The sequence below is a fragment of the Bradyrhizobium sp. CSA112 genome, from assembly GCF_029051645.1.
In the GTDB taxonomy this organism is placed as follows: domain Bacteria; phylum Pseudomonadota; class Alphaproteobacteria; order Rhizobiales; family Xanthobacteraceae; genus Bradyrhizobium.
Genome location: NZ_JAACFS010000022.1, coordinates 57,672 through 112,764 on the forward strand (window position 1 = coordinate 57,672; position 55,093 = coordinate 112,764).

Here is a 55,093-nt window from a genome sequence, read left to right on the forward strand (position 1 = left end):
AAATCTCGGCGATACTGCGCGCGGACTTTTCCGCCATGCATCTCAACTCCATTGTCGGCTGAAGATACCGGGAACCCGCAAGGTCACCAAGCGCATCCTCAGCCGATTAGTCGCCCCGCACCCGGAAGATGAAGGAGCCCTTCCAGGCGGTCATCACACATCTGAGAGAGAACATCAGCAACGTAATTGAAAGCGATGTGAGAGACTTCAGCGGAAGTTCTCACCCGCCTTATCAGGGCCTTCGACCATTAGGAGAAGAAGAATCGAAGCCGCGTCGCGCAGGCACTGGCCGGGCCCGCTTCGAACCGAGCAGCTTTTGCCAGAGGGTAAATCCGGGCCATCGGTTTACACGACATTGCGTTAACAGCGCCTTCATTGGTGGTCGCTTACCGGCGGCGTATTCGACGCATGCCATTTGGAACGGCCAGCACAGCGCTGTATCAGGGATTCCTGTCGTGCCGCGCCAGCCGGTTCGGATGGCCGCCCAAGCTCTCCGCGCCAATCGGTAGCAGCGAAAGTGTTTAGCCGATATCGCTCTTCGAAAGATCCCACAACAAGCGGTAGATCCCGCTCGAGATCGTCAGCGGCTTCAATGCGATATTGCCGCTGAAGCGCAGCATTGCCGCGGGCAACGCGCCGGTATCGGTAGCATCGATCAGGACGAACCAGTCGCCGGCGCCGGGATTGGGCGCGGAAGGATCGTCGGTGATCGGCTTTGACAGCGCCGGGTCACTCTCGATCAAATGCAGGGAGATGATGCCGTCGAGCTGCGCGGGATCGAGTTGCTCGGCGAGTGCGGCGCGCAATTTGTCCTCGCCGCCGGGCGAGGGACGCAGCCTGACGATGCCGAGCGCTGCGCCGCGTCCGGTGCCGCGGCTGACCGTGATGCGCGCAACCGCCCGGATCATGTTCTGGAAGCGCGCAATGTTGGCCATCGACCACGCCGTCTGGTTCGCCAGCGCGGCGCGATAGGCCGGGCTGTCCAGCACCTCGAAGGTCTCGGTGGAATAGAGGCTGAGATATTTCGGATTGCCGTCATGCGCGACATAGCGGCGGGCTTCGAGGAAACCGTCGATCGCCACGCGCTCTTCGAGATGTTCGCGGTCGTACCAGCGATTGAATTCAGCTTCGTGCGCGGCGTCGATGTTCATCGACGTCAGCAGCATGCCTTTTCCGGCCATCGGCATTTTCTTGTTTCCTATTTGCCAGTTCTGGAAGCCATGTCCGCGATCGCCTTCATCACGGCGTCGCGGACGCCGGGATCGTACAGCGTATGGCCGGCGCCCTCGACGAAACGGATTTCGGCTTGCTGCCACACGGCAGCAAGCGCATGCGAGGTCGCAGGCGGGCACAGCAGGTCATAGCGGCCCTGCACGATGATGCCGGGGATGCCGGTGAGGCTATCCGCTTCACGCAACAACTGGTTCGGCTGCATGAAGCAGTCATTGGCGAAGTAGTGCGCTTCCATGAACGGCGTCGTCGGCAGGCCTCTCGATGAATTGAGCGTCGCCAGATCGAGGCGTGTGCGATTTGGCGTGTGTTCGGAAAGGATACGTTCGGTTTCGCCCCAGGCCCGCGCGGCGGGAATATGCACGTCAGGATTGGGGTCGAGGATGCGGCGGAAATAGGCCTGGATCGGTTGTGTGCGTTCGTCTTCCGGCAACACGCTCATGAAGTCGTCATAAAGACCGGGATAAAATCGCGGCAACACCTTGAGAAAACCGTCTTCGATTTCCTCTGATGTGCCGAGGAAAGTGGCGCGCAGCACGATGCCGGTGACGCGATTAGGATGGGCCTCTGCATACGCCAGCGCGAGCGTCGCTCCCCAGGAGCCGCCGACGATCATCCAGCGTTCGAAACCGAATTTTTCGCGGATCGCTTCCATGTCCGCGATCAGATGCGGCAGGGTGTTGGCTTCGCGGCCGCCCTTGGGGCGGCTGCGCCCCGCACCGCGCTGGTCGAACAGCACCGCATGGAAGCGTTCGGGATCGAACAATCGGCGATGGTCCGGCTGGCAGCCGCTGCCGGGTCCGCCATGCAGATAGACCGCGGGAACGCCGCCTGGCCGGCCGACGCTTTCGACGTAGATATCGTGACCGTCGCTGACCGCGAACTGCTCCGACGTCAGCGGCGCAAACGGATCGGCGGGTTTGATGGATTTGCCGGCGTCGGCGTCAGGCGCCATGCTCGCCTTCAGTCTCCAGCGTGCCGCCGGCGAAATTGCGGTAGAGGAAGCGGTCCTGGTGCGCGGCGGCCTCACGCTCGGCTTGTTTGAAAATCTCCTCATGCCGCGGCGACAGCGTGCAGGCCGGATCGGTATTGCCGGCATCGCCGGTCAGCGCAAAGGCCTGGCAGCGGCAGCCGCCGAAATCGATTTCCCTGAACTCGCAACTCTTGCACGGCTCCTTCATCCAGCCGGTGCCGCGATAGCGGTTGAAGGCCTCGGAATGTTGCCAGATCCAGGCGATCGAATGATTGGAGCGTACGGATTCGAATTCGAGCCCGGTGATGCTTTCCGCCGCATGGCAGGGCAGGACCTTGCCGGCAGGGGAGATATTGAAGAACTGCCGGCCCCAGCCGCCCATGCATTTCTTCGGCCGCAGCGCGTAATAGTCCGGCACCACATAGTCGATGGCGAGAATGCCCTTCAGGCGTGTCGCGGCCTCCTCGACAATGCGGCTGGACTCCTCGATCTGCTCGAGCGTCGGCATCAAGGCGGCGCGGTTCTTCAAGGCCCAGCCGTAATACTGGACGTTGGCGACCTCGAGCCGGTCGGCGTCGAGATCGACCGCCATCTGGATGATATCCTGGAGCTGATGCAGGTTCTGGCGGTGCATGACCGCGTTCACCGTCAGCGGCAGGTCGAGCTCGCGCGTCCATTTCGCGGCTTCGATCTTTTTCTCATGCGCGTTTTTCAGTCCGGCGACGCGATCGGCCACCATGGGCTCGTTGCCCTGGAAACTGATCTGCACATGGCAGAGCCCCGCATCGGCCAGTGCGGAAAGTTTTTCCTTTGTCAGCAGCACCGCTGATGTAATGAGATTGCTGTACAGCCCGACGTCGGTCGCATGCTGCACCAGCTCCACCAGGTCCTTGCGCGCTGTCGGCTCGCCGCCCGAGAAATGGATCTGCAGCACGCCGATTTCGGCGAGTTCGCTTAAGACCTTCTTCCATTCTTCGGTCGTCAGTTCGCTGCCACCACGGTCGAGTTCGATCGGGTTCGAGCAATAGGGGCATTGCAGCGGGCAGCGGTGCGTCAGCTCGGCGAGCACGGCGAGGGGAATGCCGAACGTTTCCGCGGTCGAACGTTGCGATTCCAGAACCGCGAGCCCGTCGCTGGGCGCGGTGCCGGCTGCTTTGCCATCGGCGAGAATGTCGCTCATGACGTCTGCTCACGCGCTTCGGTCAGAAAACCCTTGTCGGCGAGGTCCTGCAGCATCGCAATGACGTCGGTGGCAATCGCCTCGCGGGGAGCTGTGTACTTGACGGTAAGCTGGTCGATCATGTCGGCAACGCTGCGCACGCCGTCGCAAAGCTGCAGCACCTCGACCGCGATCTCGTCCGGCGCCAGCACGCGCTCCGGCGCCAGGATCACCCAGACCTGCCGCGTCTCATCGAACTTCAGCCGGGCGTGCCGCGGCAATTTCGGCCGGCTCGCCTCGCTGACACTGATGTTGCGGCTCAAAGCCATCGATCGCTAGTCTCCTTTGGGCACGAACGCACCGGGCGGAATGTGGCCCTCGACATAGGCATGATACAGCGCGTCGAGCTGAACCCATAGCACATTAGTCTTGAAGATCAGCGCGTTGCAGACCGCCTCGCGCTCCGCCGGCGTCCTCGCCTTGGCCTTGACGTATTCCAGCGCGAAGCCCGCGTCGCGCGGGGCCTGCGTCAGACGGCGGCTGAAATAGCTCATGATATCGGGATTGACGAAATCATAGTGCTGCAGCATCCCCGAGATGCGCTCCTCATGCAGGTTCGGCGCGAACAGTTCCGTGAGCGAGGAGGCGATGGCTTCCAACGGCGTCTTGTCGCGGCAGAAATGCACGTAGGCTTCCACCGCAAACCGTGTCGCGGGCAGGATGCCTTCGGTCGATTCCACATAGGCGCTGTCGAGCCCGAGGCCCTCGGTCAGCTTCAGCCAGCGCTCGATACCGCCTTCGGAGCCGATATCGCCGTCGTGATCCTCGATGCGGTGCCGCCATTCGATCCTTGTGCCGCGGTCGCGGAACCGCGAGATCACCATCGCGTCCTTCAGCGGGATCGTGCTCTGGTAAAAGTAGCGGTTCAGCGCCCAGGCCTGCACCTGTCCCTTGTTGAGCTTGCCGCCGTGCAGCAGCCGGTGGAACGGATGCAGATTGTGATAGCGCGTCGCACCGATGTGGCGGAGCATCGCTTCGAGCTCATCGGCATTGTTGAGCGTGATGCCCTTGCCGATCGATAGCGCGGTCATTCCGCTGGTAGGCACGACATTCACAGCGTGATCTCCGTTCCATCGGCTGGAATCTGCCAGCCCGCCTGCTCCAGTGCCTTTCGCTCTTCCGAGCCATGCAACAGGGCAGGGTTGGAGTTGTTGATATGGAAGAACACCTTGCGGCCGATGTCGAGGCCGGCAAGGCTCGCGATCGCACCCTGATCACCCGACATCGAAATGTGGCCCATGCTCTGTCCCGTCTTGGTGCCGAGGCCGGCTGCGATCAATTCGTCGTCGCGCCACACCGTGCCGTCGAAGAAGACCAGCGCGGCGCCCGCCAGGCGCGATTTGAGATCGTCGGTCACCCGCGCGCAGGCGGCCAGGAAGTAAAAATACCTGCCGCTTTCCTTGTCCAGAATGCGAAGTCCGAGCGTGTCGCCCGCGCTGTCGCCGCCGGTCGGATGCGCCTTGCCTTCGAGATACCACGCGCCCTTGCCGGGAACCGCGAAGGCGAGGATTTCCATGCCGGATGGCGAGCCGTCGGGCAGGGCCGGCTCGAACGCCCTATCGACCTCGATCGGCCGCCGCTTCACGTTGTTTTCGCCCAGCACGTTAAAGATGCTGTTGGATCGCAAAATCGCAAGGACCCGCTCGTGGGCGTAGAGCGTGAAGGGCGAACCCTCGCGCATCGACAACAGCCCTGCGACCGCATCGATTTCACCATTGGTCAGGATGACGCCGGCGATGGGGCTGTGCCTGAGCTGGCCTGCCCTGGGGTGAAGCTGCGGCGTGGCAATGAGCTGCTGACGGAGGTCGGGAGAGGCGTTGACGAGGTACCAGTGCTCGCCGTCGGCGCTGACCGCGATCGAGGCCTGGCTACTCTGCAATTCCTGATTTTCGCTTCGTGCTTTTCGGCACACCGCACATCCGCAGTTCCACTGCGGAACGCCACCGCCTGCCGCGGCGCCCAGGACGACGACGCGAAGCATGATCCGTCTCCTGGAAACTCGAAAAACCTGCGATACAAACCCGGGCGCTAAGCCCCGAGGACAAACAGCACGCGGTGGACCCCGATTTTGCGACACGTCTTCCCGTTCGGGAACGTATCTGCCCGGCGGTCCACCTGCGTGAGAAGTGAAATTGCGCTACCGCTTACTTGCGGGCGGCGCACATGTACATGTTGATTTCCATGCCCACCGGCACTTCGGCGATTTTCGGCGCTTTCCAAGCCATTTTGGCCCTCCCTTTTGTTTACCGGACGAACTCCCGCCCTCGGAGTTAAGGTAGCGCGGATCAAAAAGTTCGCCAGTTAAATCTTTGCAGGAAAGTTGAGTGAGCTATGCTGCGTTGCGAAAGGGTTCACGGAGCTGTGCAGGGAATCCCTGGTCAAAACAACGTGGGATCAGGCGTTTCCCGGTTGTTCGGGCCGTTGTGAATGACGATGCTGGGTTTGCGGTGCTGCGTGCCCGCTGGACCTGTGAGGAACGCGGTCTCCAATTGTGGGACCCCAACAAGAGTGAAGTTTCCGCCGATGCCGCGATATTATTTCAACACCCGTATCGGCGACGAGCTGATTTCCGATCCTGATGGCGAAGTGCTCAGGGATCCTGACCGCGCCTGGGAAATGGCGCGTGCCATGATCCGGGAGCTGCTCAAGACCGACGGCGCCGATGGTGCGCTTCTCAGCGCCACCATCGAAGTCACCGACGACGACGGCGAGATCGTGCTGGAGTTTCCGTTCGCCGAAGCGATTCTCGACGCACCCGGCGGTCCGATCACCAGGCACTGAAACCGCGCGGAGCCGACAAGCGTTAAAGCTTTACGTACCGTTTCCGCAGTGCAACTTCGAGCGGCATGTTTCCGATTGCGCATCGGCAGGTAAATATCGGAGAGTGCCGGCCGGGACAGCCTCCGGCGCGGCAGTATATTAGCCTGCATATCAGCCCGCGCCAAGAGAAAGGCTTCCGCCAGGGAGAACGCCCATGATGAGCTATTTGTCGGTGCCGCGCAGCCTGTTGCTATCAGGCGCGTTCTTGAGTGCATTCACGCTAGGCGCCGCTGCCCAGCAGCCCGCCACGCCGCCGGATGCCGCCCAGCCGCCTGCCACGCCGCCCGCTGCCGGCGCACCGCCGCCCGCCGGTACGGCGGCCTCGCCCGCGCTTCCACCGGGGTCGCCGTTGATCGGACGTCCTGCAGGCAACGATGCCGCCGCCAAGCTTGCACCGAACGCGCCGCCGCCGATTGCGGCAGCCCCGGACAAATTGCCGACGGCGAAGCTCAAGGTGCCGGCCGGCTTCAACATCGAGGTCTATGCCGCCGGCATGACGAACGCCCGCTCGCTCGCGCTCGGCGACAAGGGGACCGTGTTCGTCGGCAGCCGCCTGGTCGACAAGGTCTACGCCATCGTCAACAAGGACGGCAAACGGGAGGTCAAGGTTCTGGCCTCCGGCCTGTACCGGCCGAACGGCGTCGCCTTCAAGGACGGCACGCTCTACATCGCTGAACTGTCCAAGATCTCCAAGATCGAGAAGGTCGAAGACAATCTGGATGACCCGCCGAAGCCGACCGTGATCTTCGACAAGCTGCCGAAGGATGAGGCCCATGGCTGGAAGTTCATCGCGATCGGTCCCGACAACAAGCTCTACGTTCCGGTCGGCCAGCCCGGCAACAATGTGCTCAATGACGACGAGCATGGCCTGATCCACCGGATGAATCTCGACGGCTCGGGCGCGGAAGTGATCGCGCGGGGTGTCCGCAACACCGTCGGTTTCGACTGGCATCCGGAGACCAAGCAGCTCTACTTCACCGACAATGGCCGCGACTGGATGTCGGAAGACGTGCCCGAGGAAGAGCTGAACCGCATCACCAAGGTCGGCGAACATTTCGGCGCGCCGTTCTGCCTGCAGGGCAACATCACCGACCCCGAATTCGGCTGGGGTAAGTCCTGCAGCGAATACACGGCGCCGGTTGGTCTTTTGGGTCCGCATGCGGCCGCGCTCGGCATGCGCTTCTACACCGGCAACATGTTCCCGAAAGCCTATAAGAACGCGGCCATCATCGCCCGGCACGGCTCCTGGAACAGGACGAAGAAAGTTGGCGGCGACGTCGTCATCGCCAAGCTGAACAAGGACGGCACGATGAAGTCGATGGAGCCGTTCCTCACCGGCTTCCTGGAAGACAACAAGTATATCGGCCGCCCGGTCGACGTGCTGCAGATGAAGGACGGCTCGCTGCTGGTCTCCGACGACTGGAACGGCGCCGTCTACCGCATCACCTACGGCAAGCAGAAGATGGCGGGCAAGTCGTAACTCAGCAACAACCGTCATTGCGAGCGAAGCGAAGCAATCCATTCCTCAACGCGGGGATAGATGGATTGCTTCGTCGCTGCGCTCCTCGCAATGACGGCAGTGTTCGGAGTAGGCCGATGCGTAAAACAATGACGATGCTGGCGTTTGCTTTGATCGCAGCCGCAGCAAACGCCGAAACCATCGAACAACGCATCGCGCCGTGTCTCGCCTGCCACGGCGAAAAGGGGCAGTCGGAAACCGAGAACACGCCTTCGTTGGGTGGCCAACAGGCGCCTTACACGCTAATCCAGCTCTTCATGTTCCGCGAGAAGCTGCGCGTCTCCGAGCCGATGAACGAGATGGCAAAGCCGCTGACCGACGACGACCTTCGCCTCTTCTCGGACTTTATCGCCAACATACCAAAGCCGGCGCCGCCAGCGGAAAATGGCGATCCGGCGCGGATGCAGCGCGGCCAGGCGCTGGTGCAGCAGCACCGCTGCGACGCCTGCCACAACCCTGATTTGTCGGGCAAGGAGAACGTCCCGCGCATCGCCAACCAGCGCGAGGACTATCTCGCCAAGACCCTTGCCGAGTACAAGGACAACAGCCGCCACGGCTATGATGCCAGCATGGCCGATGTGATGGCGCCGATCGCGGCAGCGCAGATCGCCGATCTCGCATACTACATCGCCCGCATGCGCTAGGATGAGTTGCGCCTTTGCCCTCCCTCTCCCCGCTCTTCCGCGGGGAGAGGGTCGGGGTGAGGGGCTGCCTCCGCGTTGTCAGTGTCAGTTGAGTTCGCGGAGAGAGGCCCCTCACCCCAGCCCTCTCCCCGTGAAGAACGGGGAGAGGGAGCGTAGCTCGCTCGCCGCAAACTCCCCCGCTGGCGTTGCCCTGCGCCCGGCGTTACAAGGGCGGCAATCGGATGGAGTTTTGCATGCAAGATCTATGGCGCCTGTCGGCTGCGGAAATGGCCTCGCTGATCAGGTCGAAAAAAGTCTCGGCCAAGGAGGCGGCGACCGCGGCGCTGGCGCGGCTGGACGCGGTTAATCCCAAAATCAATGCCGTCGTCGATCACAAACCCGATGAAGTCCTGGCGCAGGCTTCCGCCGTCGATGCCGCGATCGGGCGCGGCGAAGACACCGGTCCTCTTGGCGGTGTGCCGGTGACGGTGAAAGTCAATATCGACCAGCAAGGCTTTGCCACCACCAACGGGCTGAAGCTGCAGCGCGACGCCATCGCAAAAAGCAACAGCCCGGTGATCGACAATCTGCGCAAAGCCGGCGCCGTCATTCTGGGGCGCACCAATTGCCCAGCATTTTCCTATCGCTGGTTCACCACCAACCTCATTCATGGCGACACCAAGAATCCCCGTGACCCCGGCATCACGCCCGGCGGCTCGTCCGGCGGTGCGGGGGCGGCGGTCGCGGCCGGTATCGGGCATATCGCGCACGGCACCGACATTGCAGGATCGATCCGCTATCCGGCTTATGCCTGCGGCGTGCATGGCTTGCGGCCGACCATGGGACGCATCGCGGCGTTCAACGCAGCGCTCCCGGAACGGCCGATCGGGCCACAGATCAGCGCCGTCTCGGGCCCGCTGGCGCGCACAATCGGCGATATCAGGATCGCGCTGGCCGCGATGTCGGCCAGGGATTATCGCGATCCCTGGTGGGTGCCGGCGCCGCTCGAAGGGCCGGCGGTGCCGAAGCGCGTCGCGATGTGTCTCAACCCGGATGGACTCGATCCCGTCCCCGAAGTGAAGGCAGCGGTTGCCGATGCCGGCAAGCGGCTCGAGCGCGCGGGTTGGACCGTCGAGGAAATCGCCAACACACCGCCGCTGCGCGAGGCCGCCGATTTGCAAACAAAACTCTGGCTCGGCGATGGCTATGAGGCGCAACTGGAAGCCGCCGAGCGCGAAGGCGATCCCGGCGCGCTGGCCTGCCTGCGCGGCAACCGCGCCAAGGTGCATCCGTTCGACCTGTCCAAGGCGTTGACGCGGCGCGCGACGCTGACGCGCGAATGGCTGGCGTTCTTCGAAAACTATGCCGTGCTGCTGATGCCGGTATCAGGCGAATTGCCATTCCCCGATCAGCTCGACTGCAAAGACGAGGCGTCGTTTGCGCGTGTCTGGCATGCGCAATTGCCGCAGATCGCCATTCCCTTCATGGGGCTGCCCGGGCTAACGGTTTCGACCGGACTGGTGGGGCGCGTTCCCGTTGGCGTGCAATTGGTTTCCGGGCGTTACCGCGAGGACCTGTGCCTTGCCGCGGGCGAGGCGATTGAAGCCGGCGGAACGCCGTCCGCGGCGATCGATCCGGCCGGCTGACTTGAACGAGACCACGATGCCAGGCGTTTATGATTTCACGGCGCAATCGCTCGCCGGCGAACAGGTTCCGCTGAAGCGGTTCGAGGGTCAGGTGCTCCTGATCGTCAATACTGCGAGCGCCTGCGGGTTCACGCCGCAGTACAAGGGGCTGGAGCAATTGCAACGCGAACTTGCGCCGCGTGGCTTTTCGGTGCTCGGCTTTCCTTGCAACCAGTTCGGCGGGCAGGAGCCGGGCGACGCCAGGCAGATCGAGGAATTCTGCGAAAGCAAGTATGACGTGACGTTTCCGATGTTCGCCAAGATTGACGTCAACGGCAGCCATGCGCATCCGTTGTTCAACCATTTGAAGAACGCGAAATCGGGACTATTGGGTTCGTCGATCAAATGGAATTTCACGAAATTCCTGGTCGACCGGTCGGGCAAGGTGGTCGGGCGTTACGCGCCGACCGCTACGCCCGAAGCAATACGAAGAGAAATCGAGGCACTGCTGTGAGCGAGAGCAACAAAGCGACGAACGACGAATTTCCCGACCGTCTCTCGGTCGATCCGAACAGCCCGTACTACAATGCCGAGATCCTCGCGCGCGACGTCGGCATTCGCTTCAAGGGCGTCGAAAAGACCAATGTCGAGGAGTATTGCATCAGCGAGGGCTGGGTGCGCGTCACCGCCGGCAACGCCAAGGACCGCTACGGCAACCCGCTGACCATCAAGGTGCACGGCCCGGTCGAGCCGTATTTCCGCGATAAGCCAAGGTCCTGAGGAGGTCTCTCCTTCGTCATTGCGAGCGAAGCGAAGCAATCCATACCTCGGCATGCGTGGGCTCGATGGATTGCTTCGTCGCTTCGCTCCTCGCAATGACGGTGGGGGGCAGTTGCCTCCTATTGATGCGAATTCTTTGAAGGTCCAAACCATGTCCGTCCGTATCGTCGACGTCTGCGAAATCACAAAACCGATCTCCTCGCCGATCCGCAACGCCTATATCGACTTCACCAAAATGACGACGAGCCTGGTCGCCGTCGTCACCGACGCCGTGCGCGACGGCAAGCGCGTGGTCGGTTACGGCTTCAATTCCAATGGCCGCTACGGGCAGGGCGGGCTGATCCGCGAACGCTTTGCGCCGCGGCTCAAGGAGGCCGATCCAAAAACGCTGCTCGATGCCGATGGCGGCAATCTCGACCCGGACAAGGTCTGGGCGGCGATGATGGCGAACGAAAAACCGGGCGGCCATGGCGAGCGTTCGGTCGCCGTCGGCACCATCGACATGGCGGTGTGGGACGCGGTGGCGAAGATCGCGGGCAAGCCGCTGTTCCGGCTGCTTGCCGAGCGCCATGGCCTTAAGGCCAATCCACGCGTCTTCGTCTATGCTGCCGGCGGCTATTATTATCCCGGCAAGGATCTGTCAGCGCTGCGCGGCGAAATGCGCGGCTATCTCGACCGCGGCTACAATGTCGTCAAGATGAAGATCGGCGGCGCGCCGATCGCGGAGGACCGCGAGCGCATCGAAGCGGTGCTGAAGGAGATCGGCAACGACGCGCAACTCGCCGTCGACGCCAACGGCCGCTTCGATCTGGAGACAGCGATCGCCTATGCCAAGATGCTGCGGGAATATCCGCTGTTCTGGTACGAGGAGGCCGGCGATCCGCTCGACTTCGCGCTGCAGGCCGCGCTCGCCGAATTCTATCCGGCACCAATGGCGACGGGCGAGAATCTATTCAGCCATCAGGACGCGAGGAATTTGATCCGCTATGGCGGCATGCGCCCCGATCGCGACTGGCTGCAATTCGATTGCGCGCTGTCCTATGGTCTGTGCGAATACCAGCGCACGCTGGCGGTGCTGAAGACGCACGGCTGGTCGCCGAGCCGCTGCATTCCCCACGGTGGCCACCAGATGTCGCTCAACATTGCGGCCGGCCTCGGGCTCGGCGGCAATGAGAGCTATCCCGACCTGTTCCAGCCCTATGGCGGCTTCCCGGACGGCGTGCGTGTCGAGAACGGCCATATCACCATGCCGGATCTGCCCGGCATCGGCTTTGAGGGGAAGGCCGATCTCTATGCGGAGATGAAGGCGCTGGCGGCGTGACACATGCTGTCATCGTCCGCGAAAGCGGACGATCCAGTACGCCGCGGCCTCTCGATTCTGTGACTGGCCTCAGCGGGTACTGGATGCCCGCCTGCGCGGGCATGACGAGAGGCGGTACGACGGGATCGCCGGCTCACGATCAGTTCTCGGACAACAGCCCCTTGTCGATCGCTGATGGTCGGTTCCTGAAAATCGCCATGGCCGTCTTCATCCGCAGGAAGCCAAACTTCGCATAAAGCGGCTCGCGGCCAGCGACCGAATACAGGATGATCTTCGCATGTCCCTGCGATTTGGCGAGGAGTCGTTCGATAATCTGTTTTCCGAGACCGGTTCCCTGATGGCTCGGTAGAACCGCGACGTCGCAAAGATAGGCGCAATCGCGGCCGTCAGCCAAAACCCGGCCGGCGCCGACCAGCCGGCCGTTGTCGCGGGCCAGGCAGCAGAACATGCTGTTGCCGAAGACCACCTCGAGATCATCAGCGTTCTTGTTGCCAAGCGGCGCCGCCCGATACAGCGCCTCAAGTTCATGCCAGTCCACGTCAGCGCAGTCGTCGGTCCAGACAATCGTCATCGCACGGCCTCAATCGGTGAATGCAACATCGGTTGCGGCACACCATACATCAGCGTGCGCCACAGCCACTCGACCGGACCGTATCGGTAACGCCGCAGCCACCGGGCGCTGAAAAACACCTGTCCGATATAGACGGCAACGCCGATGGCCAGCGCGCTGGTGACGCCGAGGCGCCCGAACAGGCCGAGACCATAGCCATAAAAGATCCAGCCAAGGATCAGGGATTGCATGAGGTAGTTGGTGAATGCCATGCGCCCTAACGGTGCGGCCCAGCCGAGCAGCTTCTTTCCGCTCTCGAGATGGGCGATGCCGATGATGACCGCCCCATAACCCAGCGCCAGCAGGATGGTGCCGAGAGCGTCGGCGCCGGCAAGGATCAATGCCGCGCCAAGGCCGGTACAGGGGGCGCCGACCGACAGCAGGCGCCGGGGCGGGCTTTGTAGAATGCCGGTACGCCAGGCGAGCGCGCCGAGAAGAAACAGCCCGATCGTGCGCGGAAAAACAAAGGCGTGCAGTGGAACGATAAGCGGAATTTCGCGGAGCCGGAACGCCAGCACATCGAGGAAGCCGCCTGTCGCATAGATGCGGGTGGCATCCTCGATGTGCTGCGTGACCGTGGCCGTACTGGGAAACAATCCATCCGGCGGAGCCGCCTGCATCGCAAGATAGAGCACAAGAAACGCTGGTGCGGCGGCGGCCAGTAGCCAGCGCGGGCCAAACAGGAACGGCAGGACGAACAATCCAGCGAGAGCATACTCGGTGAGAATATCGCCGTTCCAGATCAGGCAGAGGTGAATCAGTCCGAATGCCAGCAGTACGACGAGCCGCCGCACGAGGAGCGACGCGCGACGCTCGCTGTTCGCAAGCCGATCGAACTGAATGGCCAGACCTGCGCCGAACAGGAGCGAAAACAGCGCAAGTGCCTTCATCTCGACGGCCAGCGTCAAGATCGTTTCGACGGCGCTGTCGATCGGCGCTGTCGAAGGCTTCCGAGAAAGAAATTGTTCGAAGATCGAGACGCGAAATTCATTGACGACGTTGATCGCGACAACGCCGAGCAAGGCAAGGCCTCGCAACACGTCGATGGCGTCGATCCGCTCGGCGGGGCGTGTCGGCCGGGGAGAGGCGGCGTCATCGGCCATTGCGCCATGACTTCCAATCGAGCGGCGAGTGAATTCCTCGCCGGGCTACGACAATCGCATATCCAACAGCCGCCGGCCTTCCGCCTTGAGCAGTTTCTTCACGGCGCTGGACGCGGCGATGTCGCCCTGGTTGGCGTAGGCCTCGTGGTTTTTCTCGATGTCTTCGAGGCGATAGAGGTAATTGACCATGATCCCTGCGGATTCGCGCAGGCCCTTCGGCGACAGGTCGCCGAGCCAGTTGATCTTCTCCAGCCGCGCGCCGTTGCCGATATGGAAGCGCGCCACCGAGTCGATCAGCCGGCCTTTTGATGTGCGGGCCTTGAGGAAGTAGTACGCGGCCATCGGCTCCAGCACGGCGCGCAACTGCGAAGTCAATTCCGCATCCTCGAACCAGTCCGGCCTGTCGAGGCTTTCCAGCAGCGTCCGTTCTTCGGCCGTGACCGGAACGTCGTCGGCCTTCTTCAGCCATTGCATGAAGCCCGGCACCGGCGACAGCGTGATGAACGTATCGAGCTTCGGCAATTCGCGCCGCAATTCCTCGACCACCTGTTTGATCAAGAAGCTGCCGAAGGAAATGCCGCCAAGCCCTTTTTGCGTATTCGAAATCGAATAGAACACGGCGGTGCGCGCGCGTTCGATCGGCACCGGCTGCCGATCGGCGGCGAGCAGCGGCGCGATTGCGGTCGGGATCGTCTCGGTCAGCGCGACTTCGACGAAGATCAGCGGTTCGTCGTTGAGCTGGGGATGGAAGAAGGCGTAGCAGCGGCGATCGACCGGGTCGATGCGGCGGCGCAAATCGTTCCAGTCGCGGATTTCGTGCACGGCTTCATAACGGATGATCTGTTCCAAAATGTTCGCTGGCGTCGACCAGTCGATCCTGCGTAGCACGAGAAATCCCCTGTTGAACCAAGAAGATAATAGATGCACGACGTCGCGGTCGAGCGCGGCCAAGTCCTTGTTGCCCTTCATCAGGGAAAGCAGGTCGGCGCGCATCGCCACCAACTCGCTGGTGCCGCCCGGCGCGCGGTTGAGCCGGCGGATCAGCTCCTGCCGGAGCGGCTCGGAAGCAAAGTGAAGATCGCTGGCATCGCTGTCGTTTGGCTGGCTGCGCCAGCTCTCGATCGCCTGCGACAGCTTCTCGCGGTCGGGACCGAAGTTGCGGGCCAGCGTTTCGAAGAAGGTGAGCCGGCCGGCGGCGTCGAGATCGTGGTAGCGATCAAGCACCTCGCGCGCCATCGCGGTGCCGGAGGCTTCGCCGCGGCCCGACAGCAGCGCTTCACATAACTCGATCAGCTCCGAAGCGTCCTGGCCGTCGTTGGACGGTCCGGCCCGCCGAAGCAGGGTGCGGCCGCGTTCTGATATCGTCGCGAGAAGGTCGGAGAAGAAGGCATTGGCCATGTGGCGGGTCGAATCCAGCGGGGTGTTACGAACCTTAAACGGAATTTAGAATTATGCCGATCACAATCAAGATCACCTGGTCGTCATGCCCCGCGTATGCGGGGCATCCAGTACGCCGCGGCCTATCGACTGATCATCGCCGCCTCTGGAATACTGGATTACCCGCCTTCGCGGGTAATGACGTCAATACAATGTCGTCAATGTCATCGCCTCACTCCTTCCCGGCAAATTCCGTCGGCGTTTTTCCGGTAACCTGCCGGAAGGCATGGGAAAACGCGGGCACGCTGGCATAGCCCAGATCCGAGGCGAGCTGCTTGACCGAGACGCCGGCGTCCGTCGACAGCTTCTCGATGGCCGCCGCAATCCGGGCGCGCTGGCACCAGCTCTTGAAGCTCAATTGTGTCTCCGACGAGAACAGCCGCGACAGCGTCCGCACCGAGGTGCCGACTTCGCTCGCCAGGCTCTCGATCTCGTGGTCGGCAGTCGGGTCTGATAGCACGATGTCGGCGGCGCGCCGGCAGCGCGGCTCACTCGGCAGCGGGATGAAGGTCGCGGAATCCTCGGCCCGGTCCAGCTCCATCATCGCGAGTTGCAGCAGAAGGGCGGTTCGCTCACGATTGCTGCGATCGTCGAACAAAGCGAGAATCGCCTGATGCAGGAGCGGCGATACCCGCACCACGAATTCCGCATCTAAGCTGTGGCTGCGCGCCTCGCGCTGCAGCCAATCGAGCTCAAAGTAGAGCGTCCGCATTTCGATGTCGGCGAGCACGTCGATCGCATGTTCCGATAGCGCGGGGACCCACACCGCGCGATCCGGCGGCACCAACCAACGGCCCTTCGGCGTCGTCACCTGCATCGTTCCCTTCGCCGCATAGACCAGTTGCGCCTCGCGGTGCATGTGGGTATCGAGCCGGACGCCCTTTTTGTAGCTGTTGGCGATCATGTGGATGCCGTCGCCGGTCGAGATGCGGCGCCCGATAATGGCGGCAATTGGCTTTTCGGCGATATTCATTGGCGACATCCCGTCAGGACAACCCCGTATAACCCATTTCTGAAAATTGCGGGATTCGGGAATCGACCATGAACAGCCCAAGGAACAGCCCAAGCCGGGTGATTACCTTCGTCAACGCCGCCCACTTCATCGACCATTATTCGATGCTGATTTTCGCCGCCGCCGTCATCATCATGGGCCCGGCGCTCGGCATGGCCTATTCGGAATTGCTGCCTTACGCCACCCCCGGCTTCGTCGCCTTTGGCGCGGGCTCGCTCATCACCGGCTGGCTCGGCGACCGCTGGAGCCGCCGCCACATGATGGTGATTTTCTTCCTCGGCATCGGCGCGTCGATGATCGCGGTCGGCTTCGTGCAAACGTCGCTGCAGCTCGGCGCCGCGCTGCTCGCAATCGGCCTGTTCGCCTCGATCTACCATCCCGTCGGCACCGCGATGATCGTGTCCTATGCCGAAAAGCTCGGCCGCGAGATGGGCCTGAACGGCGTCTGGGGCAATCTCGGCGTGGCGTCCTCGGCCCTGGTCACCGGTGTGATCGGGCAATATCTCGGCTGGCGCTGGGCCTTCATCATCCCGGGCGTGGTCACCATGCTGATCGGCGTGACCTTCGCGCAGATGGTGGTGCATGAGGATCGAACCGGCACCAGGCAGGCGGCGGCGCAGGCGCGCGTGGCGAAGCAGGACATGTGGCGGGTGTTCCTGGCGCTGCTGATCGTGGTGATCGCGATATCCACCACGTTCAACGCCATCACCGTGGCGATGCCGAAACTGTTTGCGGAGCGGCTGGCCGGCATGACCACCAGCCCGGCGTTGCTCGGGGTCATCGCGGCCAGCGTCTATGTCTTCGGCGCGATGACGCAGTATACCATCGGCAAGTTGATCGACCATTATTCGCTCAAGACCGTGATGCTGCCGCTGTCGTTTTTGCTGGCGCCGTTTATGTATTTCGCGGCGACGCTGTCGAACCTGCCGCTGATCATCGCCTCCATCGGCATCGTGATGGGCGCGTTCGGCCAGGTCACCGTCAACGACGCCATGGTTGGCAAATACACCACCGAGGAATGGCGCTCGCGCGCCTATTCGGTGCGCTACTTCGTCGGCTTCACCGCGGCCGGCGCCTCCGTCGGCTTGGTGGCGTGGCTCTACGAGCAGGGCGGCTTCGTCACCATGCTGCAGACGTTCGGCGCGCTCTGCCTGCTGGTGATCGTGGCTGCGATCATCCTGCCGCGGGAGATCAGGGTGCCGGCGGCGCCGAGCGCGCCGTAGGCGAAGGACGCCGGAAGCGCGGCGGTCGAACTCATGGTGTCGTCACCCTGTCATGGTGCCGGCGGGCTGAGGGCATTTCCCAGCCTGGCAAGCTCGTCATATCGTGCGCGTCTGGGCTACCCGCGACGATTTGCTGCGGCGCAATAGCTCAGGGGTAACGTAGCTAAATCCAACAGAGCACTTGACCATAGCTACCCTCCTTGTGTGAGGTGCGGGCATGACCCGAATCCGGCTTTTCCTGTTCATAATTGCGATGTCGGTGCCTTCGCTGGCAGCGGCGCAGACCATGAAGTTCGAGGAGGCCGGGGCCATGCTGGCCGCGAGCTGTGGCAAGGACATCGATGACAACTGCCGCGGCGTCAATTTCGACGCGACGCGCCTGAAGGAGTGCCTGGGCCGCAACCAGGACGTGGTCTCGGCGAAGTGCAAGACCGATTATCCTCAGGCCCTCGGCGCCATCCAGCAGCGCATTACCGCGCGCACCTCGCTTGTAAAACTGTGCAATTGGGAATTGAACAAGCTGTGCGGTGAGGTTCGGTACGATCCCGTCAAGGGGATACAGTGTCTTTTGGATTCAACCAAGAAGGCGACCCCGAACTGCAACAAGGCGATCAGCGCTGCGGGGTATCGCTGATGCTTTGGGGAAGAAAGCTGCGCGGCATCGGTCTCTTGCTGGGCGTCTTGGCCCTGTTTGCCTTGCCGGTGGCAGCGGCGCACGCGCAAACGGCGGCTACCTCGACGGCAGACATTATCGAGAAGCTTGCCGTTGAAGCCGAGGCCGATCTCGACCTGCCTGCCTTGCGCCAACAGGCTGCCGACCGGATCAAGGCAAGAGCGGATGCGCAGCCGCAGAAGCGGCCGCCGATCGCGCCGCAACTGACGAAACTTCCGCAAGTCCGTTTCGACATCGTGTTCGACCAGGACTCCTCGCTGATCCGGCCGGCCTCCTATCAGACGATGGGCAGCATCGCCGACGCATTGACCGATCCGAAATTGCGGCCCTACCGCTATCTGATCGTCGATCATGTCGAATCCGCTGGCCGGCGCGACCACAATCTGATCCTGAGCCAGCGGCGCGCGGAATCGGTCCGGGATGTCCTGGTGAACACCTTCAAGGTATCGCCGAAACGGCTTCAGGCACTTGGACTCGGCGAGGAGCAGCTACAAGACGTCAATCGCCCGGCTTCGCCGGCCAATGCGCGCGTCCAGATCATTGCGGTCGGAAAGTTTGAAACGGCCGAACCGGCAACGCCGGCTGCGGCGGCACAAAAAGGCGCCGCTGCGACAAAGAAGAAGCGCTGATCATCCGCAAAAGGGGGAGCGCGACGCCAGCCGCGGGCTGGGGAAGGAGCGGTCGATGTTCAATCAATTCTCGCCGGGAAAGGCCGGTCTCTTTCTGGGATTAACGATGATGATGAATGCGCCCGCGGCCGCAGACGCCTTGAAGGATGAGATTGCACCGACCGGCAAGCTGCGGGTGGCGATTGCGATCAGTCCGGCCGGTGGCGCGTTCTGGTCGACCAAGACAGAGACCGGCTATGCCGGCGTGCCGGTCGATCTCGGCAAGGCGATGGCGGAGCAACTTGGCGTCCCCGTCGAATATGTCGCGCACAACAATTCCGGGCAGATCGTCGATGCGGCGTCGAAGGGCACCTGGGACATCACCTTCCTGCCGAAGGATCCCGAACGCGAGGGCAGAATGTCATTCGGGCCGATCTATGAGGTTGCGGACGCGACCTACATCGTCAAGCCAGGTTCACAGGTCACGAATTTCCAGGCGCTCGATCAGCCCGGAATCAAGGTCGCCGCCGTCAACAATACGACCACGATGCGCGGCGCGATCGCGCATTTGAAGAACGCCAAAGTCACGGGCTACCAGACCTACGACGAAATCTTCGGCCTGCTCAAAAGCGGCGAGATCGACGCGTTCGCGCTATCGCGCGACCAGCTCAACGCGATGGCAAAGCAGATCCCAGGCACGCGCGTGCTGGACGAAACCTTCAAGCAGACCGTGACGGCGGTCGCGGTGCCGCTCAATCATCCGCTGTCGCTGGCGTTTGCGGAGAAGTTTCTGAACGAAGCGATCGCCAACGGCACGTTACGCAAGGCCTATGACAATAACGGCCTGAAGGATCGGCCGGTGCGGACGCAGACGAAGTAGAAGCTTGCTCCGCTGTCGTCCCTGCGAACGCAGGGACCCATAACCACAGGATTGAGTTGTTGGAAGACGCTGGGGCGCCAGCGTTCGCAAAACTTTGTCCTGTGGCTATGGGTCCCGGATCGGCACTCGCTGTGCTCGCTTGTCCGGGACGACAGCGAGTTTGTGACGAGCCGCTGCAGCAGGCGCTAACATATGTGCAACTGCACAAATACAAGGCATCCGCCTCAATCAGAGCACGGCGCGATAGGGCCATAACCACGTAGAAATACGCGCTTTTCCGGCCCCGCGGCCGGATTTCCGGTTGGCACATCGATTGCTTAATCCTGTCTCAGTCAATGACGACTGCCGTCCTTTCGGATTGCCAAGGCCAGCGTTGGCCGAAGGCGTTGGGATCAAGCGGCCTCGCGTGAGGCGCTTCGAGCAGTCTTCAGGACCACCTCACGATAGCTCGTGCATCTCCAGTTCCTGATCGGGCGTGAGCCCGCGTCGTTCTGTGCCGTTCAAAGGCGGCGCGGGATTTGTCGCGCACGAGGACGGCAAGATTTTTCACTTAATCGGTGCACGGCTGCGCAGCATCCGGCGCGCTTCAACGTTGTCTCGAAAGGGGAACTGGAATGGCCTATCTCGCGCCTTCTGAATTCGTGACCAAGATGGTCGACGCCGGAGAATCCAAAATCTTCATGTCGACGCGCGATACGGTCATCCGCGCCTACATGGCCGGAGCGATCCTCGCGCTTGCCGCGGCGTTTGCGATCACCATCAACGTGCAGACCGGCGTGCCGATCGTCGGCGCCGCGCTGTTCCCGGTCGGCTTCTGCATGCTGTATCTGCTCGGCTTTGACCTGCTCACCGGCGTGTTCGTGCTGGCGCCGCTGGCGCTGATCGACAAGCGCCCGGGCGTGACGCTTGGCGGCGTGCTGCGCAACTGGGGCCTCGTCTTCATCGGAAACTTCGCCGGCGCCTTCACGGTCGCCGTCATGATGGCGATCGTGTTCACCTTCGGCTGGTCGCAGCCACCGGACAAGGTCGGCCAGGTGATCGGCACCATCGGCGAGAGCCGCACCGTCGGCTATGCCAACCATGGCGCGGCCGGCATGCTGACGCTGTTCATCCGCGGCATGCTCTGCAACTGGATGGTTTCCGCCGGCGTCGTGGGCGCGATGATCTCCACGCACGTCAGCGGCAAGGTGATCGCGATGTGGATGCCGATCATGCTGTTCTTCTTCATGACCTTCGAGCATTCCATCGTGAACATGTTCCTGTTCCCTTCCGGCCTTTTGCTCGGCGGCAAGTTCACCTGGTGGGACTACATCATCTGGAACGAGATCCCGACCGTCGTCGGCAACCTCGTCGGCGGCCTCGCTTTCACCGGGCTCACGCTTTACGCCACTCACATCAAGACCGGCCCGTCGCGCAGCGCATCGGCTGCGGCATCTTCGCGGCCGTCCTCGCGCATTGCCGCTTGATCTCAAGATGAGGATGGGCCTCTCCTCACAAGGGGAGAGGCCCATTGTCGCGAAAGCCGGGAATGCCGCGCGAGCTGAAAATATCGGTCGGACAGTTTTCCGATAAGGGAGCCAAGGAAACCAACCAGGATTTCCATGGCGTCCTGATCCCGGACGAGCCGCTGCTCAGCCTCAAGGGCATTTCCATCGTGCTGGCCGACGGCATCAGCACGAGCAAGGTCAGCCGGGTCGCCGCGGAATCGGCGGTCAAGGGGTTTTTGACCGACTATTACTGCACCTCGGAATCCTGGTCGGTGCGCACCTCGGCGCAGCGCGTGCTGGAGGCGACCAATTCCTGGCTGCATTCGCAGACGCGCAGCCAGTATGCCTATGATAAGGACCGCGGTTACGTCTGTACGCTCTCCGCCATGGTCATCAAGTCGACCACGGCGCATCTCTTTCACATCGGCGATTCCCGCATCTATCGTCTCTCCGGCAACACGCTGGAGCAGCTCACCAACGACCACCGCATCGTCATCTCCTCGCAGCAGAGCTATCTCGGCCGGGCGCTCGGCGTAAATCCGCAGATCGAGATCGACTATCAGATGCTGCGGCTCGAGCCGGGCGACGTCTTTGTGCTGGCGACCGACGGCATCTACGAGCATCTTAGCGCCCGCCGCATTGCAAAGGCGGTGAACGAAAACATGGCCGATCTCGACGCGGCCGCCAAGGCGATTGTCGACCAGGCTTTTGAAGCCGGCAGCGAGGACAATCTAACCGTCCAGATCGTCCGCGTCGACGAGGTGCCTGACGGCGCCGCAGCCGAAGTGTTCGCCCAGCCGCGTGAGCTGCCGCTGCCGCCGCTGCTCGAGGCGCGGGCGGTTTTCGATGGCTACCGGATCGTCCGCGAACTGCACGGCTCCAGCCGGAGCCACATCTATCTCGCCGTCGACATCGAAACCGATGCCGTCGTCACCATCAAAATTCCGTCGATCGATCTGCGCGACGATCCCGCTTACTTGAAGCGGTTCATGATGGAGGAGTGGGTGGCGCGGCGGATCGACAGCCCACATGTGCTGAAGCCCTGCCTGCTGCAGCGCAAGCGCAACTTCCTCTATGTCGCGACCGAATACATCGACGGCCAGACGCTGACGCAATGGATGATCGACAATCCGAAGCCCGGCCTGGAGACCGTGCGCGGCATCGTCGAGCAAATCGCCAAGGGGCTGCGCGCCTTCCACCGCAAGGAGATGCTGCACCAGGACATCAGGCCCGACAACATCATGATCGACGCCACCGGCACGGTGAAGATCATCGATTTCGGTTCGACCAGGATCACCGGCGTCGTCGAGGCCGAGCCATCAGGCATGCGCAACGATATTCTCGGCACGCAGCAATACACCGCGCCGGAATATTTTCTCGGCGAGCCGGCGACCCCGCGCTCCGACCTGTTCTCGCTCGGTGTCATCACCTATCAGATGCTGACCGGAAAGCTGCCCTACGGCGCGCAGATCGCGAACGCGCGAACCAGGTCGCAGTTCAACAGGCTGGTCTACCGTCCGGCCTCGCATGGCGATCGCGACGTGCCGCAATGGATCGACGGGACGCTGGAGAAGGCCGTGCATCCCAATCCATACAAGCGCTATGACAGTTTTTCGGAGTTCCTGTTCGACCTGCGTCATCCCAACGCGAACTATCTCTCGACGTCACGGACGCCGCTGATCGAGCGCAACCCGCTGTTGTTCTGGAAAAGTACAACGGTTGTGCTGGCGCTGGCCGTGATCGTGCTGCTGGCGATTCAGCACGGCATGCATCGGTAGCTCCGCCGTCATGCTCCGCCAACGGGTCGCGCGAATGCGCGCCCGATGACAGGCTCCGGCGGGGCATCCAGTACGCCGTGTAGCTAGTTTTTTCACAATGTGCGCCGCGGCGTACTGGACCGCCCGGTCGAGCCGGGCGATGACGGCTCAATTCGCTGCGATCGGATCCATGTCGGTATCGAAGTGGATTTGCCTGCCGCCCCATCCGATCATTTTGTCTCATCCTGCCGGGGCCGACGCCGATACCCTTTCAAAAATCCTTAACGGCACTTTACCTGACGAATGCGAGATCGGGCGAGCGCGACAATCCGGCGTTTGCCTTTATGGCTCGAGAGCCCAACTGCAGCAGATCACTCTCCTCCCTTCATGAAACGTTAGGGCTCGCTCCTGATGGTCGTTTGCAACCCGTAGGTGCGACGTCTAGTTTTATCTTCCGGCGACCAATCGGGTGTACATCCCGCATGAAGGGGGTGGCGACATGGTAGAGACAGGTGATGTCGAAGGCCGGCTCTGCGGTGAGCTTGCCGCCTCAATCGCGCGCCATGTGACCAAGCATAGCCAGGATGGCGCTCCTGGATGCAAGGGCGCGACCTTCTATCACTACTCAATGTCGGCATTCGAAGCAGCGACGGTCGCGTTGACGAAGTTCGGGCTGCTCGCGCCCGTCCCGCGGGCGGATAGGCCGGGCGAGACCTGGTACTGCCAGCACGCCTTGACGATGGATGCCGATGCGATGCCGAAATATCTGGCAGGGCGTGTCGGGAAAGATGACCCACGCTTTGCAGAATTGCTGGAAGCCTATCTGGGGGTCGTTTGCGGATATGGCGACCCGCCGATGCCTACCGGCCGCCAGCCGTTTGACTGCCTGGAGATACACCGCAACGCCGCGCGGATGCTTGCCGAAGCGGGTTATCTGGAGCCGGTGGGCGATCAGTACCGTTGGACCGACAAGATCGGTCCAACGATGGTCGCCGGCTATTTCTGGAAAGAGGACTTCGAGTCGCTGGCGGAAATAGAAGAGCGCGATCTGGAAGCCGAATCCGACGAGATCGTGCGGACGATGCCTGACAGGATCGTGCAGATATTCAAGGAGCAGGCTGACGTTATCTCCATGACGATAGTCCTGAGCAAGCTTTGGCGGGATGGTGCATGGCGGCTGGATGCGTTGCCGGAGAGCGGCAATGAATGGATCACCTTGCCGGCACCATGCATCCTCCTAGCGCAGCGCGTGCTGAAAAAATTCAGGGCGAAATATGGGATCGCATGAAACAAGGCTGGGTCGAAAGATTAAAAGCCTGAACGATCAGCAAAGGCACGGGGAGCCATTGAGTGCACAATCACCGCAACCACGATCGAAAAAGGGGACAGAAGGAGGACCGCGTGAATCGGCGGGTCCTTCTGACAATTATGCTCGGTGTAATGTTTATGGCAGGCGTCGTAAACATGGTCGCGGCTTCTGCGGAGAGTTCTCCGCCAAAGCCCCCGAACTGCCCTGATCTGCCCGAGCGTAAAAACCTGGTCCTGGCGGACGGGTCGATTGCAGATGTGAGAATTGTTCAATTCGGCTCTACAAATCTCTACATCCCGACCAGTTGGGTCCAGCCTTATTTCTTCTCCAAAGACCCTGTCACCGGGACCGTTTTATCGGGCGGTCTCACGTTTGTTCCCGAACTTCATCAAGTGGAGTGCCCGGGCGTGGTCCACGCACTCAGCCTTGATCAGAGCGGTCCGGTAATGACGTTGTGGTCGAGCAAGAAAGGCCCTTTGCCGACCATCTCGGCTGGCGAGGTGTCGATGTTGCGCATCACCGCCGATTTACCCAACCCGGGCGAACGGCTCCGTGTTGTTTATGGTCGATTGCACCACTTGCCCAAATTGAAGCCCGTGCCGGGCATCGTGGTCTATCTGGGGATAGACGCAGAAATTCGAACAAAAAACGTAGAGAGCCCGGCCATCGAGGATTTGGTTCGCTGGTTGGCTTCGCCACCTAATCGCCGCGACAACAGCCGTGCGTTCGTATTGAAGGTTGAAAGTCGATGACTGCGGGATACGAGTGCTGCGAGCCGGGGCGCAAGCCTACTTTGCATGGGGTTGTTTTCGCGATTTTCCGTTCGGGCACCTGCGGTGCTTTAGTTCGTCGGGCCCGACGCGATCGGATCCAAGCCGCTCTTGACGATCTCGCCACGCGCCGCGGGTGAGGCGAGGAACTTGATTAGCGCCTTGCCGGCATCTGGCTCCTTCGAGACGCTGGCGATCCCAGCGGAGAATACCGTGATCTTCTGCAGCGCGTCCGGCAGCGGGCCGACGATGTCGATGCCTTCCACGGACTTCAATTCGCTGACTTGCTGGAAGCCGATCTCGGCCTCGCCGCGCGCGACGATCTCGCCGACGGGAGTAGCCGGAATCTTCCGCGCCTTGTCCTTCATCTCGTCGGCAATGCCGAGCTTGCCGAACATCTCGGTCGAGACATAGACGCCGCTGGCGCTGTCGGAATAGGCGACGGTCTTGACCGCCAGCAGCGCGCGCTTGAGCGCATCCGCCGTAGAAATGTCCGGCTTCGGCGCGCCCGACTTCACGGCGACGCCGATCGGCGACTTGACGAGATCGACGCTGGTGCCGGCGGTCACCTTGCCTTTCCTGGCGAGATCGTCGAGCGCATAGCCGACCATGATGAGGACATCAGCAGGCTCGCCGCGCTCCAGCCGCACCGGAATGGCATTGGTGGTCGTGCCCATCGACGGCCCGTAGGCGGTCAGGACCTTGTGGCCCGTGCTGCGCTCGAATTCAGGAACCAGCGCCTTGTAGGCCGCCGACAGTCCGCCCGAGATCATCACGCGCACCTCGGCAGCGCCGGCCGTGACGGTCAGCAGGAATACGCCGAGAACGGCGAGCGTGAAGGCGCGAAGGTTGATTGAAAGACGCATGGTGGTTTCTCCCCGGGGCGACTCTTGAACGGTCGGTCTTGAGAGGATGTTAGCGCGCGAGGGGAGAAGCGGCTAGAGCCGCTTCTCCGTCATTGCGGCCGTAGCCCGGATGGAGCGCAGCGAAATCCGGGATCGGTCTCAACGCAGAGGGATTCCCGGATTATGCTTGCGCTCCATCCGGGCTACGGGCTGTTTCAGTTGCGAAGGGAACAGACCATCCATCTCACGAATTCACGTGCACGAAATCCCGCAGCAGCGGATAGATCTCGTTGTTCCAGCGCCTGCCGGAGAACACGCCGTAATGGCCGACGCCGGCCTGCATGTGATGCACCTTGCGATAGGCGCGCACGCCGGTGCAGAGGTCCTGCGCCGCCAGCGTCTGCCCGATCGAGCAGATGTCGTCCTTTTCGCCTTCGACCGTCATCAGGCCCATGCGCCTGATCGAGGCCGGGTTCACCGGCCGGCCGCGATGCATCAGTTTGCCTTGCGGCAACAGATGCTCCTGAAACACGTCGCGCACGGTCTCAATGTAGAATTCCGCCGGTAAATCCATAACGGCGAAGTATTCGTCGTAGAAGGTCTTGATGACCTCGGCCTTCTCCTTCTCGCCCTTTGCGAGATGATTGGCGAGGTCGATATGCTGCTTGATGTGGCGCTCGAGATTCATCGATACGAAGGCGGTGAGCTGCACGAAGCCGGGATAGACCTTGCGGAACGCGCCCTTGCACTGCACCGGCACGTAATTGATCAGGTTTTTTTCGAACCAGTTGATCGGCTTGCTCCTGGCGAACTCGTTGACCTTGGTCGGCTGGATCCGCGTGTCGATCGGCCCGGCCATCAGGGTCAGCGTTGCGGGGCGGGCCGGATGGTTGTCTTCCGACATGACCGCGGCCGCAGCCAGCGCTGATACCGACGGCTGGCAGATCGCCACCATGTGCGCGCGCGGACCGATCTTGTCGAGGAAGCTGATCAGATGGTCGGTGTAATCCTCCAGCCCGAACCGGCCGGCATGAAGCGGAATGTCGCGCGGATTGTGCCAGTCGGTGATGTAGACGTCGTGGTCCTGCAGCAGCGTCTTCACGGTACCGCGGAGCAGCGTCGCGAAATGGCCGGACATCGGCGCCACCAGCAGCAGCCGCGGCTGCTCCGGCGAGTTCTCTTTCTTGAAATGCAGCAGCGACCCGAACGGGGTGGCGAAGGTGACTTCCTCGGTCACCTCCAGTTCCCGGTTGCCGACCAGCACGCTGTCGATGCCATAGGCGGGCCGGTGATAGGTGAGGGAGGAGCGCGAGATCAGCTCCAGCGAGGCGGCCAGCCGGCCAAACAGTTTGTCGGAGACGCCCTGCGGCACGAGGTTGAGGTACTTCAGCGCCGATGCCGCCCCGGTCCGCCATGGCGACGTCAGGTCCATGTGGTTCTGATAGGCCTGGTACATCATTGACATCATTCACATCAGCCCCTGTCCCGTGATGCCATGCAATATCGACGCCAGAGCCGGGCTGGCCGCCTCTAAAACTGGCACGTGGCTTGCTGTATAAATGCCCGACGCACAGGCATTGGGCGCCGGCGCGGCCGGCCGCCCTTGCCTGGCAAAGGCGTCTTGGGGGTTCGAGGGAAGGCCATATGGCGAAGACGACACTGACCATTTCCAGCAAGAATTATTCGTCCTGGTCGCTGCGCGGCTGGCTGCTGGCGAAATTCTCGGGGCTGGAGTTCGAGGAGGTCATCACCGCCCCGGACGATGCCTCGGCGCGGGCCGAAATCCTGCTGCTGTCGTCGTCGATCCTGGTGCCGTGCCTGCGCCATGACGGCGCCACCATCTGGGATACGCTGGCGATCGCAGAATACCTCAACGAGGTCAGGCCGGACGCCGGCCTGCTGCCGGCGGACCGTATCCGGCGCGCGCATTGCCGCTCGATTTGCGGCGAAATCCATTCGGGGTTCACCACGCTGCGCGCCTCGCTGCCGGTGAACCTGAAGGGCCATTTCCCGGGCTTCAAGATCTGGTCGCGCGCGCAGGCCGATATCGACCGTATCTGCACCATCTGGCGTGAATGCCTCGCGGTATCAGGCGGCCCGTTCCTGTTCGGCGAGCGCACCATGGCGGATGCGATGTACGCGCCCGTCGTCACCCGTTTCATGACCTATGACGTAAAGCTCGAACCCACCCTCGCGGCCTACGCCAGTACCATCATGGCGATGCCCGAGATGCAGGAATGGATCGAGGCCGCCAAGGCTGAGCCTGCCGATATCGAAGAGCTCGAGGTCGAATATTAGGCAAGCCTGGCGAGGCCTTGGCCGTTTGACGAGCCCATGCAACAGGCAGGCTTTGCCCAAGCCGGTGCCAGCCATGGCCGGCGCGGCCCGGAGTTGGGCCGCTTTCCGTAAGCCGCTGAAACCGGATTCCCGTCTCCAACCAAGCGGTTTTGTGTGCCGATGCCGGCGCTGTCGCCGCAGCGCAGTGCGGCTGGCGCGGATTTCGCATAGCAACATGCAGCCGTGAACGCGATGATGCGACGCTGCCGAAAATTTAGACGCGCTTCGCACGGTCGCGATCTCGCGAACAAGAACCGTGGAGGCTTCGATGAATCAGCACGCCGTCGTCAGCAAATTCTCTCACGTCAAACCCGGCGATACCGACTTCACGGGCGGAGGTCTGCGCGACTTCTTCCTGTATCGCGATCTCGGCATCGCCGATGCTACCGGCGGGCAGGTGATCTGCCATCTGGTCAAAGCCAATCCAGATTTGCCCCCCGAGCAAGGCACCGGGTGGCACAAGCACTTATGCGATTTTCAGATCGTGATCATGACCAAGGGCTGGGCGCGCTTCATGTATGAGGACAAAGAGACCCTGGTAGAGGCCGGAGACGTCATTCATCAGCGCCCGGGCATCACCCACTATTTGTTCGATTACTCGAAGGACATGGAATACCTGGAAATCGTAAGCCCCGCCGATTTCAAGACCGTCGATGTGCCGCCGGCTACAGACAAGGTGCCGCCGGTCACTCCCTGGAAGTGACTGTTATGTCGTCTCCCGAGGAATTAACCCTTGTCGTCGGTCGCTGGCTGCTGCCGATTGTTTGGGTCCTTGATATGGTGCGTCGCCTGGGATGGCAGCCGACATCTAGCCGTGAACAAGGGAGTACGGCGCTAAATCAGTGATTCGGGCGCGGTTCGTTCCACCGCTGTTCCGAACCTTAAAGACACGCACGCGAATCGTCGCATTTTGACACAATCGCGGGCTCGTCAGGCTCTGTCCCCGGCATTTTCAGGTCGGGCGCGCGGCAGCCGCCAGCCGACGACCGTGGCCTCGACCATGCCGCCGGTCCTGTCGTTGCGCCATTGACCATCGATCCAGCGGCAGGCGAAGGGCAGTTGATAGGTTCCGCTGTGATCTTCGCAAAGAACTTCTACCGGCAGGTTCGGCGGCGGGTCCCCGTTCCCGTCGAACTGCGCCAGCCGCTTTTCACGCGTTGCCATATAATCAATCTCCACTGCCGCGGCCGTTTGAGGTTCGCGGCAAAATCTATCCACCGTTAACGGAGCGAAGCACAACGCCTGAATGAGGTATCAGTATGGTATCACTGGGGTCGGGAGCCTGCCTCGCGCAAATTGCCGTGATAGATGTTCCCGTGCGGGAGATGCTTTTGAAGCGAGGAGTTTTGATGATTGCCACGATGGCCAGGATCATTTTCGCTTTCGCGCTGCTGATGGTCTCATCGCCGGCGACCGTTCATGCGCAGGACGTTCCCGGCATCGAGATCTGCACCGTGGAAAAAACCATGGAGCGGCGCACCTCTTGCCTGCAGAGCAATGTCGACTTCCTGCAGAAGACGATCACCAAGCTCACCGCCGACCATCAGCAGAAGGTTGACGCCGCCAACCGGCAGATCGAGGCGCTGAAGGGCGCGGTCGTGAGTTTGCAGAAGGTCGTTAGTGAACTGCAGTCGGCGCAGAACAAGGCGGCTGAAGATGCGAAGAAGGCCGCAACGCCCTCGGTGAAGGATGCCGCGCCTGCAAAGGACGGCGCAAAGTAGCTGCGGTCACGCCCTCACGACACGCGGTATTGCTCCATGACGGCCTTGTCCGGTTCATAGCCGATACCGGGCCCCTGCGGCGCCTCGACATCGCCATTGGCATCGACATCGATGCGGCCGCGCCAAAGACATGCGGCGCGCTTCATAGAGAACACCTCGACGAAGCTCGCGTCGTCGCGCAGCGACATCAACTGCAGCGTCGCCAGGAAGCCCGGCCCGAAATACGGTGAGTGCGGCGCAAGCCTGACGCCGAGTTCGTCGGCTAGCGCTGCGACCTTCAAATATTCGGTGATGCCGCCGACCTTGATGACGGAGGGTTGTGCATGGCTCACTGCGCCGGCCTGCATCATCTGCCTGAACTGATGAACCGTGCAGGCATTCTCTCCGGCCGCAACATTGAGCCCGCCTTTGGTTCGCACCTCGGCCAGCGTTGCAAAATCTTCCGGCGGCCAGACCGGCTCCTCGAGGAACATCGGCGCGGCGTCGCGGCAGGAGTGCGCAAACTCAATCGCATCCTCGCCATTCAGCGGACAGTTCAGGTCGACCATCAGCGGAATGCCGGGGCCGATCGCCCGCCGCGCGGCGAACACGGCAGGCGTTGTGGTCTCATGCAATTTGATCGCCTTGTAGCCCTGCCGCAGCGCGGTCTCGCATTCGCGTGCGATCAGCTCGGGCTTGCCGATCCGCAGCAGGCTCGCATAGGCGGGAATCCGCGTCCGCCTGGCATCGCCGATCAGCCGGTGCAGCGGCACGCCCTTCGCTTTGGCGGCAAGGTCCCACATGGCGATATCGAGCGCCGATATCGCGAACATGGTGATGCCGTAGCGGCCGAATAGATGCAGGTTGCGCTGGATCTGTTCCATGAAAGCAGGAATATCAGCGGCCTCGGGCACCTCGAGGCCCTGCGCCTGCGGCGCGATCATCTCCTCGATGGCCGTATGGCTCGTCCGCGGGCAGACATAGGCAAAGGCATCGCCCCAGCCGGTGATGCCGGCATCGGTGGAAACCTCGATCATGACGATTTCCAGCGCCGAAATGGCAGAAGCGCCTTGTTTGAAACTCGCGACCCCCGCGTCATAGGGAATGCGGATATGATGTGCCCGTACGTTGGTGATCAGCATGGTTGCTCCCCCAGAGGTGCCGACGGAACGGGTGGCATCATAACAAAAACGCCGGTTCCCGATATGGCTTGATGAGCGCCATGGTGCGCGGCAACAACTGAGAGCAAGGACTGTCAAGCGAAGCGCGCGGCATCGGGGCATGATGCGGGGGCTTCGCACGAGAGCTGTTGGTCATGAATCCGGCCCAGAAAGCGCTCTGGTACATTGAAAGCCATCTCGCCGAGCCATTGACGCTCGACGATATCGCTGCCATCGGCGGCGTCTCGCGCTTTCACATGGTACGGGCGTTTGCCGCGGCCACCGGGTTTTCGGTCATGCGCTATGTGCGCGCCCGCCGGCTCAGCAAGGCCGCACAGGCGCTCGCAGCAGGCGCCCCCGACATCCTGAGCCTCGCGCTTGAGGCGGACTACAGCTCTCACGAAGCTTTCACCCGTGCGTTCCGCGACCATTTCGGCGTCACGCCCGAAGCGGTTCGCGCCGCAACGTGCCTCGATCGTCTCAAGCTTCAGGAGCCCATCGTCATGGATTCAACCCTGCTCGACACTCTCAAGCCCCCGCGTTTCGAAACCTCCAAGCCGTTGCTGATCGCCGGCATCGGCGAGCGCTGCACGCATGAAAATGCCGGTGCAGGCATTCCCAACCAGTGGGAGCGGTTTCACCAGAAGGTCGACGCCATTCCCGCGCGGATCAGCAAGGTCGCGTACGGCGTCTGCTGCAACGGCGACGATGCGGGGAATTTCGACTACATCGCCGGCATCGAGGTCGCCGACTTCTCCGACCTGCCGCGCGAGTTTGCGCGCGTGCGGATTCCGGAAGCAAAATACGCGGTGTTCACCCACGCCGAGCACATCTCTACCATCCGCCGCACCGTCAACACGATCTGGAATCACTGGTTGCCGATATCAGGCATGAAGGCGGCCGACGCGCCGTTCTTCGAGCGATACGACGAGAAGTTCGATCCCGCCACGGGCAATGGCGGGCTGGAGATCTGGATTCCGGTGCGCGAATAGGAAAGGGTAGCCGTAGGATGGGTGGAGCGACTTGTCCGCCGTAGCTCAAAGAGCGAAGGCGGATGCGATACCCATCATCCCTTGCGGGCCGCGATTTGATGGGTTCGCTTGCGCTCTACCCATCCTACGCTGGCGTCGGACCAAACCTACCGCAATGCTGCCCTGCGCAACGCGAACGGCCGCGGTTGCTTGGCAAGCGATATCGACTTTGCCATAACGAACGCGACAAGAACCGTTGCGCGTGCGGGATCGAGCCAAAAATCCGCCTGCAGCCAGAAGCAAGCCAGGAGGATTCATGGCCGATATCCGCGTTCTCGCCACCGATCTGGAGTTTCCGGAAGGCCCTGTCGTCATGCCCGACGGCTCGGTGGTGCTGGTCGAAATCCGGGCCAAGCGGCTGACACGGATTTATCCGGACGGGCGGAAAGAGGTGGTCGCTGAAATTCCCGGCGGCCCCAATGGCGCGGCGCTCGGGCCAGACGGCAAGATGTACATCTGCAACAATGGCGGCTTTAGCTGGATTCCCACCGGCAAGATGATCATGCCGGGGCCGCAGCCTGAGGATTACCTCGGCGGCTCGATCCAGCGGATCGATCTGCAGAGCGGCAAGGTCGAGACCGTCGTCGACAAATGCGGCGAGCACGCACTACGGGGCCCCAACGACCTCGTGTTCGACAAGCACGGCGGCCTCTGGTTCTCCGATCTCGGCAAGCGCCGCGCCCGCGAGATGGATGTCGGCGCGTTCTACTACATCAAGCCGGGCATGAAGGAGATCGTCGAAGCCGTGCACGGCGTGCTGCCCGCCAACGGCATCGGCCTGTCGCCGGACGAGAAGACGGTCTACATCGCGGAGACGCCGACGGCGCGGCTGTGGGCCTATGAGATCTCCGAGCCGGGCACTATCAAGCCGCGCGAGGTGATCTATCGCGGCGAGCGCGGCAAGCCGATCGCAGGCCTCGGCGGCTACCAGATGTTCGACTCGATGGCGGTTGAGGCAGGCGGCAATGTCTGCGTGGCAACGCTGGTCTCCGGCTGCATCTCGGTGATCGCGCCCGACGGCACCCTCGTCGAGCAGGTGCCGACCGGTGACCGCGTCACTACCAATATCGCCTTCGGCGGCCCCGAGCTGAAGACGGCGTACATCACGCTGTCGGGCAAGGGCGAACTGATCGCGATGGACTGGGCGCGGCCGGGTCTGGCGCTGAACTTTTTGAACAAGTGACGATTGCGCCAAAGCGCAATCGTCATTCCGGGATGGTCCGAAGGACCAGACCCGGAATCTCGAGATTCCGGGTCTGGTGCTGGCGCACCATCCCGGAATGACCACGGAGAGAGGATAACCCTCATGGTGAGGAGCGCGGAACGCGCGTCTCGAACCATGAGGCCACAGACGGGCCTTCATCCTTCGAGACGCCGCTTCGCGGCTCCTCAGGATGAGGAGAGGGAGTATTTCAAATGGCCTTTCTTGAACCGGTTACCCTTCAAGGCGCATACGCGCGGCTTGAGCCGTTGTCGCACGATCACGTCGACGGGCTGGTGGAGGCGGTCAGCGACGGCGAGTTGTGGAAGCTCTGGTACACCTTCATCCCGACCGCCGAAAACATGAAAAAGGAAATCGACCGCCGCCTTGGCCTGTTCGCGGCCGGCTCGATGCTACCGTTCACGGTATACGATGCCGACGGCAACGTCGCGGGCATGACGACCTATATGAACGTCGATGCCCCCAACCGCCGGGTCGAGATCGGCTCCACCTGGTACGCCAAGCGTGTGCAGCGCAGCGCGCTCAATACACAGTGCAAATTGCTGCTGCTGACGCACGCCTTCGAGCAACTCAATTGCATTGCGGTAGAGTTCCGCACGCATTTCTTCAATCACCAGAGCCGGCGCGGCATCGAGCGCCTGGGCGCCAAGCAGGACGGTATCCTGAGAAGCCACCAGATCGCGCCGAACGGCACGTTGCGCGACACCGTGGTTTACAGCATCATCGCCAGCGAATGGCCGACCGTGAAGGCGCATCTCACCTATCAACTCAACGAAAAGCCGCGGTAAGTAAAGCCGCGCCAGAAAAGAGACGATGGAAACGTTCGATTATGTGATTATCGGCGCGGGCTCAGCAGGCAGCGTGCTCGCCAACCGGCTTAGCGAAGATTCTACCGCCCGCGTCTGCGTACTGGAGGCGGGGCCGAGCGACTGGCATCCCTACATCCATCTGCCTGCCGGCTTCATCAAGACGTTCCACATGAAGAGCGTCAACTGGGCCTACAGCCAAGAGCCGGGGCCGTGGACCGGCGGGCGCAGCATCTACGCGCCGCGTGGCAAGACGCTGGGCGGATCGTCGTCGATCAACGGCCATATCTACAACCGCGGCCAGCGCCAGGATTTCGACACCTGGGCGCAGCTCGGCAACCGCGGCTGGGGCTATCCGGACATACTGCCCTATTTCAAGCGGCTGGAGCGGCGCGTCGGCGAATGCGACGAAACCTATCGCGGACGCGAAGGCAGTCTCACCGTCACCACCATGGATTGGCAGGATCCGCTGTGCGAGGCCTTCATGGAAGGTGCCGTCAGCCTCGGTATCCCCAAAAATCCCGATTACAACGGCGCGATCCAGGAGGGCGTCTCCTACTGCCAGCGCACCATCCAGAACGGTCTTCGCATGAGCGCCGCGAAGGCGTTTTTGCATCCGGCGCGGAAGCGACCGAATGTCGATGTGCGCACGCATGCGCATGTCACCAACCTCATTTTCGAGGGCAAGCGCGCGGTCGGCGTGCGTTATCTCCGGGGCGGCAAGGGCGGCACGCCCGTCGAGGTGCGCGCCAACAAGGAAGTCATTCTTTCCGGCGGCGCCTATAACTCGCCGCAGGTGCTGCAATTGTCCGGCGTCGGCTCTCCCGAACTGCTGCAGTCGCACGGCATCGAGGTCCGTCACGCGCTGCCGGGCGTCGGCGAAGGCCTGCAGGATCACTACGCGCCGCGCTCGGTCGCACGCGTCAAGAACATCAAGACCATCAATGAACTGCGGCGCGGCCTGAGCCTGTGGGTCGAGGCGTTGAAATGGGCCACGACGCGGCGCGGGTTGCTGTCGCTGTCGCCGACCATGGTCTATTGCTTCTGGCACTCCGGCGAAACCACGGAAAGCTCCGACCTGCAGCTCACCTTTACGCCGGCGAGCTACAAGGAAGGCGTGCAGGGCCAGCTCGAGGACGAGCCCGGCATGACGGTTGCCTCATGGCAGCAGCGCCCGGAGAGCCGCGGCTATGTCCGCATCCGCTCCGCCGATCCGTTCGCGCCGCCGATCATCCAGACCAATTATCTGGTGGAAGAGATCGACCGCCGCGTCGTCGTCGCCGGCATGAAACTGGCGCGCCGGCTGCTCGCATCCAAGCCGCTCGCGCCATACTACGCCTATGAGGATTTCCCCGGACCCAAGGTCCAGAGCGACGATGAATTCCTCGCCGCCGCCACCGAGCGCGGCACCACCACGTTCCATCCCGGCTGCACCTGTCGCATGGGACCGGCGGACGCCAAATGGGCCGTGGTCGACGACCAGTTGCGCGTGCACGGGCTGCAGGGCCTGCGCGTCGTCGACGCCTCGATCATGCCGCGGATGATCTCGGCCAATCTCAACGCCTCGACGCTGATGATTGCCGACAAGGCGTCGGATATGATCCGCGGCAAGGCCGCGCTGGAGGCCGTCAGATTCCCGGTGTCGGCCTAGCATTGGCATGAGGAGCATGGCGTTCGCGATCAAGGCCGAGGTTACCGATCGGCGGCCGAAGACGTTCGCGTTGACAGCGCAAAAGACCATGTATGGCGGCAAGCATATCGCCGAAGGCGACACGGTTTTCGTGTTCGCGAGCGAGAACGAGGGCGGGCAGGGCCTTATCGCGCGCGGCGTTGTTATTTCAGCCGAAGCGATCGCCAGGAAGCGCGGCATCAACAGGCAAACACCACGTGTGAGCGTCACCATCAGACGCACCGCGCTCGCGAAGCGGCCGCTTGGGCGGAGCGAGCTCAAGCACTGCACCGACTGGAAAGACGGCCAGCCCGGGACCGAGCTCAATTTCAAGTTCTATCGTCAAGCAACGAACAAGATCGCCGGCATCTCGGACGAAGCGGCCGCGTTCCTCGACGAATTCTTCTAGGGGCGCGTGGACTCATAAAGGCGTAGATTTCCGTTTCTGACGGGATACTGTTGCAAAAGTCTTTTTGCGGGATGGGATTCAGGTTCTCCGAGCCGTAGGCGCGGCGATTGAAAAATGATGTGGGGGACCACGCCTCCATGCGCCAAACTCACTGGCGATTCCGGTAGCGAGTTTGAGGCCGCATTGATCGGCGACTATCGCTTGTTTCGTGCTTTGGCGGAAAACTAGCAGCAGCGCCTTTTGGGACTTTTGCAACACTATCGACGGAGAAGCGGACAGCTTACGATCAGTTGGAGTATTACCGCTCGTGACCCGAATGCGAGGTCCGGTGGGCTCTGAGATTGTCGGCTTGTAGGGGTAGGCCGGAAGCGACTGTCCGACTTTCCGAACAGCGCTTTTGCCCCAAAGCCGGCTGTTTCGGTGACGTCGCCTCTTGGCCCGACGCCAATCATGGGTCAACGTAGGGGCCGCGGGTCTCTCTGCGGGGAGATTGCATGGCGCGCGCAGCTTGGCTGTACGGACCTCGTCATGAAGCTTATTGCGCACCGTGGATGGTCCGCGGGTCCGGGTGAAAACTCGCTCGCCGCGTTCGCACGTGCCGCCCGTGACGGCAGAATATCTGGCGTCGAATTCGACGTCTGCCTTGCAGCGGATTCCGACACATTGGTGGTGTCACACGACCCGCCGCCTCATGTCGAGAATGCGCTTACCCTCGATGCGGCACTGTCGCTTCTTTCACCAACTGACCTTGACCTGTTTGTGGAGGTGAAGGAGACGGGACTTGCCTCTAGAGTCATCGAGAGGCTGGTTGCCAGCAACGTAGCCCGTCGCTCAGTCGTATTTGCCTTTGCCGCCGTCGCAAGATCCTTTCCGTGGGAGGGTGCGCGACCGGTGCGCCTGGGTATCATCGTCAAATACCCGTGGAACCTGAATCGTGCGGTGCGCAGGTATGCGCCGGATGTCCTCCTGCTCGGCTGGGACGCGCGCGCTTGGACGCGAGTCGCTTTTCGCGCCTGGTGGTCCGTTTTCTCACTTGAGCAGCTTGCGCGACGCCACCACGTGCCGGTTGTGGTAGGAATCGTGCAACGCATGGACGACCTTCATTGGCTCTCGCGGCAGCGCCTCTACGGGGTGGTTGCCGACGTCGGTCGCACTATCGGCGCGCAGCGCCAGACCTGATTAGGCCGGCGCAAACCCGTTCGTCGCCCGTGAACTATTCGAAAGCAGCTGACAAATCGGCTGATCTGGCGAGGGAAACCGGCTCTTTCGGTGACGTCGCCTTCTGGCTCACAGCCGAACCGCGCTAAAGCCCTTGTGACGTCGATTGTCAGCGGCAAACCGGACATCGATCCTTGCTCCCTTCCACCGCCGCTTTTGACCCAATTCAGACATTGGGGGTCCAGTTCGATCGCGTCCCGGTTTCCGTAAATGAGCTCAGCGGCCCGGCCACGTCTCACGATTTCGGCTGATGTGGGCTATGCGTCAATATGACCGGAGATCAGGCTTCTAGACGCCCTGTCCCAATCGAGGCATTGCTTCTAAAATAAATAGGTACAGGCTGATTTGTAAGAACTAATCCCAAAAGAACTTGTCCAGATTTTTTGTGGACCTCTGAAACGTCATCGGAGGGACCACCATGTTATGCTTGAGCAACGAAGCGTTATCGCTGGTCTCGGCGGAGTTCATCAGGCTACTCAGCATTCCCATCGTCGCGTGCTTCGCGCTGAGCCTTGCGGCGGCGACTGATCCCAACCAATCAAGCAAATCCATTCAATATCACCTCTGGTAAGGCCGTGCTCACGTTCCTGGCAGAACAGTGAGCCGAAGCGGTCGCAATAGCACTCTGAAAAATGGAGCAGCAAACGTAAGGAGAACCTCATGAAAAAGCTTCTGACCTTGGCAGCCTTGATCGCACTGGCGGGTTCGGCACTGGCGCAAGATGCCGTGACCATCGTCAAACCAGATGCGCTGACATGGAAGGACAATCCGAACATTCCGAAGGGTGGCCAAACCGCGGTCCTGGTAGGCGATCCAACGAAAGCTGGCAGCGTGGTGGTCCAGCGCGTCAAGTTTCCACCCAACTATAAAGTTCCGCCGCACACCCATCCCTATGCCGAGACCGTCACCGTGATCAGCGGTAGCGTCGGCTTTGGCATGGGCGAAAAATTTGACACTACGAAAGGCGAGGTGAGCAAGGCGGGTGCCTTGCACGCGCTGCCGGCAAAGCACGCTCACTATGTTTGGACGGGAAACGAGGAGGCGATCCTCCAAATTCAGTTCGTCGGCCCAGGAGGCATCGACTACATCGACCCGGCTGATGATCCCCGCAAGAAGACGCAGTGAAGCATACCAACTCTGATTTGCGAAGCGCGGTATCCATTACTGTTCGTGTCTGGAAACCGAGCCTCCTTGTCACCACTGCATGAAACCACCTCTAGACCGGCCCCGCTGCGGCCAAAGCCGAGCGGGGCCGTTGCATATTGAGCAGAGGCTTGCCGCTGCGTTTGCCTAAGCGGCAGGTCGGGTCCTGGCACTTTTCGGACCTGACAGACCGGACTGACGAAGTCCGTTTGTGGGGGCAAAGCAGACCTCGCCGATGCAGGCGTCCACTTCCGAAAATGGACCCATTTGAGACATCAAGCCGACTTGCTTTCCTCGGAAGTTTCGTCAGTATCGTCCGCATGACTGTCGTCGTGATCACGTTCGCGAACTTGTGGTGGCGCTCCACTTAGGAGCGGCACGGCTTTGTCATTCACCCAACCGTCGCCGCCGTTCATCGGCTTGCGAGGTTGCCTGCATCCACAGTCCGATTGAACGGCGGTTCCTATCTGGAGAACCGCGATGCAACATTTGTCCGCCACCCACCCTGTTATCTTGACCGGCGACAGAACCACCGGCCCGCTGCACCTGGGGCACTACGTCGGTTCGTTGAAGAACCGCGTCAGCCTGCAGACGACGCACCAGCAGTACCTGCTGCTTGCGGATGCCCAGGCACTGACGGACAACGCGCACAATCCTGGTCGAGTGCGTGACAATGTCCTTGAGATCGCGACAGACTACCTGGCTGTCGGGATCGACCCGAGCCGGACCACGATCTGTCTTCAATCTCATCTTCCCGCCCTGGCCGATTTGACCCTGCTGTACATGAACTTTGTCACGGTGGCGCGGCTTGAGCGCAACCCAACTATCAAGGACGAGCTTCAGGCGCGAGGTTTCGGCAGAGATATTCCTGCAGGGTTTCTCTGCTATCCCGTCGCCCAGGCCGCCGACATCACCGGCTTCAAAGCGACGATTGTCCCGGTTGGGGAAGATCAAGCTCCATTGATCGAGCAAGCCAATGAGGTTGTTCGCCGCATCAATCGCCAAGCTGGTTTTGACGTGTTGCCAGAAGCCCACGCGCTTATTCCTCGCATCGGACGCCTTCCCGGCATCGACGGCATAGCCAAAATGAGCAAGTCGCAGGGTAATGCTATTCAGTTATCAGCCACGGCCGATGAAATACGTGAGGCTGTCCGGCGTATGTTCACCGATCCAAACCATATTAAGGCATCCGACCCAGGTCGCGTCGAAAGCAACGTGGTCTTCACGTACTTGGATGCGTTCGACGAAGATCACGCTGTGGTTGAGGATTTGAAGGCACGCTATATCCGCGGCGGTTTGGGCGACAGCATTGTGAAGAAACGTCTGGATGATGTGCTGCAGGCACTTCTCGCGCCAATCCGAGACCGTCGCGCCGCACTTGCTCGTGATCCCGGCTATGTACTGCAAGTCGTCAAGCGCGGTACTGCGCGAGCCCGTGAGATAACAGATGCCACTTTGCGCGATGTTCGCGCCGCGCTTGGTCTATTCATGCTGAATTAATCGGATTGGGCCAGCCAGGGTATGTCCAGATTGGCGCATAGTAGCCAAATGAGAATAACACGCCGAGCTGCTCCTTGCGTTTTGGATCTCGATAGGTTTTAAGCCCGGTGACTTCATGACCACAGGTATGAACGAGAAGCGAACTGCGTGGCTTTGCTGCGTTTTAAGCAGAGTGACCGCCCCCGGTAGCTCATGCGCTTTAGCCTGTTCTGAGCCTCCACAAAGGAATCCATCATGGCCAAGATGACCAAGAATCAGTTGATTGATGCAATTGCAGAGGGAACGCAGGTTTCCAAGGGAGACGTAAAGGCCGTCATCGAGCAGATGGCGACTGTGGGCTATAAGGAACTGAATGAATCCGGCGAGTTCGTCATTCCTGGCTTCGTCAAAATGTCGGTCGTGAACAAGCCTGCTACTGAAGCCCGCAGCGGTGTGAATCCTTTCACGAAAGAGCCTATGGAGTTCGCGGCCAAGCCAGCCAGCAAGTCGGTCAAGGCGTCACCCCTGAAGGTTGCTAAAGACGCGGTTTGAACCGGGCGGATCGGTTGGGGCGTGTTCGTTCGCCAGAACTGTGGGCAAATTCCATCACACCCTGGACAGGCACCTCCACCCGCACACTATGCGCCCCGAGACGGAATCTCCAGAGGGCCTGGGGGCGCGCAGTCTCGCAAAGGCCATGCGGTGTAATGCCCGCGTGGCTTTTTGTCTTTATTGTCTGACCGCAAAGATAGAAATCCCCGGGGTGAACGGTCGCTTCCGCAGAGCGCTCGTCTCGCAAGCGGACCGGAAGCAGCTGCGCTGCACTGTGCACTCAGATTTGAATCGCCTCTCAACCGCCGGCCATCTATGGTGCACTTATGTCGCGCCTCGTGTTTCTGTCGATTGCTATCATCCTGTCGCTGCTGCCGGTCGTCGCGCCGGCTGAGCCGGTTCATAAACGGCCGGCGTCACGCTGGCACGGATACGGCTTCCTGCCGGGCTATCATCAACCGCCGAATAACAGCCTTCCAGCTTACTCCCGGAAAGCCGCGGCTTCGCGCATGGCGCGCCGCAACCAGCGCCCTTGGTATATCGATCCAACCCCAAGTTATTACGGGTACGATGGCGACTGGCACTATTTCGGCCGGCCTGGCTTTTACGGCGGTCGCTACAATGGCGGCAGCTTCGGCCCTTGCTGGACGCGGACGCCGATCGGCCCGATCTGGAATTGCGGCTAAGCTGTTGCTTAAAGACACGCCCGCATCGAGATTCGCTTAAGAATGCGCCGCTTCCGGCCGGTACAGCGTATCGATCGTCACGACGCCGATCGCACGCGACACGCAGGGGCAGATCTTGCGGTTGTGCTGCTTCTGCTGATCGCTGAAGAACACGTCGCGATGGTCGATCTCGCCCTCGACGGCAACGACATCGACGGCGCAGACGCCGCACTCGCCGCGCTGGCAATCCGATATCACCTCGAAGCCGGCGGCATTCAGCGCGTCCAGCATCGAGCTGTTCTGCGGCACGACCAGTTCGGTGCCGGTATCTTTCAGCCGCACGCGGAATTCGGCCGTCGGCTTCAGGCCGCTTGAGCCGAAGGTCTCGTAGCGCAAATCGGCGGGCGCTCTTCCCGCGTCATTCCAGGCGCGCCGCGCCGCCTCCAGCATCCGCATCGGTCCGCATATGATGGCGATGGCGTCATCCGGCAAAGCGCGGAAGGTGGGTTCGAGATCGAGCCGCGCGCCTTCGTCGGAGGCGTGCACGATCAAGAGGTCGCCTAGCAGCGCCGAGAGCTCGTCGAGGAAGGCGGCATCGCCGCGTGATTTCACGGCGTAGTGCAGGGGAGCGTCGATATTCCTGCGGCGCAGGGCGGCTGCGATACCTGTTATCGGGGTGATGCCGATGCCGCCCGCGATCAGGCAATAGTTCTTCCTCGTCCAGTCGATTTCGAGCAGGGACGCCGGATTTGAAGTTTCGATCCGCGCGCCGGCTCGCAAATTCCACATGCCGCGCGAGCCGCCGCGGCTGTCCGGCGCCAGCCGCACCGCGATCCGGTACGTGCCGGCATCGCCGTTCTCCACCAGCGAATAGGAGCGCCGCGCGGGCTGGCCGTCGATCAGCACCGAGACGCCGATATGGCTGCCGGGCGGGTAGGGCGGCACGCGGCCATTCTCGGGACGAAGTTTGAATTCGCGGATATTGGGCGTCACGTTGCTGACAGTTTCGACGGTGCACCAGCTCCATTGCTCGGCAAAACGCATGGGCGCTTTCCTATTCGGCTGACGATTTGAGCAGGGCGAGCGCAGGCATCAGTTCGAGATGCGTGCGGTTGCGGATCGCGAGCCGCAGATTGCGCGCGGCGAGCCGCGAATGCTCGCGCATCACGGCTTCGGCCCGCGCGCCCTCGCGGTTCTCGATCGCATCGACCACGATGCGATGATGATCCTGCCCGATCAGCAGGATCTGATGCGCCTCCGGCAACGCTGACTGCGCCATCACGAAAGCGCTTGGCGAAGCGAACGGCAACGCGGAGACGCGATCGATTTCCCGGATCAGCGGCGCGCTCGCGGAGAGTTCATTGAGCAGCGCGTGGAAGCGCGCGTTCATGGTCACATAGGCGGAAAAGGCTTCGACCGAAATCGGATCCTGCCGAACAAGCTGGTCGAGGTCGCCAAGGCATTCCTTCAGCGGCTCGAGGCTGCGCGCGCTGACGCCGCGCTCGGCCGCAAAGCGGGCCGCGAGGCCCTCCAGCGTGCCGCGCAGCTCGATCGAATCCAGAATGTCGCGCTCGGTAAACGCCTTCACCATGAAGCCGCCGGAGGGGATCGCCTGCAACAGACCTTCATCCTCCAGCCGCACCAGCGCCAGCCGCACCGGCGTCCGCGAGACGCCTGTGATATCGACCGCCTGCAGCTCGGAGATGCGCTCACCCGGGCGCAGCCGCCCCGATAGAATCATGTCGCGCAGCGCGAGCTGCGCCCGCACGGTCTGCGACACGGAACGTTCGGCGTCGCGCTCGTTCATCTCCTCACTCCGCGGCCTGGACGGTCCGCGGCGCGGTCTCGCGCGCCACCATGCGGTCGATCACGCGCCGCGCCCACATCGCGCCGGCATCGATGTTGAGGTTGTAGAAGGTGCGATCCGGATTTTCGTTCATCGCGCGCTGCTGCGCTTCGAGGATGATTTCATCCTCATGGAAGATGCCGGCAACGCCCTCGCGGATTTCGGTGGTCAGCTTCTGCTCGGTCGTCCGGTAATTGCGGACGAAGGCCCAGAAATAGTGACAGGTGGTGTCGGTTTCCGGCGTCATGGTGTTGAGCACAAAACCGTTGACGCCCTGCGAGCGATCGCCTTCCGGCGCGCCGGTGCCGGCGGGTGCGACGCCGACGTCGATATTGACGGTGCCGGGCGCCTGGAAATGGATGATCTGCCAGCGGTCGACCGCACCCGGCTTCTGCAACTGCGCCGCCCAGAATGGCGGCGCGTCGATGCCCTTCATCCAGCGCGTCACCGTCACGGTCTTGTCGCCATGGGTGACATCGAACGGGGCCTCGGCGACGTGGTCATTGCCGATGCTGCTGCCGTGCACGAAAGCCTCGTGGGTCAGGTCCATCAGGTTGTCGATCACGAGGCGGTAGTCGCACTTCACATGAATGGTCTTGCCGTCGCCGGCCCAGGCCGGATCGTCGTTCCAGTGCATGTCGGGCACCAGCGCAGGGTCAGCCAGCGCCGGATCGCCCATCCACAGCCAGATGAAGCGATGCCGTTCGACAACCGGATAGGAGCGCACGCAGGCCGACGGGTTGATGGTGTCCTGCGAGGGCATGTAGGTGCAGCGGCCCTGCGCATTGAACTTCAGCCCGTGATAGCCGCAGACGACGGTGTCGCCGTCGAGCCGTCCTTTCGAGAGCGGCACCAGCCGATGCCAGCAGGCGTCCTCCAGCGCGCAGACCCGCCCGCTGGACTGGCGGTACATCACGACATGCTTGCCGCAGATCGTGCGCGGAAACAGCGCGTGCTTGATATCGACGTCCCAGGCGGCGGCGTACCAGGCATTGAGCGGAAACGAGGACGGCATGGCTGCACCCCTTGATGAGTGCAAGATGTATACAGAAGATGCGGCGTGGTGGCAAATTTGGCGCAATGTACGTATCTAAATACCATCAAAGTATACATAATCTTTGTGAATTACTTCATTTCCCGATCTCCGATTAGCCGTCACCCTTGATCGTGGGCTGAGCGCGCAACTGCCACCGACATGCTTGCGGGCGTCATCGGGGCGAATAACTCCCGCCTCGCAGCAGCAACGGCCTGCAAAAAGCTGCAGCGCCAATACCGTTCCGAGCAGCGCCCGGCAAACCCGCGGGGGATCACATTCGGAGTTCGCAACAGCCACCGCAAAGGAGGCACGATGGCATCTCAAGGATCAGCCCTCAGGCTTTTCGATCTGATTCATTCGCACCGTGTAACGGCCGTGATCTACGTGGCGGCGAAACTTGGACTCGCCGAGCTATTGCGGGACGGCCCGCAGACGCCGGGCGCGCTCGCGAATGCGACCGGCGCGGATGAACGTTCTCTCGGACGTCTGCTCACCGCGCTCTCCACCATCGGCATATGTTCGCGAACCGGCGACGGTAGCTATGCCCTGACGGAGGTGGGTGCCTGCCTCGACAGCGCCGCGGCGCATTCGTTCAAGGGCTGGGCAATCCTCGAAGCCGAGATGCTTTCAAAGTCCTGGAGCGGAATGCTTGAGTCCGTGATGACCGGCAAGACCGCGGCGGAATTGCAGGGCGTTGCCGACGCTTTCGAACTAATGGCTCGAACGCCTGAAAACGTCGACAAGTTCAATGTCGCGATGACCGAGCTCACGCGGCTGGTAACGCCGGATATCCTTCGCTCCTACGATTTCAGCGGGATATCCTACCTGATGGACGTCGGTGGCGGTTCCGGCGAATTGCTCGGCGCCATCGCGCAGCAAAACCGGGAACTGCGTGGAATCGTTTTCGACCTTCCGAGGTGCTTTGATGCCGCAAGCAGACATCTTCGGCAGATCGGCGTCAGCGATCGGGTCGAATTTGTCGCGGGCGATTTCTTCAAATCGGTTCCGGCGATCGCCGATACGATCATCCTCAAGAGCATCATCCATGACTGGAATGACGAGCGTAGCATCTCGATCCTGCGCAACTGTCATCGGGCGCTCCCGAGTAGCGGCAAGTTGCTGTTGGTCGAGCGGCTGATGCCGGAAGTGCCTGGCATGGCCGATGAGGACAAGGCGCATGCGTTGAGCGATCTGAACATGCTTCGCGGGCCCGGAGGGCTCGAGCGCACCAAAGGGCAATATCGCGAATTGCTTGAGCAAAGCGGCTTCGCTCTGGCTGGGGTTTATCCTGCCGGCCGCTTCAACGTGATCGAGGCGCGTCCCGCTTTGATGACTGCCGAGTGACGGAACGTCACCGTCACCCTGGATCAGACCGCGGCCTCAGCCGTAAACGAACGCCTTGTCCTTCAGATCGATGGCGGGGAATTCGTCCTTTTCCGCCCAGTAATCCTGGTTGTGCTGCCATTCCGGCTTGTCGCCGCGCTTGGGCAACAGGTGCATGCCGCGCATCATGTAGCCGGGGTTGAAGTTTTCGGGATCGATCCAGGGCAACAGCGGCATGTTGTGGTCTTCGGGGCGGAGCTGCGGCGTCACCTTTTTCGCGCCGGTCTCTTTCATGTGATTGAGCATCCGGCAGACGAAGTCGGCGACGAGATCGACGCGCAGCGTCCAGCTCGCGCGGAAATAGCCGAATACCCAGACAAGATTCGGCACGCCGGTGAACATCATGCCGCGATAGGTGACGGTATCGGCGAAATCGAGCGGCTTGCCGTCGACGGCGAATTCGATATCGCCATTGGCGCAGAGGTTGAAGCCGGTCGCGGTCACGATGATGTCGGCCTCCAACTCCTTGCCGGACTTCAGCAGGATGCCCTTTTCGGTGAAGCGGTCGATCTCGTCAGTGACGACGGAGGCCTTGCCGGACTTGATGCCCTGGAACAGGTCGCCGTCAGGAATGAAGGCGATGCGCTGCCGCCACGGCCGGTATTTTGGCGTGAAGTGGGTCGCGATGTCGTAGTCCTTGCCCAGATACGCTTCGACCGCCGACAGCAAATCCTTCTTGGCCGCTTCCGGCTCCGCGAACGTCTTGCGGGTGAAGGCGTCCTGGTCGAACAGGATTTTTCGCCGGGTGATTTCGTGAATCCAGGTCTCGTCGACCTGTAGTTTCCGCAGCTCCTCGGCGATCTCAATCGCATTGCGCCCGGTGCGGAAATAGGTCGGCGAACGCTGCAGCATCGTGACATGCGCGCAATCGCCGGCCATCGCCGGGATCAGGGTCGCTGCGGTAGCGCCGGAGCCGATCACGATGACGCGCTTGTTCTTGTAGTCGATATCCTCGGGCCATTTCTGCGGATGGACGATCGGGCCCTTGAACTTGGCCATGTCTTTCCACTCCGGCGTGTAGCCTTCGGTGTGGCGGTAGTATCCCTGGCACATCCAGAAGAAATTGGTGGTGAAGCGAAGCTGCTCGCCGGTATCGGTACGCGTGGCCTCGATGGTCCAGAGGTTTTCCTCGCTCGACCATTTCGCCGACGTGATGGTGTGCCGATAGCGGATGTGAGGAGCGAGATCGTTTTCCTCGATCACCTCGCCCATGTATTTCAGGATTTCCGCGGCGCTTGCGATCGGCGCTGTCGTCCACGGCTTGAAGCGGTAGCCGAACGTATGCAGGTCGCTGTCGGAGCGGATGCCGGGATAGCGGTGGGTGGTCCAGGTCCCGCCGAACGTCTTCTGCGCTTCCAGCGCCACGAAGGTCGTTCCCGGGCATTGCGTGGTGAGATGATAGGCAGCGCCGACGCCGGAAATGCCGGCGCCTGCGATGACGACGTCGAAATGCTCCGTGGTGCGCGGCGCGGTCTCATCTATCTGGGCTTGAACGTTCATCTTCCCTGTACTTTTTTGGTTTGTTGTCGTTTGAAAAACGAAACGCCAGAACGTTAAGTTCTGGCGTCGTAGAGATGTCGCGAATTACACCTCGCGCCGGCTGAGGAACGCCAGCCGCTCGAACAGGTGCACGTCCTGTTCGTTCTTGAGCAGCGCGCCGTGCAGCGGCGGGATCAGCTTGCGCGGGTCGCGCTCCCTCAGCATTTCCGGCGTGATGTCCTCGTTCAGCAGCAGCTTGAGCCAGTCGAGCAGCTCCGATGTCGAAGGCTTCTTCTTCAGGCCCGGCACTTCGCGCACCTCGAAGAAGATGCGCAAGGCTTCTTCCACCAGGCGCTTCTTGATGCCGGGGAAGTGCACGTCGACGATCCGGCCCATGGTGTCGGCGTCGGGGAACTTGATGTAGTGGAAGAAGCAGCGGCGCAGGAATGCGTCCGGCAGTTCCTTCTCGTTGTTCGAGGTGATCATCACGATCGGCCGCAGGCTCGCCTTGATGTTCTCGCCGGTCTCGTAGACGAAGAATTCCATGCGATCGAGTTCGAGCAGGAGATCGTTGGGGAATTCGATATCGGCCTTGTCGATCTCGTCGATCAAAAGCACCGGGCGCTTGTCGTGGGTGAAGGCTTCCCACAATTTGCCGCGCTTGATGTAGTTGGAGATGTCAGAAACCCTGCTGTCGCCGAGCTGGCTGTCGCGCAGGCGCGAGACCGCGTCGTATTCGTACAGGCCCTGCTGCGCCTTGGTGGTCGACTTGATGTGCCAGGTCAGGAGCGGCGCGCCGAGCGCTTTGGCGACTTCCTCCGCCAGCACGGTCTTGCCGGTGCCGGGCTCGCCCTTGATCAGCAGCGGGCGCTCGAGCACGATCGAGGCGTTGACGGCGACCTTGAGGTCGTCGGTGGCGACATAGTCCTTGGTGCCGGTAAATTTCATCTATCCGTTTGCCTTGTTGTTCGTTCGTGACCCGCCATGACCTGAACAGTAACGGCCTGAACAGTAAACGACCGCCGGTCCGGCGGTCGCGATTGGAGTTGATGCGCCTATCCTCAGCGTCTGATCAGCGACAGGATCACCAGGATGATCACCGCGCCGATGGTGGCGTTGATGATGTCGCGGATCCACCCTACGCCGAGGCTGACGCCGAGTTGCGGCAAGAGCCAGCTCGCCAGCAGCGCGCCGATGATGCCGACCACGATGTTGCCGATCAGCCCGAAGCCTGCACCGCGCACGATCAGTCCGGCAAGCCAGCCCGCGATACCGCCGATGATCAGCGCCGCAATGATTCCCATTGAATTTCCCCTGCCGGAATAAGCCTTTTACGGCTCAATTGTAATTGAAAAAGCCTCCCGGTCTAGGCCTGACAGCTATGCGCTGGCCTTTGGCATGCGCCGGCCCTTGACGGACGCTGTCCGGCAGGCAATCTGTACTGCATGTTCCTGCAATTCTTCACATCGCTGCGTGACGCGCAGGTCCCGGTGACCCTGCGCGAATATCTGACGCTGATGGAGGCGCTCGACGCCGACCTCGCCGATCAGACGGTCGAGAATTTCTATTATCTCTCCCGCGCCGCGCTGGTGAAGGACGAGCGCAACCTCGACAAGTTCGACCGCGTCTTCGGCACCGTGTTCAAGGGGCTCGAAAGCCTGCTGGACGCCATGGAGAAGGCGGAGATTCCCGCCGAATGGCTGAAGAAGCTCGCCGAAAAATACCTCACCGAGGATGAGAAGAAGCAGATCGAGGCGATGGGCTGGGACAAGCTCATGGAAACGCTTCGCAAGCGCCTTGAGGAACAGAAGGGCCGCCACCAGGGCGGCAACAAGTGGATCGGCACCGCCGGCACCTCGCCGTTCGGCGCCCACGGCTACAATCCCGAAGGCGTAAGAATCGGGCAGGAGAAGAACCGCAACAACCGCGCCGTGAAGGTGTGGGACAAGCGCGAGTTCAGGGATCTCGACGGCAATGTCGAGCTCGGCATCCGCAACATCAAGATCGCGCTGCGCCGCTTGCGCAAGTTCGCCCGCACCGGTGCGCCCGACGAGCTCGATCTCGACACCACGATCAGGGAGACCGCCAACCACGGTTATCTCGACGTCCATATGCGGCCCGAGCGTCGCAACGCGGTGAAGGTTTTGGTGTTCTTCGACATCGGCGGCTCGATGGATTCGCATATCGAGCAGGTCGAGGAATTGTTCTCGGCGGCGAAGTCCGAATTCAAGCACATGGAATATTTCTACTTCCACAATTGCCTGTATGAAGGCGTCTGGAAGCAGAACAAGCGCCGCTTCACCGATCGCACGTCGACGTGGGACGTGCTGCATAAATATCCGCACGACTACAAGGTGGTGTTTGTCGGCGACGCGTCGATGTCGCCTTACGAGATCATGGTGCCGGGCGGCTCGGTCGAGCACGTCAACGAGGAGGCCGGCGCGGTCTGGCTGGAGCGCATCACGCGCACCTATCCGCACGCGGTGTGGCTCAATCCGGTGGCGCAGAAGCATTGGGACTATTCGGAATCCACCACCATCATCCGGCGGCTGTTTTCGGAGCGCATGTTTCCGATCACGATCGAAGGCCTCGAAGGCGCGATGAAGGAATTGGTGCGGTAATCACCGTCATTCCGGGGCGCGCGCAGCGCGAACCCGGAATCTAGAGGTTATCTCGCTCGATCGAGATTCCGGGTTCGATGCTTCGCATCGCCCCGGAATGACGGGTCAGGAAAAACGGACGGATCAAGAAACGAAAGGCGCAATCAATGCCCCAGACCATCCACCGTGGCATCAAATCCCTGATCGACGAAGCTAACGCCGAGATCGAGACCGTCAGCGCCGCTGATGCCATCAAGGCTGCGCAGGACCCGGGCGTCGTGATCGTCGATATCCGCGATCCCCGCGAGATCGAGCGCGAGGGCAAGATCCCGGGCGCGTTCTCCTGCACGCGCGGCATGTTGGAATTCTGGATCGATCCGCAAAGCCCCTACGCCAAGCCGATCTTCCAGGAGGACAAGAAGTTCATCTTCCACTGCGCCGGCGGCCTTCGTTCGGCGCTCGCGGCCAAGACCGCGCAGGACATGGGCCTGAAGCCGGTTGCGCATATGGGCGGCGGCTTTGCCGCCTGGCGCGACGCCGGCGGGCCGATCGAGAAGTGGGAGCCGAAGAAGAAGGGGTGACTTGTCACACGCGGGCTTGACCCGCGTGTCCATCCAAAAATGAATCCTTTCGAAGAAGATGGATTGCCGGGTCAAGCCCGGCAATGACGATCTGAGATCCCGGGAGACCACATCGATGTCCACCACCAACGATCCGCTCGTTTCCACCGAATGGCTCGCCGAGCACCTGAACGATCCGAACGTCAAGGTGATCGACGCCTCGTTCAAGATGCCGGGCGTGCTGCCGCTCCCGAAGGACGATTATCTCGCCTCGCATATTCCGGGCGCGGTATTCTTCGACGTCGACGCGGTGTCCGATCATTCCAATCCGCTGCCGCACATGTTTCCTTCCGCCGAACAATTCGGCCGCGATGTCGGCGCCCTCGGCATCGGCAATGACGACACCGTCGTGCTCTACGATTCCGGCGGCTGGGTTGCGGCACCGCGGGTGTGGTGGATGTTCCTGTCGTTCGGCAAGGAGGTGCGCGTGCTCAATGGCGGCCTGAAGAAATGGGTCGCGGAAGGCCGCAAGGTCGAGAAGGGTGAGGTGACGCCGAAGCCGGCCACATTCAAGGCGACGCTCGATGCGCGGCGCACGCGCAGCATGCAGCAGCTTGTCGCCAATCTCTCAAGCCGCGCCGAGCAGGTAATCGATGCGCGCGCTGGCGAGCGCTATCAGGGCAAGGTGGCCGAGCCGCGGCCGGGCCTTCGCTCGGGCCATATCCCGGGCAGTCTCAGCCTGCCCTACAACAACCTGTTCGATGCTGCGACCGGCACGATGAAATCGCTGGACGAATTGCGCACCGCATTCCTCGGCGCGGGCGTGAAGCTCGACGCGCCCATCGTGACAAGTTGCGGCTCCGGCGTCAGCGCCGCCGTGCTGACGCTTGCGCTCTATCGCCTCGGCGTCGAGAACCCGGCGCTGTATGACGGCTCGTGGACCGAGTGGGGCGCAGCCGACGGCCCGCCGGTCGCGACCGGTCCGGCCTGATCGTTTGATCCAGAAGCTACCGCGTCGCGCGCGCGACCGGCAATTGTGCGACCGGCAATTGCGCGAACGGGTTGGCGAATTGCTGTTGAGCCGCCAGCGCCGCCTCTCGTGCCAGACGCGCCCGCCGCGCCGCAATCTGCTGTTCCCGGGCCCGCTGCGCGGCTCGCTTCTTGGCGGCGCTGCGGTCCGGCTTCGCTTCGGTCGTGTTGGCTTCCGCCGTCTTGGCCGCTGTCTTTTCGTCAACGACGACGGCGGGACCGCCGAGCGTTGCGATCCGGGTCGCGGCGACGTTGCCTTCAAATGAAGAGATATCCGTCGGCGGCAGCGGTGGAGGCGGGGTGGCCGCGGCCGGCTCCGGCGTTTCCGCGATGCTGGCGAGCTTTGCTTCCGCATTGGTAACGGGCGCTTCGGTTTCAGCCGTGGAGGCCGGAGCAGCCTCCGCGATCGCCTCCTGCGCCGAGGCTTCCGGCTTTTCCGCATCAACCTGCACCGGCTCCGCCGGTCTCGCGGCAGCCAGTTTCTCGGGCGCCGCCGGACCGGCGTCCGGAGCCTGTCCGCCCAGCGCCGGAATGTCCGTGGCGGTTTCCGGAACGGTGGTGGCCGGACCATCCTCCGCCGTCTTCTCCGCGGCCGGCGGATCGATACGCAGCAGCGCCAGCGTGGGCGGCGTATCGTCGGTCCGGCGGGCAAACATCGGCTCGGGCGTCGAGCGTCGCGAGGGAAGATTGGCAAATTCCTCATGGGCGGCACGCAACAGCGCGGCGGCGCCCAGCCCAAAAATCAGAATCGACATCGACAGGATGATGGCAGCGAACAAGAAACGAAAGCCGGGAAGCATGGACTCGAGTTCCGCCCTCCTTGATCTCTGGAGGGTCATTGATGCCAAGGGAACGCGGTGACCACTGGGAGGCTGGGCGCGTCGGGCGCGCGAATCAGGCCGGTTTGAGAGTACCTCAGTGCCCGGTCCGTTTTGTTGCAAAATCCGCGGTTTGAAACCGCTCATCGCCCGCTAATGGCGATTTCCGGCGCTCTGAGGCATCTTTGCCGCAGCTTGCCGGCAATCACAAATGACTGGCTGGGGGCGAATTTCGCGGATTTGTCTTGAATGTGCCGCTATCTTCCGTCATCTGCCGTTAACCGTCCGGTGGGGCTTGGGGTCTATACATAAGGCGATGATGAACAACCGCATTCTGACGATTTGTGCTGCCATTGCCGCTGGCATGGCAGGAACTTCGCTCGCCCATGCGCAACAGGGCTATCCGGCCCAAGGCCAAGTCTACCAGGGCCAAGTTTATTCGACGGCGCCGGGACCGTATGTGCAAGGTGGCTATGCGGCTGATGAACGCCGCGGCCCCGGCGAACCCGATTTCGACGCGCTGGAAGATGACGATGCGCCGAACGGCCAGAACTCGGCCGCGTTGCCGCCGCCCGGTCCGGTACTGTCGCCCAACGATCCCCGCTATGGCCGTCCGGCCGGCGCCCCCGTTTATTCGGACCGTGGCGCCCCGATGCCCACGGGCCCGATTCTTTCTCCGGACGATCCGCGTTACGGCCGCCCGGCCGGTCCGCCGCCGGTGATCTATGCGGACCGCCCGCCCGGCTCGCAGCAGCCGGCCTATTCGGATCGCGGCGACAGCCGCATCCCCGGCGCCAGCATCGTCTATCCGAACGACGACCGCACTGGCTTGCGCCCGCCGGGGGCGATCGGCGCTGCACCGGCGCCCGCGCCCGGTGCTACCGGCGCACTGCCGCAGACCCAGCAACCCGCTGTCGGCGCCGACGGCAGGCCGGTGCAGCTTGCCGCGCTGCCGCCGGAAGAGCAGCCGGAAGTGGGCCCTGCGCAGCTTCCGCCGCACCTCCGCCGTCAGGAAGTGGCCTTCGCGACCAAGGAGCCCGCGGGCACCATCGTCGTCGATACCTCCAACACCCACCTCTACTACGTGCTCGGTGGCGGACGCGCGATCCGCTACGGCGTTCGCGTCGGTCGTGACGGCTTCACCTGGAACGGCGTGCAGAAGATCAGCCGCAAGGCCGAGTGGCCGGACTGGCATCCGCCGACCGAGATGATCGAGCGCCAGCCCTATCTGCCGCGCTTCATGGCGGGTGGCCCCGGCAATCCGCTCGGCGCGCGCGCCATGTATCTCGGCTCGACCATCTATCGCATTCACGGCACCAACCAGCCCTCGACGATCGGCAAGTTCGTCTCCTCGGGTTGCATCGGCATGCTGAACGAGGACGTCTCGGATCTGTTCGAGCGCGCCAAGGTCGGCACCCGCGTGGTGGTGATGCCTGGCAGCCCGCCGCCCGCCAACACCGCAAACGCCGCCGCTCCGGTGCCGGCCGCTGCTGGCCCGGCTGCCGCGCGAGCCTCCGGCCCGGCTGCCGCAGCAGCCCCCGGACCGGCACAGGCCCAACTGGCGCCTGTTCCCGGCGCCCAGCCAACGGTCGTACCGCCGCTGCCCGCACCGGTCACGATCCGCTAGGCCTAGGTCACAAATAGCGTTTCAAAGGCGCGCCCTGCGGCGCGCCTTTTTTGATGCCCGTGTACTCCGCCCGTGCCGATCTGCACGGCTGCCGCTTTGGGCGTCCGCCACATTCCCGCGCTTGAATTCACATTTGCTCCGACTACCTGCCGGCCAGAATTGTGGGGCAGCAACAGGAGGATTTGGCATGCGGATATTTGTTGCAGGCGCCACCGGCGCCGTGGGCCGCCCGCTCGTTGCCGCGCTGATCGCGGCAGGTCATTCCGTTGTTGGCACGACGCGAACGGCGGCGAAGGCCGAGCTCATCAAGCGGATGGGTGCGGAACCTGCGATCGTCGATGGGCTCGACGCGCCTGCCATTCGCGCCGCCGTGGTCGCGGCGAAGCCCGAAATCATCATCGATCAGATGACCGATCTCGCTGCGGTCACGGATGTCAGGCATTTCGATCGCGCCTTCGCCACCACCAACAAGTTGCGCACGCAGGGCACCGATTTCTTGCTGGCGGCCGCACGCGAGGCCGGTGTGAAACGCTTCATCGCCCAGAGCTTCTGCGGCTGGACCTACGATCGCAGTGGCGAACCGGTCAAGACCGAGGCCGATGTGCTCGATGTCGATCCGCCGGAGGAACTGCGCCGCACGCTGGAAGCGATTCAGTATCTCGAGGACGCCCTCACCAGCTTGGCGACCCCCGAAGGGATCGTCTTGCGATATGGATCGTTCTACGGCCCTGACACCGGCATGCTCTCGCGCGCCATGATCGATCAGGTGCGCCGGCGCCGCGTGCCGCTGATCGGCGGTGGCGGCGGACGGTGGTCGTTCATCCACGTCGATGATGCGGCTGCTGCTACCGTGGCTGCCGTCGAGCGCGGCAAGCCCGGCGAGATCTACAACATCGTCGACGATGAACCGGCACCGGTCAGCGAATGGCTGCCTGCCCTTGCCACCCTGGTCGGAGCCAGGCCGCCGATTCGCGTGCCGGCCTGGCTTGGCCGGTTGTTCGCCGGCGAGCACCTGGTTTCGATGATGACCGAGGTACGGGCAGGCTCCAATGCCAAGGCCAGGCGGGAGCTGGGCTGGCAGCCGGCGCATCCGTCGTGGCGTCAGGGATTTGCGGAGGTTGCCAGCGGCGCAACCGCGCAGCACGCAGCCTGAGCTTGCCTACGCCAGCCGCTGCTTCGGCTCACCTTTGAACCAGGCGTCGATGCTCTCGACCATCTGCTGATAGTGGTTTCGAAAGCTGTCCTCGGTGACGTAGCCGAGATGCGGCGTCAGCACCATGTTGTCGAGCTTGCGGAAGGGATGGTCGACCGGCAGCGGCTCGACCGAGAACACGTCGACGCCGGCGCCTGCGATCTTCCTTTGCGTCAGCGCTTCCAACAGCGCGCCTTCATCGACGATCGGTCCGCGCGCGGTGTTGACGAGGTAGGCGGTCGGCTTCATCCGCGCCAGATCTGCAGCTCCGATCAGCCCGCGCGAGCGCTGGCTGAGCACCACATGGA

General features: G+C 62.2%; 58 protein-coding genes (2 of these 58 only partly in view). 34 read left to right on the top strand and 24 right to left on the bottom strand.

Translation table 11 applies throughout. From position 1 onward, the window contains the following. The 8 genes from chrA to pqqA form a co-directional block, all read right to left on the bottom strand. Positions 1-37 carry the start of a chromate efflux transporter gene (gene chrA / locus GWE18_RS28020; RefSeq protein ID WP_275188924.1) on the bottom strand. 1,163 nt of this gene lie to the left of the window's left edge, so 37 of the gene's 1,200 nt are visible here — the first part of the coding sequence; it begins with the start codon at positions 35-37; its stop codon lies beyond the left edge, outside the window. Between the two features lie 484 nt (positions 38-521). Further along, positions 522-1,187 (bottom strand): DUF4286 family protein, encoded by a 666-nt coding sequence (locus GWE18_RS28025; RefSeq protein WP_275188925.1) that lies wholly within the window; start codon positions 1,185-1,187, stop codon positions 522-524. A gap of 11 nt (positions 1,188-1,198) precedes the next feature. Further along, a complete protein-coding gene (gene pip, locus GWE18_RS28030; protein WP_275188926.1) occupies positions 1,199-2,185 on the bottom strand; it encodes a prolyl aminopeptidase in 987 nt (328 codons plus the stop codon). Further along, positions 2,175-3,383 carry a pyrroloquinoline quinone biosynthesis protein PqqE gene (gene pqqE / locus GWE18_RS28035; protein WP_275188927.1) on the bottom strand — a complete coding sequence of 403 codons (1,209 nt, stop codon included), beginning with the start codon at positions 3,381-3,383 and terminating at the stop codon, positions 2,175-2,177. The genes pip and pqqE overlap by 11 nt, the downstream gene beginning before the upstream one ends. Continuing rightward, the gene (pqqD, locus tag GWE18_RS28040; protein ID WP_275188928.1) at positions 3,380-3,691 is read right to left on the bottom strand and encodes a pyrroloquinoline quinone biosynthesis peptide chaperone PqqD; all 312 of its coding nucleotides are present in this window, start codon (positions 3,689-3,691) and stop codon (positions 3,380-3,382) included. Before pqqD ends, pqqE begins: the two co-directional genes overlap by 4 nt. Positions 3,692-3,697: 6 nt before the next feature. Then, on the bottom strand, positions 3,698-4,453 hold the full coding sequence (gene pqqC, locus GWE18_RS28045; RefSeq protein WP_275188991.1) for a pyrroloquinoline-quinone synthase PqqC: 756 nt from the start codon (positions 4,451-4,453) through the stop codon (positions 3,698-3,700). Positions 4,454-4,473: 20 nt separating this feature from the next. Further along, positions 4,474-5,403 (bottom strand): pyrroloquinoline quinone biosynthesis protein PqqB, encoded by a 930-nt coding sequence (pqqB, locus tag GWE18_RS28050; protein ID WP_275188930.1) that lies wholly within the window; start codon positions 5,401-5,403, stop codon positions 4,474-4,476. 163 nt (positions 5,404-5,566) lie between these two features. Further along, complete coding sequence (gene pqqA, locus GWE18_RS28055) at positions 5,567-5,647, bottom strand: pyrroloquinoline quinone precursor peptide PqqA (protein ID WP_275188992.1); 81 nt, start codon at positions 5,645-5,647, stop codon at positions 5,567-5,569. A 298-nt stretch (positions 5,648-5,945) separates the two neighbouring features. Here pqqA and GWE18_RS28060 point away from each other — a divergent pair, with 298 nt between their 5' ends. From GWE18_RS28060 to GWE18_RS28090, 7 genes are all read left to right on the top strand, one after another. After that, on the top strand, positions 5,946-6,203 hold the full coding sequence (locus GWE18_RS28060; protein ID WP_028347078.1) for a hypothetical protein: 258 nt from the start codon (positions 5,946-5,948) through the stop codon (positions 6,201-6,203). 193 nt (positions 6,204-6,396) lie between these two features. Further along, positions 6,397-7,722 (top strand): PQQ-dependent sugar dehydrogenase, encoded by a 1,326-nt coding sequence (locus tag GWE18_RS28065; RefSeq protein ID WP_275188931.1) that lies wholly within the window; start codon positions 6,397-6,399, stop codon positions 7,720-7,722. Positions 7,723-7,838: 116 nt separating this feature from the next. Next, positions 7,839-8,405 carry a c-type cytochrome gene (locus GWE18_RS28070; RefSeq protein ID WP_275188932.1) on the top strand — a complete coding sequence of 189 codons (567 nt, stop codon included), beginning with the start codon at positions 7,839-7,841 and terminating at the stop codon, positions 8,403-8,405. A gap of 233 nt (positions 8,406-8,638) precedes the next feature. Beyond that, the gene (locus GWE18_RS28075) at positions 8,639-10,030 is read left to right on the top strand and encodes an amidase family protein (RefSeq protein WP_275188933.1); all 1,392 of its coding nucleotides are present in this window, start codon (positions 8,639-8,641) and stop codon (positions 10,028-10,030) included. Between the two features lie 16 nt (positions 10,031-10,046). Continuing rightward, complete coding sequence (locus GWE18_RS28080) at positions 10,047-10,523, top strand: glutathione peroxidase (RefSeq protein WP_275188934.1); 477 nt, start codon at positions 10,047-10,049, stop codon at positions 10,521-10,523. After that, complete coding sequence (locus GWE18_RS28085) at positions 10,520-10,789, top strand: DUF3297 family protein (protein ID WP_275188935.1); 270 nt, start codon at positions 10,520-10,522, stop codon at positions 10,787-10,789. The genes GWE18_RS28080 and GWE18_RS28085 overlap by 4 nt, the downstream gene beginning before the upstream one ends. Positions 10,790-10,940: 151 nt before the next feature. Continuing rightward, complete coding sequence (locus GWE18_RS28090) at positions 10,941-12,110, top strand: mandelate racemase/muconate lactonizing enzyme family protein (RefSeq protein ID WP_275188936.1); 1,170 nt, start codon at positions 10,941-10,943, stop codon at positions 12,108-12,110. A gap of 139 nt (positions 12,111-12,249) precedes the next feature. Here the strand turns inward: GWE18_RS28090 and GWE18_RS28095 are convergent, their stop codons facing one another. From GWE18_RS28095 to GWE18_RS28110, 4 genes are all read right to left on the bottom strand, one after another. Then, a complete protein-coding gene (locus GWE18_RS28095) occupies positions 12,250-12,681 on the bottom strand; it encodes a GNAT family N-acetyltransferase (protein ID WP_275188937.1) in 432 nt (143 codons plus the stop codon). Further along, positions 12,678-13,823, bottom strand: a complete 1,146-nt coding sequence (locus GWE18_RS28100) for a DUF418 domain-containing protein (protein WP_275188938.1) — start codon at positions 13,821-13,823, stop codon at positions 12,678-12,680. The genes GWE18_RS28095 and GWE18_RS28100 overlap by 4 nt, the downstream gene beginning before the upstream one ends. 45 nt (positions 13,824-13,868) lie before the next feature. Beyond that, positions 13,869-15,221: a malonyl-CoA decarboxylase gene (locus GWE18_RS28105; RefSeq protein ID WP_275188939.1), complete on the bottom strand. Its 1,353-nt coding sequence runs from the start codon at positions 15,219-15,221 to the stop codon at positions 13,869-13,871. A 211-nt stretch (positions 15,222-15,432) separates the two neighbouring features. Then, positions 15,433-16,233 carry a helix-turn-helix transcriptional regulator gene (locus GWE18_RS28110; protein WP_275188940.1) on the bottom strand — a complete coding sequence of 267 codons (801 nt, stop codon included), beginning with the start codon at positions 16,231-16,233 and terminating at the stop codon, positions 15,433-15,435. 68 nt (positions 16,234-16,301) lie between these two features. Here GWE18_RS28110 and GWE18_RS28115 point away from each other — a divergent pair, with 68 nt between their 5' ends. The 8 genes from GWE18_RS28115 to GWE18_RS28150 all read left to right on the top strand — a co-directional run bounded on the left by GWE18_RS28115 (position 16,302) and on the right by GWE18_RS28150 (position 24,961). Beyond that, positions 16,302-17,495 carry an MFS transporter gene (locus tag GWE18_RS28115; protein WP_275188941.1) on the top strand — a complete coding sequence of 398 codons (1,194 nt, stop codon included), beginning with the start codon at positions 16,302-16,304 and terminating at the stop codon, positions 17,493-17,495. A 253-nt stretch (positions 17,496-17,748) separates the two neighbouring features. Further along, positions 17,749-18,129 carry a hypothetical protein gene (locus GWE18_RS28120; protein ID WP_275188943.1) on the top strand — a complete coding sequence of 127 codons (381 nt, stop codon included), beginning with the start codon at positions 17,749-17,751 and terminating at the stop codon, positions 18,127-18,129. Then, positions 18,129-18,797: an OmpA family protein gene (locus GWE18_RS28125; RefSeq protein WP_275188944.1), complete on the top strand. Its 669-nt coding sequence runs from the start codon at positions 18,129-18,131 to the stop codon at positions 18,795-18,797. The genes GWE18_RS28120 and GWE18_RS28125 overlap by 1 nt, the downstream gene beginning before the upstream one ends. A 106-nt stretch (positions 18,798-18,903) precedes the next feature. Then, entirely contained in the window at positions 18,904-19,656 is a 753-nt protein-coding gene (locus GWE18_RS28130; protein WP_275188994.1) for a transporter substrate-binding domain-containing protein, read from the top strand. Between the two features lie 614 nt (positions 19,657-20,270). Then, entirely contained in the window at positions 20,271-21,122 is an 852-nt protein-coding gene (locus GWE18_RS28135) for a formate/nitrite transporter family protein (protein WP_275188945.1), read from the top strand. 62 nt (positions 21,123-21,184) lie between these two features. Beyond that, positions 21,185-22,921 (top strand): bifunctional protein-serine/threonine kinase/phosphatase, encoded by a 1,737-nt coding sequence (locus tag GWE18_RS28140; RefSeq protein WP_275188995.1) that lies wholly within the window; start codon positions 21,185-21,187, stop codon positions 22,919-22,921. Between the two features lie 448 nt (positions 22,922-23,369). Continuing rightward, positions 23,370-24,188 carry a hypothetical protein gene (locus GWE18_RS28145; protein WP_275188946.1) on the top strand — a complete coding sequence of 273 codons (819 nt, stop codon included), beginning with the start codon at positions 23,370-23,372 and terminating at the stop codon, positions 24,186-24,188. A 113-nt stretch (positions 24,189-24,301) separates the two neighbouring features. Further along, a complete protein-coding gene (locus tag GWE18_RS28150) occupies positions 24,302-24,961 on the top strand; it encodes a hypothetical protein (protein ID WP_275188947.1) in 660 nt (219 codons plus the stop codon). 89 nt (positions 24,962-25,050) lie between these two features. Here GWE18_RS28150 and GWE18_RS28155 read toward each other — a convergent pair whose 3' ends face one another. After that, positions 25,051-25,845, bottom strand: a complete 795-nt coding sequence (locus GWE18_RS28155; RefSeq protein WP_275188948.1) for a substrate-binding domain-containing protein — start codon at positions 25,843-25,845, stop codon at positions 25,051-25,053. A 223-nt stretch (positions 25,846-26,068) separates the two neighbouring features. Next, complete coding sequence (phaZ, locus tag GWE18_RS28160) at positions 26,069-27,292, bottom strand: polyhydroxyalkanoate depolymerase (protein ID WP_275188950.1); 1,224 nt, start codon at positions 27,290-27,292, stop codon at positions 26,069-26,071. A 176-nt stretch (positions 27,293-27,468) separates the two neighbouring features. Here phaZ and GWE18_RS28165 point away from each other — a divergent pair, with 176 nt between their 5' ends. Together GWE18_RS28165 and GWE18_RS28170 are read left to right on the top strand one after the other, a co-directional pair. Beyond that, positions 27,469-28,122, top strand: a complete 654-nt coding sequence (locus GWE18_RS28165) for a glutathione S-transferase family protein (protein WP_275188951.1) — start codon at positions 27,469-27,471, stop codon at positions 28,120-28,122. Positions 28,123-28,429: 307 nt separating this feature from the next. Then, positions 28,430-28,864: a cupin domain-containing protein gene (locus GWE18_RS28170; RefSeq protein WP_275188952.1), complete on the top strand. Its 435-nt coding sequence runs from the start codon at positions 28,430-28,432 to the stop codon at positions 28,862-28,864. A gap of 227 nt (positions 28,865-29,091) precedes the next feature. Here the strand turns inward: GWE18_RS28170 and GWE18_RS28175 are convergent, their stop codons facing one another. Further along, positions 29,092-29,325: a hypothetical protein gene (locus GWE18_RS28175; RefSeq protein ID WP_275188953.1), complete on the bottom strand. Its 234-nt coding sequence runs from the start codon at positions 29,323-29,325 to the stop codon at positions 29,092-29,094. A 197-nt stretch (positions 29,326-29,522) separates the two neighbouring features. Here GWE18_RS28175 and GWE18_RS28180 point away from each other — a divergent pair, with 197 nt between their 5' ends. Beyond that, complete coding sequence (locus tag GWE18_RS28180) at positions 29,523-29,882, top strand: hypothetical protein (protein ID WP_275188996.1); 360 nt, start codon at positions 29,523-29,525, stop codon at positions 29,880-29,882. A 14-nt stretch (positions 29,883-29,896) separates the two neighbouring features. Here GWE18_RS28180 and GWE18_RS28185 read toward each other — a convergent pair whose 3' ends face one another. Then, the gene (locus GWE18_RS28185; protein WP_275188954.1) at positions 29,897-31,003 is read right to left on the bottom strand and encodes a mandelate racemase/muconate lactonizing enzyme family protein; all 1,107 of its coding nucleotides are present in this window, start codon (positions 31,001-31,003) and stop codon (positions 29,897-29,899) included. 173 nt (positions 31,004-31,176) lie between these two features. On the opposite strand from GWE18_RS28185, the gene GWE18_RS28190 reads away from it, so the two are divergent. The 10 genes from GWE18_RS28190 to GWE18_RS28235 all read left to right on the top strand — a co-directional run bounded on the left by GWE18_RS28190 (position 31,177) and on the right by GWE18_RS28235 (position 41,236). Beyond that, complete coding sequence (locus GWE18_RS28190) at positions 31,177-32,013, top strand: AraC family transcriptional regulator (protein WP_275188955.1); 837 nt, start codon at positions 31,177-31,179, stop codon at positions 32,011-32,013. 295 nt (positions 32,014-32,308) lie between these two features. Continuing rightward, entirely contained in the window at positions 32,309-33,235 is a 927-nt protein-coding gene (locus GWE18_RS28195; protein WP_275188956.1) for an SMP-30/gluconolactonase/LRE family protein, read from the top strand. Between the two features lie 233 nt (positions 33,236-33,468). Next, a complete protein-coding gene (locus GWE18_RS28200) occupies positions 33,469-34,062 on the top strand; it encodes a GNAT family protein (protein ID WP_275188957.1) in 594 nt (197 codons plus the stop codon). Between the two features lie 25 nt (positions 34,063-34,087). Continuing rightward, positions 34,088-35,731, top strand: a complete 1,644-nt coding sequence (locus GWE18_RS28205) for a GMC family oxidoreductase N-terminal domain-containing protein (protein WP_275188958.1) — start codon at positions 34,088-34,090, stop codon at positions 35,729-35,731. A 16-nt stretch (positions 35,732-35,747) separates the two neighbouring features. Next, positions 35,748-36,158 (top strand): hypothetical protein, encoded by a 411-nt coding sequence (locus GWE18_RS28210; RefSeq protein WP_275188959.1) that lies wholly within the window; start codon positions 35,748-35,750, stop codon positions 36,156-36,158. A gap of 528 nt (positions 36,159-36,686) precedes the next feature. Then, positions 36,687-37,337, top strand: coding sequence for a glycerophosphodiester phosphodiesterase (locus GWE18_RS28215; protein WP_275188960.1), 651 nt, complete (start codon positions 36,687-36,689; stop codon positions 37,335-37,337). A gap of 699 nt (positions 37,338-38,036) precedes the next feature. Further along, positions 38,037-38,501 (top strand): cupin domain-containing protein, encoded by a 465-nt coding sequence (locus GWE18_RS28220; RefSeq protein ID WP_275188961.1) that lies wholly within the window; start codon positions 38,037-38,039, stop codon positions 38,499-38,501. Positions 38,502-38,999: 498 nt separating this feature from the next. Further along, entirely contained in the window at positions 39,000-40,019 is a 1,020-nt protein-coding gene (trpS, locus tag GWE18_RS28225; RefSeq protein WP_275188962.1) for a tryptophan--tRNA ligase, read from the top strand. 234 nt (positions 40,020-40,253) lie between these two features. Further along, positions 40,254-40,550, top strand: coding sequence for an HU family DNA-binding protein (locus GWE18_RS28230; protein WP_057850035.1), 297 nt, complete (start codon positions 40,254-40,256; stop codon positions 40,548-40,550). 326 nt (positions 40,551-40,876) lie between these two features. Beyond that, complete coding sequence (locus tag GWE18_RS28235; protein WP_275188963.1) at positions 40,877-41,236, top strand: hypothetical protein; 360 nt, start codon at positions 40,877-40,879, stop codon at positions 41,234-41,236. A 36-nt stretch (positions 41,237-41,272) separates the two neighbouring features. On the opposite strand, the gene GWE18_RS28240 is transcribed toward GWE18_RS28235, so the two are convergent. From GWE18_RS28240 to GWE18_RS28250, 3 genes are read right to left on the bottom strand one after another with little or no spacing between them, the layout of a single operon-like run. Then, positions 41,273-42,259 carry a PDR/VanB family oxidoreductase gene (locus GWE18_RS28240; RefSeq protein WP_275188964.1) on the bottom strand — a complete coding sequence of 329 codons (987 nt, stop codon included), beginning with the start codon at positions 42,257-42,259 and terminating at the stop codon, positions 41,273-41,275. A gap of 10 nt (positions 42,260-42,269) precedes the next feature. After that, entirely contained in the window at positions 42,270-43,022 is a 753-nt protein-coding gene (locus GWE18_RS28245; protein ID WP_275188965.1) for a GntR family transcriptional regulator, read from the bottom strand. Positions 43,023-43,026: 4 nt separating this feature from the next. Next, a complete protein-coding gene (locus tag GWE18_RS28250) occupies positions 43,027-44,076 on the bottom strand; it encodes an aromatic ring-hydroxylating dioxygenase subunit alpha (RefSeq protein WP_275188966.1) in 1,050 nt (349 codons plus the stop codon). A 333-nt stretch (positions 44,077-44,409) separates the two neighbouring features. Here GWE18_RS28250 and GWE18_RS28255 point away from each other — a divergent pair, with 333 nt between their 5' ends. Then, a complete protein-coding gene (locus GWE18_RS28255; protein ID WP_275188967.1) occupies positions 44,410-45,441 on the top strand; it encodes a methyltransferase in 1,032 nt (343 codons plus the stop codon). A gap of 36 nt (positions 45,442-45,477) precedes the next feature. Here the strand turns inward: GWE18_RS28255 and GWE18_RS28260 are convergent, their stop codons facing one another. From GWE18_RS28260 to GWE18_RS28270, 3 genes are all read right to left on the bottom strand, one after another. Then, positions 45,478-46,980: an NAD(P)/FAD-dependent oxidoreductase gene (locus GWE18_RS28260; protein WP_275188968.1), complete on the bottom strand. Its 1,503-nt coding sequence runs from the start codon at positions 46,978-46,980 to the stop codon at positions 45,478-45,480. A gap of 84 nt (positions 46,981-47,064) precedes the next feature. Next, entirely contained in the window at positions 47,065-47,907 is an 843-nt protein-coding gene (locus GWE18_RS28265) for a MoxR family ATPase (RefSeq protein WP_057850028.1), read from the bottom strand. Between the two features lie 113 nt (positions 47,908-48,020). Then, positions 48,021-48,263, bottom strand: a complete 243-nt coding sequence (locus GWE18_RS28270) for a GlsB/YeaQ/YmgE family stress response membrane protein (protein WP_275188969.1) — start codon at positions 48,261-48,263, stop codon at positions 48,021-48,023. 141 nt (positions 48,264-48,404) lie between these two features. On the opposite strand from GWE18_RS28270, the gene GWE18_RS28275 reads away from it, so the two are divergent. The 3 genes from GWE18_RS28275 (at position 48,405) to sseA (ending at position 51,110) form a co-directional block, all read left to right on the top strand. Continuing rightward, positions 48,405-49,580 carry a VWA domain-containing protein gene (locus GWE18_RS28275; protein WP_275188971.1) on the top strand — a complete coding sequence of 392 codons (1,176 nt, stop codon included), beginning with the start codon at positions 48,405-48,407 and terminating at the stop codon, positions 49,578-49,580. 146 nt (positions 49,581-49,726) lie between these two features. Continuing rightward, the gene (locus GWE18_RS28280; protein WP_275188973.1) at positions 49,727-50,140 is read left to right on the top strand and encodes a rhodanese-like domain-containing protein; all 414 of its coding nucleotides are present in this window, start codon (positions 49,727-49,729) and stop codon (positions 50,138-50,140) included. Between the two features lie 115 nt (positions 50,141-50,255). Next, on the top strand, positions 50,256-51,110 hold the full coding sequence (gene sseA, locus GWE18_RS28285) for a 3-mercaptopyruvate sulfurtransferase (protein WP_275188974.1): 855 nt from the start codon (positions 50,256-50,258) through the stop codon (positions 51,108-51,110). A 16-nt stretch (positions 51,111-51,126) separates the two neighbouring features. Here the strand turns inward: sseA and GWE18_RS28290 are convergent, their stop codons facing one another. Beyond that, positions 51,127-51,948, bottom strand: a complete 822-nt coding sequence (locus GWE18_RS28290; protein ID WP_275188975.1) for a hypothetical protein — start codon at positions 51,946-51,948, stop codon at positions 51,127-51,129. Positions 51,949-52,282: 334 nt separating this feature from the next. Between GWE18_RS28290 and GWE18_RS28295 the strand changes: the two genes are divergently transcribed. Then, positions 52,283-53,593, top strand: coding sequence for a L,D-transpeptidase (locus GWE18_RS28295; protein ID WP_275188976.1), 1,311 nt, complete (start codon positions 52,283-52,285; stop codon positions 53,591-53,593). A 187-nt stretch (positions 53,594-53,780) separates the two neighbouring features. Further along, complete coding sequence (locus tag GWE18_RS28300) at positions 53,781-54,746, top strand: NAD(P)-dependent oxidoreductase (RefSeq protein WP_275188977.1); 966 nt, start codon at positions 53,781-53,783, stop codon at positions 54,744-54,746. A gap of 6 nt (positions 54,747-54,752) precedes the next feature. On the opposite strand, the gene GWE18_RS28305 is transcribed toward GWE18_RS28300, so the two are convergent. Next, on the bottom strand, positions 54,753-55,093 hold the 3' portion of the coding sequence (locus GWE18_RS28305; protein WP_275188978.1) for a D-2-hydroxyacid dehydrogenase family protein. It continues 619 nt past the right edge of the window; only the last 341 of its 960 coding nucleotides appear in the window; the start codon falls outside the window, past its right edge; its stop codon occupies positions 54,753-54,755.

What these genes read in the sequence shown, in the direction of transcription:
- GWE18_RS28025 (WP_275188925.1), bottom strand. Translation starts at nt 1,187, where the DNA reads ATGCCGATGGCCGGAAAAGGCATGCTGCTGACGTCGATGAACATCGAC.
- pip (WP_275188926.1), bottom strand. Translation starts at nt 2,185, where the DNA reads ATGGCGCCTGACGCCGACGCCGGCAAATCCATCAAACCCGCCGATCCG.
- pqqE (WP_275188927.1), bottom strand. Translation starts at nt 3,383, where the DNA reads ATGAGCGACATTCTCGCCGATGGCAAAGCAGCCGGCACCGCGCCCAGC.
- pqqD (WP_275188928.1), bottom strand. Translation starts at nt 3,691, where the DNA reads ATGGCTTTGAGCCGCAACATCAGTGTCAGCGAGGCGAGCCGGCCGAAA.
- pqqC (WP_275188991.1), bottom strand. Translation starts at nt 4,453, where the DNA reads ATGACCGCGCTATCGATCGGCAAGGGCATCACGCTCAACAATGCCGAT.
- pqqB (WP_275188930.1), bottom strand. Translation starts at nt 5,403, where the DNA reads ATGCTTCGCGTCGTCGTCCTGGGCGCCGCGGCAGGCGGTGGCGTTCCG.
- pqqA (WP_275188992.1), bottom strand. Translation starts at nt 5,647, where the DNA reads ATGGCTTGGAAAGCGCCGAAAATCGCCGAAGTGCCGGTGGGCATGGAA.
- GWE18_RS28060 (WP_028347078.1), top strand. Translation starts at nt 5,946, where the DNA reads ATGCCGCGATATTATTTCAACACCCGTATCGGCGACGAGCTGATTTCC.
- GWE18_RS28065 (WP_275188931.1), top strand. Translation starts at nt 6,397, where the DNA reads ATGATGAGCTATTTGTCGGTGCCGCGCAGCCTGTTGCTATCAGGCGCG.
- GWE18_RS28070 (WP_275188932.1), top strand. Translation starts at nt 7,839, where the DNA reads ATGCGTAAAACAATGACGATGCTGGCGTTTGCTTTGATCGCAGCCGCA.
- GWE18_RS28075 (WP_275188933.1), top strand. Translation starts at nt 8,639, where the DNA reads ATGCAAGATCTATGGCGCCTGTCGGCTGCGGAAATGGCCTCGCTGATC.
- GWE18_RS28080 (WP_275188934.1), top strand. Translation starts at nt 10,047, where the DNA reads ATGCCAGGCGTTTATGATTTCACGGCGCAATCGCTCGCCGGCGAACAG.
- GWE18_RS28090 (WP_275188936.1), top strand. Translation starts at nt 10,941, where the DNA reads ATGTCCGTCCGTATCGTCGACGTCTGCGAAATCACAAAACCGATCTCC.
- GWE18_RS28095 (WP_275188937.1), bottom strand. Translation starts at nt 12,681, where the DNA reads ATGACGATTGTCTGGACCGACGACTGCGCTGACGTGGACTGGCATGAA.
- GWE18_RS28100 (WP_275188938.1), bottom strand. Translation starts at nt 13,823, where the DNA reads ATGGCCGATGACGCCGCCTCTCCCCGGCCGACACGCCCCGCCGAGCGG.
- GWE18_RS28105 (WP_275188939.1), bottom strand. Translation starts at nt 15,221, where the DNA reads ATGGCCAATGCCTTCTTCTCCGACCTTCTCGCGACGATATCAGAACGC.
- GWE18_RS28110 (WP_275188940.1), bottom strand. Translation starts at nt 16,233, where the DNA reads ATGAATATCGCCGAAAAGCCAATTGCCGCCATTATCGGGCGCCGCATC.
- GWE18_RS28115 (WP_275188941.1), top strand. Translation starts at nt 16,302, where the DNA reads ATGAACAGCCCAAGGAACAGCCCAAGCCGGGTGATTACCTTCGTCAAC.
- GWE18_RS28120 (WP_275188943.1), top strand. Translation starts at nt 17,749, where the DNA reads ATGTCGGTGCCTTCGCTGGCAGCGGCGCAGACCATGAAGTTCGAGGAG.
- GWE18_RS28125 (WP_275188944.1), top strand. Translation starts at nt 18,129, where the DNA reads ATGCTTTGGGGAAGAAAGCTGCGCGGCATCGGTCTCTTGCTGGGCGTC.
- GWE18_RS28130 (WP_275188994.1), top strand. Translation starts at nt 18,904, where the DNA reads ATGATGATGAATGCGCCCGCGGCCGCAGACGCCTTGAAGGATGAGATT.
- GWE18_RS28135 (WP_275188945.1), top strand. Translation starts at nt 20,271, where the DNA reads ATGGCCTATCTCGCGCCTTCTGAATTCGTGACCAAGATGGTCGACGCC.
- GWE18_RS28140 (WP_275188995.1), top strand. Translation starts at nt 21,185, where the DNA reads ATGCCGCGCGAGCTGAAAATATCGGTCGGACAGTTTTCCGATAAGGGA.
- GWE18_RS28155 (WP_275188948.1), bottom strand. Translation starts at nt 25,845, where the DNA reads ATGCGTCTTTCAATCAACCTTCGCGCCTTCACGCTCGCCGTTCTCGGC.
- phaZ (WP_275188950.1), bottom strand. Translation starts at nt 27,292, where the DNA reads ATGATGTCAATGATGTACCAGGCCTATCAGAACCACATGGACCTGACG.
- GWE18_RS28165 (WP_275188951.1), top strand. Translation starts at nt 27,469, where the DNA reads ATGGCGAAGACGACACTGACCATTTCCAGCAAGAATTATTCGTCCTGG.
- GWE18_RS28170 (WP_275188952.1), top strand. Translation starts at nt 28,430, where the DNA reads ATGAATCAGCACGCCGTCGTCAGCAAATTCTCTCACGTCAAACCCGGC.
- GWE18_RS28175 (WP_275188953.1), bottom strand. Translation starts at nt 29,325, where the DNA reads ATGGCAACGCGTGAAAAGCGGCTGGCGCAGTTCGACGGGAACGGGGAC.
- GWE18_RS28180 (WP_275188996.1), top strand. Translation starts at nt 29,523, where the DNA reads ATGGCCAGGATCATTTTCGCTTTCGCGCTGCTGATGGTCTCATCGCCG.
- GWE18_RS28185 (WP_275188954.1), bottom strand. Translation starts at nt 31,003, where the DNA reads ATGCTGATCACCAACGTACGGGCACATCATATCCGCATTCCCTATGAC.
- GWE18_RS28190 (WP_275188955.1), top strand. Translation starts at nt 31,177, where the DNA reads ATGAATCCGGCCCAGAAAGCGCTCTGGTACATTGAAAGCCATCTCGCC.
- GWE18_RS28195 (WP_275188956.1), top strand. Translation starts at nt 32,309, where the DNA reads ATGGCCGATATCCGCGTTCTCGCCACCGATCTGGAGTTTCCGGAAGGC.
- GWE18_RS28200 (WP_275188957.1), top strand. Translation starts at nt 33,469, where the DNA reads ATGGCCTTTCTTGAACCGGTTACCCTTCAAGGCGCATACGCGCGGCTT.
- GWE18_RS28205 (WP_275188958.1), top strand. Translation starts at nt 34,088, where the DNA reads ATGGAAACGTTCGATTATGTGATTATCGGCGCGGGCTCAGCAGGCAGC.
- GWE18_RS28210 (WP_275188959.1), top strand. Translation starts at nt 35,748, where the DNA reads ATGGCGTTCGCGATCAAGGCCGAGGTTACCGATCGGCGGCCGAAGACG.
- GWE18_RS28215 (WP_275188960.1), top strand. Translation starts at nt 36,687, where the DNA reads ATGAAGCTTATTGCGCACCGTGGATGGTCCGCGGGTCCGGGTGAAAAC.
- GWE18_RS28220 (WP_275188961.1), top strand. Translation starts at nt 38,037, where the DNA reads ATGAAAAAGCTTCTGACCTTGGCAGCCTTGATCGCACTGGCGGGTTCG.
- trpS (WP_275188962.1), top strand. Translation starts at nt 39,000, where the DNA reads ATGCAACATTTGTCCGCCACCCACCCTGTTATCTTGACCGGCGACAGA.
- GWE18_RS28230 (WP_057850035.1), top strand. Translation starts at nt 40,254, where the DNA reads ATGGCCAAGATGACCAAGAATCAGTTGATTGATGCAATTGCAGAGGGA.
- GWE18_RS28235 (WP_275188963.1), top strand. Translation starts at nt 40,877, where the DNA reads ATGTCGCGCCTCGTGTTTCTGTCGATTGCTATCATCCTGTCGCTGCTG.
- GWE18_RS28240 (WP_275188964.1), bottom strand. Translation starts at nt 42,259, where the DNA reads ATGCGTTTTGCCGAGCAATGGAGCTGGTGCACCGTCGAAACTGTCAGC.
- GWE18_RS28245 (WP_275188965.1), bottom strand. Translation starts at nt 43,022, where the DNA reads ATGAACGAGCGCGACGCCGAACGTTCCGTGTCGCAGACCGTGCGGGCG.
- GWE18_RS28250 (WP_275188966.1), bottom strand. Translation starts at nt 44,076, where the DNA reads ATGCCGTCCTCGTTTCCGCTCAATGCCTGGTACGCCGCCGCCTGGGAC.
- GWE18_RS28255 (WP_275188967.1), top strand. Translation starts at nt 44,410, where the DNA reads ATGGCATCTCAAGGATCAGCCCTCAGGCTTTTCGATCTGATTCATTCG.
- GWE18_RS28260 (WP_275188968.1), bottom strand. Translation starts at nt 46,980, where the DNA reads ATGAACGTTCAAGCCCAGATAGATGAGACCGCGCCGCGCACCACGGAG.
- GWE18_RS28265 (WP_057850028.1), bottom strand. Translation starts at nt 47,907, where the DNA reads ATGAAATTTACCGGCACCAAGGACTATGTCGCCACCGACGACCTCAAG.
- GWE18_RS28270 (WP_275188969.1), bottom strand. Translation starts at nt 48,263, where the DNA reads ATGGGAATCATTGCGGCGCTGATCATCGGCGGTATCGCGGGCTGGCTT.
- GWE18_RS28275 (WP_275188971.1), top strand. Translation starts at nt 48,405, where the DNA reads ATGTTCCTGCAATTCTTCACATCGCTGCGTGACGCGCAGGTCCCGGTG.
- GWE18_RS28280 (WP_275188973.1), top strand. Translation starts at nt 49,727, where the DNA reads ATGCCCCAGACCATCCACCGTGGCATCAAATCCCTGATCGACGAAGCT.
- sseA (WP_275188974.1), top strand. Translation starts at nt 50,256, where the DNA reads ATGTCCACCACCAACGATCCGCTCGTTTCCACCGAATGGCTCGCCGAG.
- GWE18_RS28290 (WP_275188975.1), bottom strand. Translation starts at nt 51,948, where the DNA reads ATGCTTCCCGGCTTTCGTTTCTTGTTCGCTGCCATCATCCTGTCGATG.
- GWE18_RS28295 (WP_275188976.1), top strand. Translation starts at nt 52,283, where the DNA reads ATGATGAACAACCGCATTCTGACGATTTGTGCTGCCATTGCCGCTGGC.
- GWE18_RS28300 (WP_275188977.1), top strand. Translation starts at nt 53,781, where the DNA reads ATGCGGATATTTGTTGCAGGCGCCACCGGCGCCGTGGGCCGCCCGCTC.